This is a genomic window from Qipengyuania sp. B-5, assembly GCF_056857815.1.
This window is the reverse complement of record NZ_JBSXNU010000019.1, coordinates 1-46,905: the sequence shown is the minus strand read 5'-3', so window position 1 is coordinate 46,905 and position 46,905 is coordinate 1. Positions and strand designations below refer to the sequence as shown.

51 protein-coding genes are annotated in these 46,905 nt (G+C 61.8%); 35 read left to right on the top strand and 16 right to left on the bottom strand.

Annotated features, from left to right (window positions below; all coding sequences use genetic code 11):
• Nucleotides 1-393 precede the first annotated feature (393 nt).
• Nucleotides 394-936: a recombinase family protein gene (locus tag AC13CE_RS01205; RefSeq protein ID WP_482971200.1), complete on the top strand. Its 543-nt coding sequence runs from the start codon at nt 394-396 to the stop codon at nt 934-936.
• A 129-nt stretch (nt 937-1,065) separates the two neighbouring features.
• Nucleotides 1,066-1,317: a hypothetical protein gene (locus AC13CE_RS01200; protein ID WP_482971199.1), complete on the top strand. Its 252-nt coding sequence runs from the start codon at nt 1,066-1,068 to the stop codon at nt 1,315-1,317.
• A 117-nt stretch (nt 1,318-1,434) separates the two neighbouring features.
• Here the strand turns inward: AC13CE_RS01200 and AC13CE_RS01195 are convergent, their stop codons facing one another.
• Entirely contained in the window at nt 1,435-1,671 is a 237-nt protein-coding gene (locus AC13CE_RS01195; RefSeq protein WP_482971198.1) for a hypothetical protein, read from the bottom strand.
• Between the two features lie 121 nt (nt 1,672-1,792).
• Here AC13CE_RS01195 and AC13CE_RS01190 point away from each other — a divergent pair, with 121 nt between their 5' ends.
• Nucleotides 1,793-2,041 carry a hypothetical protein gene (locus tag AC13CE_RS01190; RefSeq protein WP_482971197.1) on the top strand — a complete coding sequence of 83 codons (249 nt, stop codon included), beginning with the start codon at nt 1,793-1,795 and terminating at the stop codon, nt 2,039-2,041.
• On the opposite strand, the gene panC is transcribed toward AC13CE_RS01190, so the two are convergent.
• On the bottom strand, nt 2,001-2,885 hold the full coding sequence (gene panC, locus AC13CE_RS01185) for a pantoate--beta-alanine ligase (protein WP_482971196.1): 885 nt from the start codon (nt 2,883-2,885) through the stop codon (nt 2,001-2,003). The two genes, AC13CE_RS01190 and panC, sit on opposite strands and share 41 nt — an antisense overlap.
• Nucleotides 2,886-2,974: 89 nt before the next feature.
• Between panC and AC13CE_RS01180 the strand changes: the two genes are divergently transcribed.
• From AC13CE_RS01180 to AC13CE_RS01165, 4 genes are read left to right on the top strand one after another with little or no spacing between them, the layout of a single operon-like run.
• Nucleotides 2,975-3,793, top strand: a complete 819-nt coding sequence (locus tag AC13CE_RS01180; protein ID WP_221538253.1) for a division plane positioning ATPase MipZ — start codon at nt 2,975-2,977, stop codon at nt 3,791-3,793.
• Complete coding sequence (locus AC13CE_RS01175) at nt 3,790-4,098, top strand: J domain-containing protein (RefSeq protein ID WP_473821713.1); 309 nt, start codon at nt 3,790-3,792, stop codon at nt 4,096-4,098. The genes AC13CE_RS01180 and AC13CE_RS01175 overlap by 4 nt, the downstream gene beginning before the upstream one ends.
• Nucleotides 4,088-5,491: a phosphoglucomutase/phosphomannomutase PgmG gene (gene pgmG, locus AC13CE_RS01170; protein ID WP_482971195.1), complete on the top strand. Its 1,404-nt coding sequence runs from the start codon at nt 4,088-4,090 to the stop codon at nt 5,489-5,491. Before AC13CE_RS01175 ends, pgmG begins: the two co-directional genes overlap by 11 nt.
• Before the next feature lie 46 nt (nt 5,492-5,537).
• Entirely contained in the window at nt 5,538-8,012 is a 2,475-nt protein-coding gene (locus AC13CE_RS01165) for a ligase-associated DNA damage response DEXH box helicase (protein WP_482971194.1), read from the top strand.
• 155 nt (nt 8,013-8,167) lie between these two features.
• On the opposite strand, the gene AC13CE_RS01160 is transcribed toward AC13CE_RS01165, so the two are convergent.
• The 4 genes from AC13CE_RS01160 to AC13CE_RS01145 form a co-directional block, all read right to left on the bottom strand.
• Nucleotides 8,168-8,611, bottom strand: a complete 444-nt coding sequence (locus AC13CE_RS01160) for an ExbD/TolR family protein (RefSeq protein WP_221538257.1) — start codon at nt 8,609-8,611, stop codon at nt 8,168-8,170.
• 50 nt (nt 8,612-8,661) lie between these two features.
• Nucleotides 8,662-9,189: an ExbD/TolR family protein gene (locus tag AC13CE_RS01155; protein WP_221538258.1), complete on the bottom strand. Its 528-nt coding sequence runs from the start codon at nt 9,187-9,189 to the stop codon at nt 8,662-8,664.
• Between the two features lie 82 nt (nt 9,190-9,271).
• Entirely contained in the window at nt 9,272-10,084 is an 813-nt protein-coding gene (locus AC13CE_RS01150) for a MotA/TolQ/ExbB proton channel family protein (RefSeq protein WP_482971193.1), read from the bottom strand.
• 47 nt (nt 10,085-10,131) lie between these two features.
• Nucleotides 10,132-10,809, bottom strand: coding sequence for an energy transducer TonB (locus AC13CE_RS01145; RefSeq protein WP_482971192.1), 678 nt, complete (start codon nt 10,807-10,809; stop codon nt 10,132-10,134).
• 360 nt (nt 10,810-11,169) lie between these two features.
• Between AC13CE_RS01145 and AC13CE_RS01140 the strand changes: the two genes are divergently transcribed.
• The 3 genes from AC13CE_RS01140 (at nt 11,170) to AC13CE_RS01130 (ending at nt 13,799) form a co-directional block, all read left to right on the top strand.
• Nucleotides 11,170-11,997, top strand: a complete 828-nt coding sequence (locus AC13CE_RS01140; RefSeq protein ID WP_482971191.1) for a hypothetical protein — start codon at nt 11,170-11,172, stop codon at nt 11,995-11,997.
• A gap of 85 nt (nt 11,998-12,082) precedes the next feature.
• Nucleotides 12,083-12,499, top strand: a complete 417-nt coding sequence (locus tag AC13CE_RS01135; protein ID WP_221538262.1) for an acyl-CoA thioesterase — start codon at nt 12,083-12,085, stop codon at nt 12,497-12,499.
• The gene (locus AC13CE_RS01130; protein ID WP_473822211.1) at nt 12,492-13,799 is read left to right on the top strand and encodes a homoserine dehydrogenase; all 1,308 of its coding nucleotides are present in this window, start codon (nt 12,492-12,494) and stop codon (nt 13,797-13,799) included. Before AC13CE_RS01135 ends, AC13CE_RS01130 begins: the two co-directional genes overlap by 8 nt.
• Here the strand turns inward: AC13CE_RS01130 and AC13CE_RS01125 are convergent.
• The gene (locus tag AC13CE_RS01125; RefSeq protein WP_482971190.1) at nt 13,753-13,992 is read right to left on the bottom strand and encodes a hypothetical protein; all 240 of its coding nucleotides are present in this window, start codon (nt 13,990-13,992) and stop codon (nt 13,753-13,755) included. The two genes, AC13CE_RS01130 and AC13CE_RS01125, sit on opposite strands and share 47 nt — an antisense overlap.
• A 54-nt stretch (nt 13,993-14,046) precedes the next feature.
• On the opposite strand from AC13CE_RS01125, the gene AC13CE_RS01120 reads away from it, so the two are divergent.
• From AC13CE_RS01120 to AC13CE_RS01110, 3 genes are all read left to right on the top strand, one after another.
• Entirely contained in the window at nt 14,047-14,388 is a 342-nt protein-coding gene (locus AC13CE_RS01120; protein ID WP_482971189.1) for a hypothetical protein, read from the top strand.
• An 86-nt stretch (nt 14,389-14,474) separates the two neighbouring features.
• Complete coding sequence (glpX, locus tag AC13CE_RS01115) at nt 14,475-15,449, top strand: class II fructose-bisphosphatase (protein WP_473822209.1); 975 nt, start codon at nt 14,475-14,477, stop codon at nt 15,447-15,449.
• A gap of 88 nt (nt 15,450-15,537) precedes the next feature.
• Nucleotides 15,538-16,473 carry a ribose-phosphate pyrophosphokinase gene (locus tag AC13CE_RS01110; protein ID WP_482971188.1) on the top strand — a complete coding sequence of 312 codons (936 nt, stop codon included), beginning with the start codon at nt 15,538-15,540 and terminating at the stop codon, nt 16,471-16,473.
• Between the two features lie 6 nt (nt 16,474-16,479).
• Here AC13CE_RS01110 and AC13CE_RS01105 read toward each other — a convergent pair whose 3' ends face one another.
• On the bottom strand, nt 16,480-17,415 hold the full coding sequence (locus AC13CE_RS01105; RefSeq protein ID WP_482971187.1) for a helix-turn-helix domain-containing protein: 936 nt from the start codon (nt 17,413-17,415) through the stop codon (nt 16,480-16,482).
• A 149-nt stretch (nt 17,416-17,564) separates the two neighbouring features.
• Between AC13CE_RS01105 and hisN the strand changes: the two genes are divergently transcribed.
• Entirely contained in the window at nt 17,565-18,344 is a 780-nt protein-coding gene (hisN, locus tag AC13CE_RS01100) for a histidinol-phosphatase (RefSeq protein WP_482971186.1), read from the top strand.
• Nucleotides 18,345-18,433: 89 nt separating this feature from the next.
• Here the strand turns inward: hisN and AC13CE_RS01095 are convergent, their stop codons facing one another.
• Nucleotides 18,434-19,438, bottom strand: a complete 1,005-nt coding sequence (locus AC13CE_RS01095; protein ID WP_482971185.1) for an SRPBCC family protein — start codon at nt 19,436-19,438, stop codon at nt 18,434-18,436.
• A gap of 83 nt (nt 19,439-19,521) precedes the next feature.
• Between AC13CE_RS01095 and AC13CE_RS01090 the strand changes: the two genes are divergently transcribed.
• From AC13CE_RS01090 to AC13CE_RS01025, 14 genes are all read left to right on the top strand, one after another.
• Nucleotides 19,522-20,274, top strand: a complete 753-nt coding sequence (locus AC13CE_RS01090; RefSeq protein WP_482971184.1) for an SDR family oxidoreductase — start codon at nt 19,522-19,524, stop codon at nt 20,272-20,274.
• Nucleotides 20,275-20,394: 120 nt separating this feature from the next.
• Nucleotides 20,395-20,598: a 50S ribosomal protein L35 gene (gene rpmI / locus AC13CE_RS01085; protein WP_160727701.1), complete on the top strand. Its 204-nt coding sequence runs from the start codon at nt 20,395-20,397 to the stop codon at nt 20,596-20,598.
• Nucleotides 20,599-20,623: 25 nt separating this feature from the next.
• Nucleotides 20,624-20,983: a 50S ribosomal protein L20 gene (gene rplT, locus AC13CE_RS01080; protein WP_006834668.1), complete on the top strand. Its 360-nt coding sequence runs from the start codon at nt 20,624-20,626 to the stop codon at nt 20,981-20,983.
• A gap of 107 nt (nt 20,984-21,090) precedes the next feature.
• Nucleotides 21,091-22,026, top strand: a complete 936-nt coding sequence (locus AC13CE_RS01075; RefSeq protein ID WP_482971183.1) for an AraC family transcriptional regulator — start codon at nt 21,091-21,093, stop codon at nt 22,024-22,026.
• 128 nt (nt 22,027-22,154) lie between these two features.
• Entirely contained in the window at nt 22,155-23,291 is a 1,137-nt protein-coding gene (gene pheS, locus AC13CE_RS01070; protein ID WP_482971182.1) for a phenylalanine--tRNA ligase subunit alpha, read from the top strand.
• Nucleotides 23,288-25,678, top strand: a complete 2,391-nt coding sequence (gene pheT / locus AC13CE_RS01065; RefSeq protein ID WP_482971181.1) for a phenylalanine--tRNA ligase subunit beta — start codon at nt 23,288-23,290, stop codon at nt 25,676-25,678. Before pheS ends, pheT begins: the two co-directional genes overlap by 4 nt.
• Nucleotides 25,675-26,172, top strand: coding sequence for a hypothetical protein (locus AC13CE_RS01060; protein WP_482971180.1), 498 nt, complete (start codon nt 25,675-25,677; stop codon nt 26,170-26,172). Before pheT ends, AC13CE_RS01060 begins: the two co-directional genes overlap by 4 nt.
• On the top strand, nt 26,169-26,921 hold the full coding sequence (locus AC13CE_RS01055; protein WP_482971179.1) for an SDR family NAD(P)-dependent oxidoreductase: 753 nt from the start codon (nt 26,169-26,171) through the stop codon (nt 26,919-26,921). The genes AC13CE_RS01060 and AC13CE_RS01055 overlap by 4 nt, the downstream gene beginning before the upstream one ends.
• A gap of 93 nt (nt 26,922-27,014) precedes the next feature.
• Nucleotides 27,015-28,538 carry a peptide chain release factor 3 gene (locus tag AC13CE_RS01050; RefSeq protein WP_482971178.1) on the top strand — a complete coding sequence of 508 codons (1,524 nt, stop codon included), beginning with the start codon at nt 27,015-27,017 and terminating at the stop codon, nt 28,536-28,538.
• A 37-nt stretch (nt 28,539-28,575) separates the two neighbouring features.
• Nucleotides 28,576-29,445: an alpha/beta fold hydrolase gene (locus tag AC13CE_RS01045; protein ID WP_482971177.1), complete on the top strand. Its 870-nt coding sequence runs from the start codon at nt 28,576-28,578 to the stop codon at nt 29,443-29,445.
• 42 nt (nt 29,446-29,487) lie between these two features.
• Nucleotides 29,488-30,189 (top strand): endonuclease/exonuclease/phosphatase family protein, encoded by a 702-nt coding sequence (locus AC13CE_RS01040; RefSeq protein WP_482971176.1) that lies wholly within the window; start codon nt 29,488-29,490, stop codon nt 30,187-30,189.
• A 145-nt stretch (nt 30,190-30,334) separates the two neighbouring features.
• The gene (locus AC13CE_RS01035; RefSeq protein ID WP_221538278.1) at nt 30,335-30,673 is read left to right on the top strand and encodes a P-II family nitrogen regulator; all 339 of its coding nucleotides are present in this window, start codon (nt 30,335-30,337) and stop codon (nt 30,671-30,673) included.
• 17 nt (nt 30,674-30,690) lie between these two features.
• Nucleotides 30,691-32,031, top strand: a complete 1,341-nt coding sequence (locus AC13CE_RS01030; RefSeq protein ID WP_473821237.1) for an ammonium transporter — start codon at nt 30,691-30,693, stop codon at nt 32,029-32,031.
• A gap of 277 nt (nt 32,032-32,308) precedes the next feature.
• On the top strand, nt 32,309-34,690 hold the full coding sequence (locus AC13CE_RS01025; RefSeq protein ID WP_482971201.1) for a TonB-dependent receptor: 2,382 nt from the start codon (nt 32,309-32,311) through the stop codon (nt 34,688-34,690).
• Between the two features lie 92 nt (nt 34,691-34,782).
• Here the strand turns inward: AC13CE_RS01025 and AC13CE_RS01020 are convergent, their stop codons facing one another.
• The 5 genes from AC13CE_RS01020 to AC13CE_RS01000 are packed head-to-tail and all read right to left on the bottom strand — an operon-like array spanning nt 34,783 to nt 38,989.
• Nucleotides 34,783-36,366, bottom strand: a complete 1,584-nt coding sequence (locus AC13CE_RS01020) for a GMC family oxidoreductase (RefSeq protein WP_482971175.1) — start codon at nt 36,364-36,366, stop codon at nt 34,783-34,785.
• Between the two features lie 24 nt (nt 36,367-36,390).
• Nucleotides 36,391-37,335, bottom strand: a complete 945-nt coding sequence (locus tag AC13CE_RS01015) for a sterol desaturase family protein (protein ID WP_482971174.1) — start codon at nt 37,333-37,335, stop codon at nt 36,391-36,393.
• A gap of 7 nt (nt 37,336-37,342) precedes the next feature.
• On the bottom strand, nt 37,343-37,738 hold the full coding sequence (locus AC13CE_RS01010) for a hypothetical protein (RefSeq protein ID WP_482971173.1): 396 nt from the start codon (nt 37,736-37,738) through the stop codon (nt 37,343-37,345).
• Nucleotides 37,739-38,179: a protein tyrosine phosphatase family protein gene (locus AC13CE_RS01005; protein ID WP_482971172.1), complete on the bottom strand. Its 441-nt coding sequence runs from the start codon at nt 38,177-38,179 to the stop codon at nt 37,739-37,741.
• A 3-nt stretch (nt 38,180-38,182) separates the two neighbouring features.
• Nucleotides 38,183-38,989, bottom strand: coding sequence for a TerC family protein (locus AC13CE_RS01000; RefSeq protein ID WP_473821242.1), 807 nt, complete (start codon nt 38,987-38,989; stop codon nt 38,183-38,185).
• Between the two features lie 260 nt (nt 38,990-39,249).
• Here AC13CE_RS01000 and AC13CE_RS00995 point away from each other — a divergent pair, with 260 nt between their 5' ends.
• From AC13CE_RS00995 to AC13CE_RS00965, 7 genes are all read left to right on the top strand, one after another.
• Nucleotides 39,250-39,987 (top strand): cold-shock protein, encoded by a 738-nt coding sequence (locus tag AC13CE_RS00995; protein ID WP_482971171.1) that lies wholly within the window; start codon nt 39,250-39,252, stop codon nt 39,985-39,987.
• A gap of 133 nt (nt 39,988-40,120) precedes the next feature.
• Nucleotides 40,121-41,311: an aspartate aminotransferase family protein gene (locus AC13CE_RS00990; protein WP_221538286.1), complete on the top strand. Its 1,191-nt coding sequence runs from the start codon at nt 40,121-40,123 to the stop codon at nt 41,309-41,311.
• A complete protein-coding gene (argF, locus tag AC13CE_RS00985) occupies nt 41,311-42,276 on the top strand; it encodes an ornithine carbamoyltransferase (RefSeq protein ID WP_482971170.1) in 966 nt (321 codons plus the stop codon). Before AC13CE_RS00990 ends, argF begins: the two co-directional genes overlap by 1 nt.
• Before the next feature lie 45 nt (nt 42,277-42,321).
• On the top strand, nt 42,322-43,227 hold the full coding sequence (gene hslO, locus AC13CE_RS00980) for an Hsp33 family molecular chaperone HslO (protein WP_482971169.1): 906 nt from the start codon (nt 42,322-42,324) through the stop codon (nt 43,225-43,227).
• A 113-nt stretch (nt 43,228-43,340) separates the two neighbouring features.
• A complete protein-coding gene (locus tag AC13CE_RS00975) occupies nt 43,341-43,748 on the top strand; it encodes a hypothetical protein (RefSeq protein ID WP_482971168.1) in 408 nt (135 codons plus the stop codon).
• 37 nt (nt 43,749-43,785) lie between these two features.
• Nucleotides 43,786-44,502 carry a 7-cyano-7-deazaguanine synthase QueC gene (queC, locus tag AC13CE_RS00970; RefSeq protein WP_482971167.1) on the top strand — a complete coding sequence of 239 codons (717 nt, stop codon included), beginning with the start codon at nt 43,786-43,788 and terminating at the stop codon, nt 44,500-44,502.
• 4 nt (nt 44,503-44,506) lie between these two features.
• On the top strand, nt 44,507-46,093 hold the full coding sequence (locus tag AC13CE_RS00965; RefSeq protein WP_482971166.1) for a spinster family MFS transporter: 1,587 nt from the start codon (nt 44,507-44,509) through the stop codon (nt 46,091-46,093).
• 9 nt (nt 46,094-46,102) lie between these two features.
• Here AC13CE_RS00965 and AC13CE_RS00960 read toward each other — a convergent pair whose 3' ends face one another.
• Together AC13CE_RS00960 and AC13CE_RS00955 are read right to left on the bottom strand one after the other, a co-directional pair.
• Complete coding sequence (locus AC13CE_RS00960; protein WP_473822804.1) at nt 46,103-46,621, bottom strand: superoxide dismutase family protein; 519 nt, start codon at nt 46,619-46,621, stop codon at nt 46,103-46,105.
• A 100-nt stretch (nt 46,622-46,721) separates the two neighbouring features.
• Nucleotides 46,722-46,905, bottom strand: a 184-nt coding sequence (locus AC13CE_RS00955; RefSeq protein WP_482971165.1) for an OmpA family protein, incomplete at its 5' end; no start/stop codon positions are given.

Genomic DNA, 46,905 nt, shown 5'->3' with positions numbered 1-46,905 from the left:
CGTGTGGATCGTGCAGCGAATCGTCGCTCGGTATTGCTTCGCAAGTCCATGCGATGACGGGTGTGGAGGCGTGGAGACTGTGGAGGTGTGGAAGCCTATTTCGAGGAAGGGATTTTCGCTCACGCGATCGATGGGTGATTTCTTTCTTGTCTGATTATGCCCTCCACAAGTTCCACGCTTCCACAACCAGCATGGAATGGCTGAATCCCGTCGCTTCCTACTCCTCATGGTGTGGAGGCAGGGCGGAGGCCGTGGAGGCATCGGCGTCCACATGGGTAAACGCTCGCTGGTCGCATCATGGCCCTGCCGATCTGCGTCGCAATTGAATTAGTTCGACAATTTTCAGACATGTGAGAGTGTGGGTCTAAACCCTTGTGGGACAGGAGACCCCTATTGCTCGTCGGATATGCGCGTTGTTCCTCGGCCAGTCAGTCACTCGACATCCAGCTTGATCATCTGGGCAAGGCCGGGTGCGAGAAGGTGTTCGCGGACAAGGTCTCGGGACGCTCGACCAAGGACCGGATCGAACTGGCGCAAGCCATGGACTTCGTGCGCGAGGGCGACACCTTGGTAGTGACGAGGCTGGATCGACTGGCAAGGTCGGTGGGCGATCTTCACCAGATCATCGAGAAGCTGACCGACAAGGGCGTCGAGTTCCGGTGCCTGCAACAGTCCGATGTCGTTACCGGCACCAGCACGGGTAAGCTCATGCTCGCGATCCTCGGAGCGGTTGCCCAGTTCGAGAACGACATCCGGCGTGAACGACAGGCCGAAGGTATCGCCAAGGCCAAAGCCGAGGGACGCTACCGGGGACGCAAGGCCACCATCGATCCCGCACGCGTGAAGGAGCTTCACAGCACCGGGCTCGGTCCAGCAGCTATCGCACGCGAAATGGGGATCGCTCGGGCAAGCGTCTATCGAGCGTTGGGCTCCTGACCCTCGATCGGAAGTCGAGACAGATCACACAGTTCGTCTTCTTATCGTGGTATGCACTTAAATAATGCAGGATAAAAAGTGCCTCTTTAATATCGGTCCTTGAGGCAATCACGCCCAAGAGTAACCGAAATGATCACTAACAAAGAACTATCCCACCGCCTTTTCAAAGCTAACTTCGCCCCGGACTTGGGGACATTCGACGACTTTATGTTTTCTGCTTTCAGAGCTTTGGTTGCTGGTGTTTTCGGCAAATCAGATCGTAATTTGACAGCCGGTGATTTTGAGATGTTTCTTGATCTCACAGGAGACCACGACAGGACAAGAACCGTGAACAACATCATCATGGTCACGGACGCGCTTAACGCTCGCCTTCCGCTTTGAAGGTTATTGCGAACCTAGCCGACTGACCTGCGGACACATTGCTTGACGCCTCGCCAATCCATGCGAGGCTGACCAGATGACCAACGAAGACGCACCCGACATCGCCAAGGTTGACCGTCAACCTACTTCCGACCCTGACGGTTCGGGTGCTCTTCTGGGATGCTCGGGATGATGATGCTTATGGAACCGGAAATGGCGAATGGGGATCGCCCCCACCATGCAGCCACCAATCAGGTTGGTTAAGTCCGTGCCGTCGATCACCGCATCCCGGCAATGATCGGTTAGGTCCGACTTCTTCGTAATGTTGAAGATCGTCAGCAGCGAGTTCAACGCTTCTTCTTCGGTCGAGGACATTGCCAAAAGTTAGAGAGACGCACCGTTCTCGCCAACCCGAGGGACGAGACGATCCCCCAGCGTCTATCGATCATCTTCTGAACTTCGTTGACGCCCTGTGCGCCTGTGCGACACTCATCCCATGACCAAGAAGCACGCTCCCGAGATCGTCGATACTGACACTAAACCATCATCAGCAACGGTGGAGGATGGTCAGAAAGCCATGGAAATTACCGTGAAGGATGATAGGCGAACCCTTGGCTCTCCTGTCGGGTGCGCCAATCCTCCGGAAATTACTGAAACTGGGGCTACAGAATCTGACGCCTATCTGGCGGCAAAGCAGTCTCCCCTTACCCGCTCCATTCACCCTTTCTATCGATACCCGAACTAACCGGCATATTGTCGATCAGCCTTGTTCCTCCGATCCGTGCCGCGACAAACAGTCTGGCATTGCCGTTATCTGTCTCAAGTTTTGCCAGGGTGTCGGCATCGCGCAGTTCGGCGTAGTCGATACTGTCGAAGCCGCTGGTTAGCAACACTTCCTGTAAATTGCCGAGCGATTGGTCAGCTTCACCTCCGCCGGCAAGCACCGAAATGGCATCGCGCATGGCGCGGGGAAGGCTTGCCGCCAGCTCGCGCGCTTCGGGTGAAAGGTAGGTGTTGCGGCTGCTCATCGCGAGGCCATCCGCCTCGCGCACAATACTTACGCCGTGAATGTTGTCGGCATGCGGTCGTGTAAGGTCGAGGTCGCGCGCCATGCGGCGGATAACCGCTAGCTGCTGCCAGTCCTTCTCGCCGAAGAAGGCCATATCGGGCATGACCTGATTGAACAGTTTACAGACGACTGTCGCCACACCGTCGAAATGGCCGGGACGATCGGCTCCGCACAGTCCTTCGCTCACACCGGATACCGATATGTTGGTGGCGTAGTCCTCAGGATAGACCTGATCCGGTGCAGGCGCCCATAGCAGGGCTACGCCTTCTGCTTCGAGCAACTCGGAATCACGTTGCAGTTGGCGCGGATAGGCATCGAGATCCTCACCTGCACCAAACTGACGCGGGTTGACGAAAATGGAGACGACAACGTGATCCGCTTGTTGCCGCGCGCGGCGAACCAGCGTGAGATGTCCCTCGTGAAGTGCGCCCATTGTGGGTACGAGGGCGATACTGCCGCCGTCCTGGCGTAGGACAGACAGCGAATTCCTCAACAATTCGAGCATGCGAGCGGTTTGCAACCCCGAGTCCCCTCAGATATGGTTTCCTATCCGCTGCCCTAGCGAATTGAGGGCAGCCAGCACAACGACAAGAAGAGCCGGATACAGCCTTGCCCCACGCCGCCCCGCACTGGATCACCTTCGCCAACGAGAAAGGCGGAACGGGTAAGTCGACCACGGCCGTGCACGTGGCGATTGCACTTGCCTATCGCGGTGCGAAAGTCGTCGGGTTCGATCTGGACCATAGGCAGCGGACGTTTGCCCGTTATATCGAAAATCGCGCGGAAACGACGCAGCGGCGCAAAATCGAACTTCCCACTATCGAGTGTCACACGATACCGCCGATCCCGGACGAAGAATTCGGCGAGATAGTGATGGAGCATGGGAGGCGTGCCGACTTCATCCTGATCGATACACCGGGGCGAGACGATCCACTGGCTCGTTACGCTGCGACTCAAGCCGATACGCTGGTGACGCCGATGAATGACAGTTTTGTCGATTTCGACCTGATCGGCCAAGTCGAAGGCGAGAGCTTCAAGGTGCGCAAGCTGTCCTTCTATGCCGAGCTGCTCTGGGAGGCTCGCATCAAGCGTAGCCGCAAGGGGATCGATGAGGGCCGCCCCGAAATGGACTGGGTCGTAGTCCGCAACCGGACCGGCCACACCGAGGCGCGCAATCGCAGCCGTATAGAGCAGGCGCTTTCCGAAATGTCGAAACGTGTCGGTTTTCGCGTAGCCCATGGTCTGTCCGAGCGCGTCATTTACCGCGAACTCTTTCCTTCGGGACTGACTCTGCTTGACAAGGGCCATCTCGGTGACCTGGGGACCAGCCACCTCGTCGCACGGCAGGAATTGCGACAGCTCATGGCCGCACTACGCCTGCCCGAGAAGAAGCGCGTGGAACAGCCACTCGAAACGATCGACGCATGATCAAGGCCTTGATGCTTGTTATCGTCCTGTCGGTCCTGTTCCGATGGGCGCTCGGCAAGTGGCCCTGGGATTACCTACGGTCCGCACCAACCCGCATCCAAGCGATCAGGCGTGCGCGCAAGCTGCTCAACGTATCGGAGCGTGCCGATCATAAGGAAATCCGCGAGGCACATCGCCGCATGGCCGGGCTCGCACACCCCGACCGCGGGGGCAACAAGGCGCAAATGCAGGAACTCAATGCCGCGCGCGACCTTCTCTTGGATGAGTTACCTTACGACGTCCCGGAGTTACCCAATGAACCATGAATTCGATCCCACTGTCCTGCGCGAATACGACATCAGGGGGATCATCGGAGAAACATTGGGCGCCGACGATGCCCGGGCGATCGGCCGAACCTTCGGTTCCATGCTGCGCGAAGCCGGCGGCAGTCGCGTGGCGGTGGGCTATGATGGGCGGCGTTCGTCACCCATGCTTGAACACGCTCTGGTCGAGGGCCTGACGGCCAGCGGCTGCGACGTGGTGCGTGTGGGCCTCGGGGCGACGCCCATGCTGTACTATGCAGAAGCTAGCGACGGCGAGGTGGATGGTGGTATCCAGATAACCGGCAGCCATAATCCGCCCAATTACAATGGCTTCAAGATGGTCTTCCAGGGCCGTCCTTTCTTCGGGGCCGACATCCAGGAACTCGGGCGCCGCTCGGCTGCGGGCGAATGGGCCGATGGGGCGGGTAAAACCGAGGAACGTGACCTTCTCGATGAATATGTCGCCCGCATGCTCACTGCATTGGAAGGGGTAGATCCTGGCCGGCTCGAGGGCATGCGGATCGGTTGGGATGCGGGCAATGGTGCTGCCGGACCCGCGCTCGAACAGCTTGTTGCCCAGCTCCCGGGAGAACACCATGTTCTCTTTACAGAGGTCGATGGCAGTTTTCCCAACCATCATCCCGACCCTACAGTTGAAGAAAATCTCGCGGACCTGAAGACACTGGTGTCAGGGAAGTCGCTCGATTTCGGGGTGGCCTTCGATGGCGATGGTGACCGCATAGGGGCGATCGACGGCGAGGGTCGGGTAATCTGGGGCGATCAGCTTCTGATGATCTATGCCGAAGACCTGCTGGCGAGTCGCAAGGACGCGACGATCATCGCCGATGTGAAGGCCAGCAGCGCCTTATATGATCATATCGCGGCCTGCGGCGGGGAGCCGCTGATGTGGAAGACCGGCCATTCTCTGATCAAGTCCAAGATGAAGGAAACCGGCTCGCCGCTTGCGGGCGAAATGAGCGGACACATCTTCTTCGCCGATGACTATTACGGCTTCGACGATGCACTTTATGCCGGTGTGCGACTCATGGCCGCCTCGGCACGCCTCGGCAAATCTGTCACCCAACTGCGCAGCGACATGCCGCAGATGATCAACACGCCCGAGATGCGTTTCCAGGTCGATGAAAGTCGTAAGTTCGGGGCGATCGAGGAGGTGAAAGAACGCCTCTCCGGCACGAATGCGGATGTCAACGGCACCGACGGGGTGCGCGTGAATACTTCTGATGGCTGGTGGCTGCTGCGCGCCTCGAACACGCAGGATGTACTGGTCGCACGGGCGGAGAGCGATACGGAGGAGGGGCTCGAACGACTCATGGCCCAGATAGACGAACAACTATCGCTAAGCGGCCTGCAGCGTGGAGCAAGCGTGGGGCATTGAGCTTGCGCTTGGCGGAACTGTAATCGGACCACAGCGCTCTTACAGCGTGAACTCGCACCCGATCCCGCCCGAAATCGCTGATTGGTTCATTGCTCGCGGTTGGCGCGTGCGGCGGCATCAAGCCGACATGCTTGCGGCGAGCGATGCGGGACGCCACGCGCTTCTCGTTGCCGATACGGGGGCGGGCAAGACGCTCGCCGGTTTTCTTCCGACCCTCGCGGCCTTCGCGCCCTCGCGCACCGAGGGGACGCTGCCGGAAGGCTTGCACACGCTTTATGTCTCGCCTTTGAAGGCGCTGGCGCATGACGTGCAGCGCAATCTTCTCACCCCGATCGCAGAGATTGATCTGCCTATCACCGTCGAGACACGCAGCGGCGACACGCCGTCCGATCGCAAGAAGCGTCAACGCATGCGGCCGCCAAATATCCTTCTGACGACACCCGAGAGCCTCTCCCTTCTCCTTTCCTATCCGGACAGCTTCGAGATGTTTTCCGGACTGAAGCGCGTGGTGATTGATGAAGTCCATGCTTTTGCCACCGGAAAGCGTGGTGATTTGCTGGCGCTTGCACTCTCCCGCTTGCAGGCGATTGCGCCCGATGTGCAACGCGCGGCGCTTTCGGCGACGGTAGCCCGGCCTGAAACATTTCGCGAATGGCTGGCGCCATGGGGTGAGATCGATAGCGTCGAACTGGTCGAAGGCGAACATGGCGCTCCTGCCGAAGTGGAGATTCTCCTGCCGGCGGAAGAGCGGGTCCCCTGGGGCGGCCATGCCGCGACCTGGGCCATTCCGCAGCTCTACGAGGAAATCAGGCGCAACAATACGACTCTGGTGTTTACCAATACGCGCTTCCTTGCCGAATACATCTTCCAGAACCTATGGGATGTGAATGACGACGAGCTCCCGATAGGGATTCATCATGGCTCGCTGTCGAAAGAGGCGCGGCGCAAGGTGGAGGGCGCAATGGCACGCGGCGAACTGCGCGCACTTGTCGCGACCGCCAGCCTTGATCTCGGTGTGGACTGGGGAGATATCGACCTGGTAGTCCAGATGGGTGCGCCCAAGGGCTCGTCGCGCCTGCTCCAGCGGATCGGGCGCGCCAACCATCGACTCGATCAACCCAGTCGCGCAGTACTCGTCCCAGGCAACCGGTTCGAATTCCTTGAAGCAACTGCGGCGAAGGAAGCCGTGGACGAGGGAGTGCGCGACGGTGAGAGCTTTCGTCCCGGAGGACTCGATGTGCTTGCCCAGCATGTCATGGCCTGCGCATGCGCCGCTCCGTTCCAGGAGGGCGAACTTCTGCGCGAGATACGTTCGAGCCTTGCTTACGCCTGGGTTGACGAGGAGGTGTGGCAACGCATCCTGACATTCGTTGCGACCGGTGGTTATGCCCTGCAGGCTTACGACAAGTTCAAGCGGATCGTGCGCGATACGGAAGGGGTATGGCGACTGACCCATCCGGACCAGGCTGCGCGCCACAGGATGAACGCCGGCATCATCATCGATAGCGAGATGCTGGAAGTGCGGATCAATTCCGGGCGTGGGCGAGGAGGGCGCAGCCTGGGCAAGATCGAGGAGCGATTTGCCGCTTCGCTATCGTCGGGTGATACCTTCGCATTTGCAGGGATGAGCCTGGAGGTCGTCAAACTGCAGGACATGGAGGTGCTGGTAAAAGCCGCCACCTCAAATGCGATGATACCGAGCTATGGCGGGGCACGAATGCCGTTGACTACGCATCTTGCCGAGCGCGTTCGCACCCTGCTTGCAGACCGGGCAGGTTGGGCGCGCTTTCCCGATGACGTGCGCGAGTGGCTGGAGGTGCAGGACTGGCGAAGCCGGATGCCTGGGCCGGGGCAATTGCTGGTCGAAAGCTTCCCGCATGCCAAACGGCATTACAGCGTCTATTATACGTTTGAAGGCTGGAACGCGAACCAGAGCCTCGGCATGCTGATTACGCGCCGGATGGAGGATCGCGGGTTAATGCCGAGCGGTTTCGTGGCGAACGATTATTCGCTGGCCGTCTGGGGCTTGAAGCCAGTCGAAGACCCGGCTCCGCTTCTATCGCCTGAGATCCTCCGGGACGAGTTCATCGAATGGGTGCAGAATTCGCACCTTTTGCGCCGAGCATTCCGGGAAGTCGCAGTGATCGGGGGACTGGTCGAGCGCCAGCATCCTGGCAAGCGGAAGACCGGCAAGCAGGTCACGTTCTCGACCGATTTGATTTATGACGTCCTGCGCAAGTACGAACCGGATCACGTTCTGCTTGAGGCGGCTTGGGCCGATGCTCGCACACGCATGACAGACGTGGGAAGGTTGGGTGACCTACTCGACCGATCAGCCGAGCAGCTGGTTCACGTAGAACTGGATCGCGTCAGCCCGCTCGCCGTGCCGGTAATGGTGATGATCGGTCGGGAGGCGACGCCCCAAGGGTCAGTAGATGACGAGCTTCTGCTCGAAGCCGAGAGCCTTGCCGGGGCGGCGATGCGCGTGGATGATGCACGCGTGCCCTATCGTCCTGCCTGAAGCCGTTGCTGGCTGGAGTGGCACACTCCCCGGGCAGCGAGTGGAGAATCAAGTTTGTTCGGGGCCAACGGCATGTCCCGGCCCCATCCAGACCCGGACAAACAAAAGGGGCGGATTGCTCCGCCCCTTCAATAGTTCGAGCATTCGCGTCGAACTCACTGCATTCCGGCCTTGCCGAAAGTGCGATAGCGTTCGTTGCCGACGAAGCCGAATTTGGTCACGCCGCTGGCCTTGATGATCTGCAGCACGCGGGCCGACAGATCGTAGCTGGCGAGAGCTTCCGGTTCGAACTGGAGCTCGGGCTCAGGATTGATCGTGGTGGACTGCTGCAGCAGATTCACGAGGTCGCCCTGTGTGATTTCCTGACCGTTCCAAAGCATCCGGTCGTCCTGGGTGAGCACGAGCTTGTTCTTGTCGGGCTCGACGTCGACCGGCGGCGGGTCAGGGTTGGGCTGCGGCAGGTCGATATCTACCGAGTGCGTCGCGACCGGAATGGTGATGATGAACATGATGAGAAGAACGAGCAGGACGTCGATCAACGGCGTCATGTTCATTTCCATCATCGGGCTGCCATCGTCCTTGCCGCCTGACATTGCCATGGTGGGTTACTCCTGAATTCTGGAACCGGTACCGTTGCGTATGAACGCAATCAGTTCGGGTCGACCGGGTTCGAAATGAAGCCGACGGTCGGATAACCGGCAGCCTGGACGTTGTATACTGCACCTGCGACGCACGACCACGGGGCATTCACGTCAGCGCGGATGTGAACCTGCGGAATCGCTTCGGGATCGTTCATGATCGCTTCGGGTCCGCCGGCGCGCTGCACGATAGCATCGAGGCGCTCGAAGGCCTGATCATACAGCTCTTCAGAGGTGACCGGGGTGATGTTGTTGAAATAGACGCGGCATTCGCCGGTCCGTGAGGCGCCCGTATAGCCGGTGTCGCCAGCGCTGCGACCCGCTTCGTCACTGGTGCTCACCGTGAGCAGCAGATTTTCGACCTTGTCCTTCGATTCGACCGATTCGAGGACAGGGATTTCGAGCTGATCGATTGTCTGAATCGCGACCGGGACCGCGATGAGAAAGATGATCAGAAGCACCAGCATCACGTCGACGAGCGGCGTGGTGTTGATGTCCGACATCGGCGAATCTTCGCCGCCGCCCATCTGGATCGCCATAGCTTACATCCTATCCGTACTAATAGTCACACAATTGCGAGCGAATGGTGCGGGACCGGAGATCGCCCCCGCACCGTTCGACTTAGCGCTTGGTCGTCGTAGTGGTCGATGCACCCGTCGCCGGCGTGGTTGCCGCGGTGGTGGTCCGACCGGCAGCGGCCTTGCCTGCGGTCTGCGTCGAGGTCGCCGTCATCGTAGCCGGCTTGATGGTGCCGCCCGAGTTGATGTTGGCGAGCAGATCAGTGGAGAAGCCGCTCATCATGTCGAAGATCTTGCGGTTACGGCTCTGCAGCCAGTTGTAGGCGAACACGGCCGGAACCGCGACCAGCAGACCGATGGCGGTCATGATCAGTGCTTCACCGACCGGGCCGGCGACCTTGTCGATCGAGGCCGAACCGGCGACGCCGATGTTGATCAGTGCGCGGTAGATACCGATAACCGTACCGAGCAGGCCTACGAAGGGAGCAGTCGCACCCACGGTCGCCAGGAAGGGCAGGCCACCGTTGAGCTTCGCCTGGATGGCGTGCTCCGAGCGTGCGAGCGAACCGTGCATCCAGTCATGTGCTTCGAGGCTATCGTTGAGCTTGGCGTGCTTGTCTTCGGCGGCGATCGCATCGTCGGCCAGCTGGCGCCATGCGCTGTTCTTTTCCAGCTTGGTGGCGCCCTCCCGAATGGTGTTCGCCCGCCAGAAGTTGCTGCGGACATCCTTATACTGGTTCATCACCTTCTGCTGTTCGAACAGCTTGGTGAAAAGGATGTAAAACGAGCCGACGGACATGATGATCATGACGCCTAGGATCGACCAGGCGACAGGGCCGCCTTCTTCCATGGCCTGCCAGAAACCGAAAGAGCTCTCGGGTGCTTCGACACCTGCAGCGAGAAGTTGGATAATCATAACGGAAAGTCCTCTTGAAAAATGCGTCTTCTGTCCTGCCGTGGTCCCTAGTCGGGCAGAACGTAACGGATCGATTGGGTGGTAGTATCTGAAATCGGGTTGCCGGCAGCATTCAAAGCCGGATTGTACCGTGCGTATCGCTGCATTCCGCGGCACGCCGCGTCATCGAGCGCGCTGGACCCGGAACTACCGGTTACGCTGCACGCCTCGACGCGCCCGTTTGCCCCGATCGTGATCCGCATGGTGACCGTGCCCTGTTCCTCGCGGCGCAGTGCGCTGGAAGGATAGTCGCCCTGAATGCGCGCAGCCCAACGATTCAGATTGTCCGGCGAAGCGCCACGTGCCTGCGAAGGCGGTGCGGGCGGAGCAGGAGGCGCCGGGGGTGCCGGCGGAGGTATCCTCAGCGCTGGCGGAGCAGGCGGAGGAATCGTAGGCGTGGTCCGCACGGGCGGCGGCGTTCGCGCGATATTAATCGGCGGCGGCGGCGCAACCGGAGGCGGCACTGTCTGCGGAACATCTTCGGGCGGAGGCGGCGGCGGTTCATCCTCCGGTTCCGGCGGCGGCGGCTCTTCCACATCGATCGTCGTTACGCGCTCGACCACGTTCTTGACCGCATCTACGGCAAGACCGGTGATCAGCAGGTAACCGAGGGCAATGTGGATGAGGGCAACGATGATGATCGCGATTACGCGATTCCCACTCATCTGTTGGTCAGCATAAGCCATTCGGTTGCATCACTCCATCGTATCCGCCCGATTCGCACCGGGCCATTCGAGGCGCCGTGAAGGAGGACAAGCAGAACTGTCCACGGCACCGCATTCCAATCTACACCTCGGCGACCCATGCAGGAACGTCGGTGCTTGTCCAGGCCTGTTCCCGATATAGTCGCCAAAGGCAACTTTCAGGCAATATTGTATCACTGACCCAGATTTTGTGCACCCCTTAGCGGGCGAGACCTTGGGGAGCAAACGCTTTATCGGTTAACCGTCAATTCACGGCTGGGCTCTCAGGGAACTCCCGATACCGCCAAGTGGTTTCCCGACTGCATACAGCAGATGTTATCGTGAGAGGTTTGCATTTCATTCATGCGCAGAGTTCCGATCTTCGCCGCCGCAGTCGCCCTTCTTTCGGCAGTTCCCCTCATGGCCCAGGACGTGGGATCGGAGGAAAACGCTCTCACTTATGCCGATATCGTAGGGCTGGCAGAAAGCGCGCCGCTGGTTGTGCGGGCCGAGATCCGCGACCAGGCGACGCTTGAACCCGAACGTTCTCCCGGACTCGCTCCGGGCTATGTCCGTCTATATGTCGAAGCGCGTACCCAGGCGCTTCTCGCCGGGGACGTACCCTTGGGAGAAGACCTGCGCTATCTCGTCGATGTTCCTGTGGACGCAAAAGGCAATGCACCCAAACTGAAGAAAATGGATGTGCTCCTCTTCGCGCGCACCGTGCCGGGGCGCCCGGGCGAGATACAGCTGGTGGGAGAAGGTGCCCAGCAGACCTACACGCCTGAGCTGGAAGCGCGTCTGCGTCCCATTTTGACCTCCCTGGTCGCGCCGGATGCCCCACCCCGCATCCTCCGGGTTGCCGATGCGCTGGGTGTGGAAGGTACGCTGGCGGGAGAATCGGAGACGCAGCTTTTTCTCGATACCGAGAACGATGGCCCCGTTTCGATCACCGTGGTCCGCCGGCCGAACCAGCCGCCTCGCTGGGGTGTCTCCTGGACCGAAATCGTGGACCAGTCGGCGCGCCCGCCCCAGCCGGACACGCTTGAATGGTACAGGCTGGCCTGCTCCCTTCCTGCAGAACTTCCCGGTGAAGCGAACTTGTCGCGCGATTCCCGTTCGCGCGGCCTTGCTGCGCGAGATTACTCTTATGTTATCGAACAACTTGGCAGTTGCGACCGGAGTCTTTGAGGCAGGCATTGCTGCACACGCAGCTTAGTGCGTGAAAAGACAAACTGGTTCACGCGGGCAGTCTCAATGCGCTAGGCGACCCGGCATGAAACCTTTTCGCCATACCTTTCGCGTCCGATACGCAGAAGTCGATCCGCAGAGCGTGGTCTTCAACTCCCGCTATCTCGAATATGCCGATGTTCTGGTGAGCGAGTTTTTCCGTGACGCACGCGAGCGCGGACTACCCGTAGATGCCGAATTCCATGTTCGGCGCGCGGAAGTCGATTATCTCGCGCCGATCCGGCTCGAGGAACTGATCGAAGGTCGGCTGACCGTCGAGGCTATCGGCAACTCGAGTATGCGGACGCTTGTTACCCTGCACGGTGCGGAGGACGGCTCATTGCGTGCCGAAATTCGGCTTCTGACGGTCCATGTCGACCTACCCGAAGGCCGACCCTCGCCTGTTCCTGACGGAATGCGGCAGGCGTGCGGCTTTCCGGCAAGGGAGACGGTCAATGGCTGAACCGCTTCGGATAGCCATCGCGGGGCTCGGCACGGTGGGCATAGGCGTCATCCGCCTGATCGAGACCAATCGTGAAATGATCGCGGCGCGCGCCGGACGACCGATTGAAGTCGTAGCCATATCGGCAAGGGAACGAGGCAAGGATCGCGGGATAGATTTGTCGTCCTATGCCTGGGTGGACGACATGCAGGCAATGGCGATGCGCTCCGACGTCGACGTCGTGCTCGAACTTGTTGGCGGGTCGGACGGTCCGGCGCTCACACTCGCACGTGCCGCGCTCGATGCCGGCAAAGGTCTCGTCACCGCGAACAAGGCGATGGTCGCGCATCACGGACTGGAACTCGCCGAACTGGCCGCGATAAAGAATTCCCCTTTCGCTTTCGAAGCTGCGGTCGCGGGCGGCATTCCGGTGGTGAAGAGCTTGCGTGAAGGTACGGCAGCCAATGCTTTGACGAGAATTTACGGCATCCTCAACGGCACCTGCAATTACGTCCTGTCCGAGATGGAGCGAACGGGAGCCGATTTCGACGAGATGCTACAAGCAGCGCAGGACCAGGGCTTTGCCGAGGCCGATCCTGCCTTCGACATAGGAGGAATCGATGCCGCTCATAAGCTGGCCATCCTTGCGGCGATCGGATTCGGCACGCGGATCGATTTCGATGCGGTGCGGACCGAGGGTATTACCCAAGTGCGCGCCAGCGATATCGCGCAGGCCGATGCGCTGGGTTATGTCGTCCGGCTGGTGGGCATCGCCTCTTTGTTCGGTGAGGGGGAGGATCGGCGCCTCCTGCAACGTGTACGGCCCTGTCTCGTCCCGTTCCGCCATCCGCTGGCGGCCGTAACCGGCCCGACCAATGCCGTGGTGGCGGAGGGCGATTTTTCGGGCCGTCTGCTGTTCCAGGGTGCCGGGGCAGGGGACAAGCCGACGGCAAGCGCGGTCGTCGCGGATCTGATCGATATTGCACGCGGGCAAAACGGCGCTCCGTTTTCCGTGCCGAGCGATGCGCTTGTCCAATGCGCACCGGCCGATCCGGGGGATCGTGTGGGCCGCGACTATCTGCGTTTTACCGTGGCCGATCGCACGGGCGTACTAGCGGAATTGACGGCTGCCATGCGTGATGCGGACGTTTCGATCGAGAGTCTGATCCAGCACGGACGCGATAAGGACGGGGGCGAGGTGCAGGTGGCGATGGTCACGCACGACGGTCCGGAAAATTGCGTCAGTAAGGCTCTCGAACTACTCGAAGGATCGCCTAATCTGACGGCTCCGCCTCTGGTGATGCCAATCCTGAAGGATTGACGCTGCCGTCCTGCGCTGCTTCCAAAGGCGGAGGCAGGCCCAGTTCTTCCGCATTGCTTTGCTGCTGCGGCTCTCCGGCAATCTGTACGATGCCTGCAGTTTCGACCTGATTGCCTCGCGGTGCGAGTCCGCGCGCGACCCTGTCCGCATCGGAGCCGGGCGGTGTTTCAGGCAATTCGTCGAAGTCGACCATGTAGACAGGGTCCTTCGGGCAAGGCGGAATAAAGCATAGCCAGGACACGGTTGGTTGGCCCCGAAAAATGCCTCCTCCAGCTACATCGACCGGTTGCGGGCCTTGTGTTCGCTGGGCATGCCTGCGCTCCGCTCCCTCCTTGTCGTAAAGGCGGTTTTCGTCCTCGGAGCGCCGCCGACATACGATAATCTCGCCAGTGATAGTCGCGGCGTCCTGATCTTCTTCGCAATCCTCGTAGACTTCATTGCTTTCGGTCTGTGGCTCGATCAGAATATCGATCCTTTCGGGCGTGGTTCCACTCTGCGGCCCGAGCGATTCTTGCGCGCCGCCGGATATGGCCTGCGAGCAAACGACGAGGCCAGCCAGAAGTCTCAGCCTGCGTCTCGACAATCGTAAGCTCCCTGTCTAACGGCCTCACGCATACGAATTCGCAGCAAGATATCCGCGCAGCGGCACCTCTGGCTTCAAGGACTGAACTCTCGATGAACTCGCCTGCCTCCAATCCTCTCGACCGTGTTCTCGTACTCGAAATGGTCCGCGTGACCGAGGCTGCAGCGGTGGCTGCCTCAAAGCTGATCGGCCGGGGCGACGAGAAGGCCGCCGACGCTGCCGCGGTGGAAGCGATGCGCAAGGCATTCGATACGCTCGAAATAGACGGAACGGTGGTGATCGGCGAAGGCGAGCGCGACGAAGCGCCGATGCTCTTCATTGGCGAAAAAGTAGGCGGCGCGCCCGGCAAGGGGCCGAAAATCGACATCGCCCTCGATCCGCTGGAAGGAACCACGATCACCGCCAAGGCAGGGCCGAACTCTCTTGCAGTGCTGGCGGCCAGTGCCGAAGGCTGCCTGCTCAACGCGCCGGATGTCTACATGGACAAGCTGGCGGTCGGCCCGGGCTATCCCGATGGTGTGATCGACCTTGCCAAGTCGCCAACCGAGAATGTGAAGGCAGTAGCTGCGGCTAAAGGCGTAGAACCCTCCGACATCATCGTTTGCGTGCTCGACCGCCCGCGTCATGCCGATTTGATCGCCGAACTGCGCGCACTGGGCTGCGGCGTGGTCCTGATCGGCGATGGCGATGTGGCCGGAGTGATCGCCGTGACCGATGAAGACACCACGATCGACATGTATATGGGCCAGGGCGGCGCACCCGAAGGTGTGCTGGCGGCTGCCGCGCTCCGCTGTGTGGGCGGGCAATTCAATGGCCGTCTTGTGTTCCGCAACGAGGACGAAAAGGCACGCGCTGCCAAGTGGGGTATCACGGATCTCGATCGGATCTACACGCGCGACGATCTGGTAAAAGGCGACTGCATCTTCGCCGCCACGGGCGTGACCTCGGGCTCACTGCTCGAAGGCGTCAAGTACCGGCGCGGCGGAAAGATGACCACCGAGAGCGTGGTCATGCGCGCTTCGAGCGGGACGGTTCGCTGGATCAAGGGTGAGCACCGCGTCGGATAACCGGCGCAAAACTGCGCCCTTCGATGTTGCAATCCCATGACGCTCGGCTAGGCGGGACTGACTGCCAGCCGACACGGGAATCGCAAGCATGAAGATCATGGCCGCCAATTCGAACCTGCCGCTCGCCCGGGCGATCGCGGCCTATCTCGAAATGCCACTGGTCGATGCTGGCGTACGTCGTTTTGCCGACGAGGAAATCTTCGTCGAAATCCATGAAAACGTGCGCGGCGAGGACGTGTTCGTGGTCCAGTCGACCAGCTACCCGGCGAACGACAATCTCATGGAACTGCTCATCTGTATCGACGCGCTCAAGCGCGCGTCGGCGCGGCGCATTACTGCGGTGGTCCCTTATTTCGGCTATGCGCGACAGGATCGAAAGCCAGGGCCACGCACTCCGATCTCGGCCAAGCTGGTCGCCAATCTGATTACCGAGGCAGGGGCTGACCGTGTGCTTGCGGTCGATCTGCATGCGGGCCAGATCCAGGGCTTCTTCGATATCCCGACCGACAATCTGTTCGCCGCGCCCGTGATGGCAGCCGACATCCAGGCGCGTTACGGCGATCAGGACCTCATGGTCGTCAGCCCCGACGTTGGCGGCGTGGTTCGTGCACGTGCGCTCGCCAAGCGGCTCGATAATGCGCCCCTGGCAATCGTCGACAAGCGCCGCGACCGGCCGGGCGAGAGCGAGGTGATGAACATCATCGGCGAAGTGAAGGGCAGGCACTGCATCCTGATCGACGACATCGTCGATTCGGGGGGCACGCTTTGCAATGCGGCACAGGCTTTGCTCGACCAGGGCGCCGCTTCGGTCGCAGCCTATATCACCCACGGCGTGCTTTCGGGCGGAGCGGTGGCGCGGGTGGACGGCTCTTTGCTGAAGGAACTCGTAATTACCGATTCCATCCGCCCGACCGATGCGGCCAAGGACTCGACCAAGGTGCGCATCCTCACCATCGCTCCACTGATCGGTGAGGCCGTGCGCCGGATTGCGGACGAAAGCTCGGTCAGTTCTCTCTTCGACTGACAGGGGTTACTGCGGCTCGGCCGCTGGGTCGCGCCAGGGGCGCGGTTCGTCGCTCGATAGACGCGCAATCGCATCGAGCCGCCGCGACTGGCGGATTTCCATCGTAATCAGCAGCAGTGGGTGGCTTCCCTTCTTGAGACGACCGGGTGTCGTGTCGAACAGCTGGCGCATCTCGCGCGTGACATGAGACTGATCGAAATAGCGAAGGGCAATTTCCGGCTCCTCCTCTCTGCTCGCGACTTTCAGCAAAGCCGCCGCCATATCGAGTGCCCTGGCACGCCGCATGGCGAAGCGCGGTGACACGCCCAGATCGCGATTGACGATCCGCTCGAGCGTACGGCGGGCTATTCCATTGGCTTTTGCAAAACGATCAAGTGATGCGCCGGGATCGGTGAGGCACAATGTCTCGAACTCGCGAAGCAGAGGATTCGGTGGAGGGAGTTCCGCGCGTTTCACATCGTGCTGCAACTGGTTCTCTGCAGAAGCAAGCCAGGCTGAAACGTCGGCCTGAGGAGAGTACGCCTCTGCCGGAAAGGCTTCATGTGTGAAACAGTCGAAGGGAAGGATTCGATCGTTCAATTGTTCGATCGGGGGCAAGTCCAACCCCTGGATCGCTCCGGGAGCGAAATTGATTGTTACGACCCGAAACGTGCCATGGGCTTTCAGGCGCATCATCTTGGTGCAAGGTCCGAAGAACAGGGCAAGGCCTCGCTCTCCCGGAGAGAACTCTTGCAGTCCATCGGCAGTCTGCGCCGTCCAGCGCGAGCCGTAAATCATCCGCATGATCGGATGTTCTCCGAAGGTGCCGCATTCGATCGACTGACCTTCGGGAAGCGTCACAGACGTCACGCCGATCCGCGTTATCCAGGGCTTGAGCGGATCACAGGGATTGCGGTTGAAGGCGAGCGGAAGTCCATCCGGCGTTGATCCGGTCGTTGACACGAATCCACGCGCAGAATCCCGCCCCTTCCCCGGTGGGGAGTTATTGTCCTGTTCCCTGTCGATCGGTAGCTTCCCTTCAGTGCGACCCGAAGGGTGAAGTCCCTGCCGGCTCTCTTGACCAGAACCGCAATCCTGTCAAATGCGCCGCCATGACTTCACGATCCGACTTCGAACTCGCTCACCGTCTTGCAGATGCGGCGGCCGAGGTGATCCGCCCCATGTTTCGCGGGAACTGGGACGAAGAAGAGAAGTCTGATCGCAGCTTCGTAACGGAAGCGGACCGTGCTGCGGAAGCGGCCATGCGTTCCATAATCGAAGCCGATCGGCCGGACGATGGCATCATCGGTGAAGAATACGGCACGCGTAACGAGGGCGCCGGGCGCCAATGGGTGCTGGACCCGATCGACGGAACCACCAGCTTCATCGCCGGACGGCCGATCTTCGGGACGCTGATTGCCCTGATGCAGGATGGCTTTCCCGTCCTCGGCATCATCGACCAGCCGATCGCGAAGGAGCGCTGGGCCGGCCGAACGGGTGAAGGGACTATGTTCAACGGCAAGCCGGTGCGCAGTGCAGCCTGCCGGGAGCTCGCGAATGCAGTGCTTGCGACCACCACCCCGCACCAGTTTTCCGACCAGGAGGCCGATCACTTCATGGGCCTTGCGAAGGCGGTGGCGGAACGCAAGATCATCTATGGTGGCGATTGCTATAATTACGGCCTCGTCGCCAGCGGTTATGTCGATGTGGTCTGCGAAGCCGGACTCAAGCTCTACGACTTCGCAGCGCTTGCCCCGGTGGTCGAAGGTGCGGGCGGGATCATGTGCGACTGGGCAGGGGAGCCGCTCCACGCCGAAAGCAACGGCAATGCTCTGGCCATCGGTGATCCGGCACGGCTCGAGGATGTCCTCGAGGCCATGAACCTGACGTAATCTCGCGACACGGCGCGTGCAGCGAATGGACAACCTTGCAGATATGCCTGGTGTCAGGAAACGATGGGGATGATCGTAAAGATACTCTGCTAAGATTGAGCCTCGGCCCTTTGGCGGATCGTTTCGAGAAGGTTTTCCGAGATATCACCCAAGAACAGCTCGCCCCACAGGGCGGCATAGGAGTTGAGGTGGGTACGGGCTGTATAGTCCGTGTGAAGCGTGAGGCGCTGTTTTCCGCCGGCCAGTCTTTCTAGGCGGTAGCCACCGCGACGGATCTGCATGTGCTTACTTCCCGGGTTGAGATGTGCGTCCGTGAACTCCCAGCCCGCGCTGTCGCCAAAGTCGAACATCCATCCGATTTCGCGATGCACTTCCCATCTGTCGACGACTTCTGCGAAGCGAATTCCCTTTTCCCAGAATCCTTCGCGGCGAGCGCCAACGCCTTCGCCTTCGAGCTCTGCCTCCAGCGGGCGAGGAAGACCCGCAATATCCTGGGAAAAATTGAACGCGCCTTCGTCTTCCGCGATGCGCTTCATACCCCGCATCAGCGGCCAGATCGCTCTGGGCGAGGCATCGATGATGACGCTTCGTTCAACGCGGTAGTCCGCTTCCGGTGTGGGCAGAGCCATCTCGAGAGGAAAGATGACGAGAGGCAGAGCCGCGATGCCCAGCGCGTGCATCCGGTTCGCCGGGGCACCATCTCCCAGCTTCCTGCGCATCCGGCGAAGCAGAAGCGTACCAGCCGCGCCGCTTGCGAGCCAGATGGGCGAAAGCATGATCACGCAGATCGTGCCTTCCTTCAGGATCGGAATCGAGATCGCCCACATCCCGATCATCAAATATGTCGGTACGCGTAAATAGTAGCGGCTCTCCCGCCGGAAGAGTGGATCTCCCATCCAGGCGGCAAATGCGCAGAGTACGGCCGGCTGGAGGATAGCGAAGCTGACGGAAAAATAGCCGGCGTCCGGCCGAACGAGGTCGACAAGTGCATATCCAGCCAATGCATAGGCAGCCAGCGCCAGCATGCCTGCCATCCAGCGCATGCCCGCGCCGCTCCAGTCGTAACCCGATTTTGGGACCTCGCTCTCGTCCATTGCGCTTGGTTCTACTGCAAAGGCGGTCAAGAGCAACTGCGCGCGGGCTGGAAGTCGGGGCGGGAAGCGGTTAACCGCGCAGCATGGTGGGAAAATGCAGAACCCTTGATGGACGGATCGCGCTGGTGACGGGCGCGGCGCGTGGTTTGGGGCTTGCTATCGCCAAACGGCTGGCGGAAGCCGGCGCGCGCGTCTGGCTCAACGGACGCGATGCAGCAGCCTTGTCCGAGGCTGTTGCCCATATCGGCGAGCAAGCACATCCCTTGGTCTTCGATATTACCGATGAAGCCGCCACCGTGAAAGCGTTCGAGGAATTGGCCGTGCAGGGCATAGACATCCTCGTCAACAATGTGGGGGAGCGTGACCGGCGCTCTTTCGAAAAAATTGCGCGCAGCGACATCGCCCGCCTGCTCGACAGCAATCTCGTCGCGCCTTTCGATCTTGCGCGCCGTTCTGTGCCGTTGATGCGGGCGCGTGGCTACGGACGAATCATAAACATCACTTCGATTGCCTCCGAGATCGCCCGCGGGGATGCTTCCTACACTGCGAGCAAGGCTGCGCTGACCGGCGTGACGCGATCGCTTGCCGCCGAGCTCGGGGCCGATGGCATCACGGTCAACGCCGTGGCGCCGGGCTTCGTGCTTACGGAAACCAATAGGGATTGGTTTACCGGAACGCCCGATATTTCCAAGCATCTCGCCCGCCGCACTTCGCTCGGTCGATGGGCAACACCCGACGAGATTGCAGGCCCTGTCGCCTTCCTTTCTTCACCCGAGGCTTCGTACATCACCGGACATACGCTGTTCGTCGACGGCGGCTACGTAACCCACTTCTGACTTGCATCCTGGCGCAAAACCGCTATTTCGCGCGCCTTCACCGACACGTGATTCTCAGCCGGCCTGGCGACAAGGGCTGCCAGGGCTGGTCCGGACGTGTCTCTGACAAAGGAGATGAAAATGCCCAAGCTGAAGACCAAGAGCGGTGTGAAGAAGCGCTTCAAGATCACCGCAACCGGCAAGATCAAGCACGGTGTGGCCGGTAAACGCCACCGCCTGATCAGCCACAATGCGAAGTATATCCGCCAGAACCGCGGCACCTCTGTCCTGTCGGAAGCCGACACGAAGACGGTGAAAAAGTGGGCGCCTTACGGCCTCGACTGATCGCGATACTTAAGGAGAAACTGATATGCCTCGCATTAAACGCGGCGTTACTACACGCCAGAAGCACAAGCGGCTCCTAGACCAGGCCAAGGGCTATCGCGGTCGCCGCAAGAATACCATCCGTGTCGCTCGTCAGGCCGTCGAAAAGGCCGGCCAGTACGCTTATCGCGACCGCAAGGTTAAGAAGCGCAATTTCCGCGCTCTCTGGATCCAGCGCATCAATGCTGCGGTCCGCGCCGAAGGCCTGACCTATTCGCAGTTCATGCACGGCACCAAGCTGGCCGGTATCGAACTGGACCGCAAGGTAATGGCCGATCTCGCCATGAACGAAGGCGCGGCCTTCAAGGCGATCATCGACCAGGCGAAGAAAGCTCTGCCTGCCTGATCAAGGCCAACTGATTCAAAGCAAACGGGCGCCTCTCAACTCGGGAGGCGCCCGTTTTCTTGTCAGTCTGTTTGGAACGAATCTCCATTCTCGGCTAAGGTGAGCCGATGAGGGTTCTCGAAAAGCACGGATTGAGACAACAGGTAAACGTCAGGTTCTTTGCGCCGCCCGATGAACTCGCGCCGTGCTTCACCACTTTCTACAAAATGGAGGTTGTCCTTCCGCAAGGTCGGACGGTCACAGATCACCTCCAGCCCGAATGGGCGAATTTGCGGTTCTTCATGCGCAATCCGCCGCGCGCAACCGTTGGGGACGGCCAAAGTCTCAGCGCCCGCTTTACGGCGACAGGGCCCAGTTCGCATCCCATGCGTTTCGAAATGGGTTCCTGCAGCATGTGGGGCATAGGCCTGTTGCCATTGGGGTGGGCGCGATACGTGCAAGAGCCCGCCGAGGATTACGCAGATACGATTTTCGATGGCGAGACCCATCCCAGCTTCGCCCGGTTTGTGCCCTTGTGCAAGAAGTTGTGCGCATCAAGCGGATCGGACGAGGACGAATTTTCCGCCATCACCGAATTCTTCAGGGAGCTGGCGCCGCCGCCCAAAGATGCGGCTCGAATACTCGCTATCCACGAGGCAATGATCGATCCATACCTGATCGAAGTCGCCACTCTGGCGGAGCGCGTAGGGCTTACGAAGAGGACGCTGGAACGTGTCTGCGGGCGTCATTTCGGCTTTCCGCCCCAGCTATTGCTGCGCCGCCAGCGAATGATGCGCAGCCTGGCGGCTTTCATGCTGGCGGACATGAAAAGCTGGTCGAAAACGATCGATCGGAACTATCATGACCAGGCCCATTTCGTGCACGAATTTCACAGCTTCATGGGCATGAGTCCGAGCCAGTATGCACGCATGGAACACCCGATCCTCGATGCCTTTATGGCTGAACGCCAGCGTGTCTGGGGTTCGCCGGTGCAGACGCTCGACCCGCCCCGTTCCACGGACCTGCCCGAGCCTCGAAGAGAAGTTTCACCGGAGCGGGAATGAGCGATCGCTTTCCCAGCGGCGGAATTCGCACCACCGGCCCTGAAGGTTCTCGCAGGTTTCACACAGGGCTTTAGGATTCCCGCCTATGCCGCTAGAGGCAGCGCGCAAGGACCTATCTCGAGAGTTTCATGACCGATCTGCCGACAATGCAAGAGGATGCGCTCCAGCGCATCGAAGGGGCGAGCGACGCCGGGGCGCTTGAGGCGCTGCGTATCGAATATCTGGGCAAGCAGGGTTCGATTTCCGCGCTGATGAAGACTTTGGGCAAGATGTCGCCCGAGGAACGGCAGGAGCAGGCGCCCAAAATTCAGAGCGCGCGCACTGCCGTTGCCGATGCGATCGCGGCGCGCAAGGAGGCTTTCGAGGCCGAGGAGCTCGAGCGCAAGCTGGCGTCGGAAACGTTGGATCTGACCTTGCCGTCACCTACCGCGCCGCGCGGCAGCGTGCATCCGGTGAGCCAGGTGATGGACGAGCTGGCGGAGATCTTCGCGGACCTCGGTTTCTCGGTCGCGACCGGCCCGGAAATCGAGGACGACTGGCACAATTTCACCGCGCTCAACATGGCCGAAACCCACCCGGCCCGCGCGATGCACGACACGTTCTACTGTTCGGCGGAGGGTGCGAATGAAGCGCTTGATACGGCCGCGAACAGCGCGCCGAACACCCGCCGCATGCTGCTGCGCACGCACACCTCGCCAGTGCAGATCCGCTCCATGAAAGAGCAGGGCGCACCCATCCGCATCATCGCTCCGGGCCGCGTCTATCGCTCCGACAGCGACGCGACGCATACGCCGATGTTCCACCAGATCGAAGGCCTGGTGGTCGACAAGGGAATCCACCTCGGCCATCTCAAGTGGACGCTGGAAACCTTCCTCAAGGCCTTCTTCGAGCGCGACGATATCGTGCTGCGCCTGCGGCCCTCCTATTTCCCGTTCACCGAACCCAGCGTCGAGGTCGACGTGGGCTGGGAAAACGTGAATGGCCGCAAGGTCCTGGGCGGTGACGGCGATGCGCCGGGCCATGGCTGGATGGAATTGCTCGGCAGCGGCATGGTCAATGCCCGCGTGCTCGAGTTTGCCGGGCTCGATCCGGACGAATGGCAGGGCTTCGCATTCGGCGTCGGCGTCGACCGGCTCGCCATGCTCAAATACGGGATGGACGATTTGCGCGCCTTCTTCGACGGCGACCAGCGCTGGCTCGACCACTACGGCTTCTCGCCCTTCGACCAGCCGACCCTTTCCGCCGGTGTGGGAGCAGGCGCATGAAGTTCTCGCTCGAATGGCTGAAGTACTTCCTCGACACCGATGCCGGCGTGGCGGACATCGCGGCTGCGCTCAATCGCATCGGCCACGAAGTCGAAGGGATCGAGGACCCGGCGGAAAAGCTCCAGGGCTTCCGGGTCGCCAAGGTGCTGACCGCTTCGCCGCATCCCGATGCCGACAAGCTGCAGGTGCTGACCGTCGATACCGGTGAGGGCGATCCGCTGCAGGTCGTCTGCGGCGCGCCCAATGCGCGCGCTGGCATGAAGGGCGTGCTCGGCCTGCCCGGTGCGGTGGTTCCTGCCAATGGCATGGAGCTGCGCAAGAGCGCGATCCGCGGTGTCGAATCGATTGGCATGATGTGCTCCGTGCGCGAGCTCGAACTGGGCGACGAGCATGACGGCATTATCGAGCTGCCCGAAGATGCCCCGGTCGGCATGGGCATGGCTGAATATCACGAAGCCTCCCCCGTGTTCGACGTGGCGATCACTCCGAACCGCCCCGATTGCATGGGCGTGATGGGCATCGCGCGCGACCTTGCGGCGGCAGGGCTCGGCACGTTCAAGCCGATCGAGATCGCGGACATCGCCGCCAGGGGCGCGTGCCCGGTGGAAATCCGGATCGACGATCCCGAAGGCTGTCCGGCATTCTATGGCCGGGTCATTCGCGGGGTGAAGAATGGCAGCAGTCCGGAATGGATGCAGCGCCGCCTGATCGCGGCGGGCCAGCGGCCGATTTCGGCACTGGTCGATGCGACCAACTATCTCATGCTCGCCTTCGGACGCCCGGCGCATGTCTATGACCTCGCCAAGCTGTCGGGCGCAGTGGTCGCGCGGCGCGCCGGTGACGGCGAGACATTCGATGCGCTCAACGAGAAGACCTATACGCTCGACGGCACGATGACCGTGATCGCCGACGACAAGGGCGTCCACGATATCGCGGGCATCATGGGTGGCGCGCATTCGGGTGCAAGCGAGGAGACGACCGACGTCCTTCTCGAAATCGCCTATTTCGATCCCGAGCTGATCGGCGTGACCGGCCGCAAGCTGGGCCTCGCTTCCGATGCGCGCACGCGGTTCGAGCGCGGCGTCGACCCGGAGTTTCTCGACGACGGTCTCGCAATCCTGACCAGCCTGATCACGAAGACCTGCGGCGGAGAACCCACCGAAGCTGTCCGTGCCGGCACTCCGCCTGCAGAGGCCAAGTCGCTTACGTTCGACCCGAGCCTTACCGCGCGCCTTGGCGGTCTCGACGTGGCGAATGAAGAGCAGCGGGCGATCCTCGAATCGCTGGATTTCAAGGTTTCGGACGACTGGGTGGTGACCTGTCCGCCCCGCCGCCATGACATCGAAGGCCCTGCCGATCTGGTGGAAGAGGTCGTCCGCATCCACGGCATCGACAATGTCGCGAGCACGCCGCTGCCGCGCCGGCCGGGCGTCGCACTGCCGACCGCGACGCCGATGCAGGCGATGGAGCGCAAGCTGCGCCGTGCAGCCGCTGCGCGCGGCCTCAACGAAGCGATCACCTGGTCCTTCCTTCCCGCTGCCGAAGCCGGGTATTTCGCCGACGGGGCCGCGCTATGGGTGCTCGAAAACCCGATCAGCGAGGACATGAAGGTGATGCGGCCCTCGCTCATTCCCGGTCTGCTCTCCGCCGCCAAGCGCAATGCCGACCGGGTTGCGGACGGTGCGCGCCTGTTCGAGATCGGACGGCGCTATTTCCGCGGGGCGGACGGTGCGAGCGACGAAAAACCGACGCTCGGCGTCGTGCTCTCGGGCGAGAAAACGCAGCGCGGCTGGGCCAGCGGCAAGGCGCAGCCATTCGATGCCTATGACGCAAAGGCAGAAGCCGTGGCGCTGCTCGAAGCGGCAGGTGCCCCAGTCGCCAATCTCATGGTGATGGGCGAGGCGGGCGACCAGTTCCATCCCGGCCAGTCGGCCACGCTGCGGCTCGGCCCCAAGAACGTCCTCGCCCGCTTCGGTGCGCTGCACCCGAATACCTGCCGGGCCTTCGACGTCGACGGGCCGGTAATGGCGGTCGAGATTTTCCTCGATGCTATCCCAGCAAAGAAGAGCGGCGGCGGTTTCGCCCGCGCTGCCTATGCGCCCCCGGCGCTGCAGGCGGTCACGCGCGATTTCGCCTTCCTCGTTCCCGAGGACCTTGCGGCGGGCGATCTCGTCAAGGCGGTGCGCGGTGCGGACAAGAAGGCCGTGGTCGATGCCCGCGTGTTCGACGTCTTCGCCGGGCAGGGCGTACCCGAAGGCAAGAAGTCGGTCGCGGTCGAGGTCATCCTCCAGCCGGGCGACAAGAGCTTCACCGACGAGGAGATCAAGGCGATTTCCGACCGTGTGGTGGGGAACGCTGCCAAGCAGGGTGCGGAGCTGCGCGGATGAGGATCGTTTCGATCTTTCTGATGGTCTTCGCCGTCAATTTATTTTCTTGTGCTGCCAACCAGACATCCGAGCAGTACCTCGCCGGTGGCGTCTGGGAAACTTCGGTCACTCTCGAAGAATATGTTAACCCGGATTTGATTGCTGATGAGCGGGCGATGCTTCTTGACACCGGACAGGCCAGCCAATCGACTACGACCGAATGTCGGCCCGCTCAAACAACAAAACTGACACCAACTGTGGGCCAATCGTTTTCAATGGGGAACGCGGCCACGTGCAAATATGTAGAAGTTAAAGACCAAGGCAGTTCGGCAGAGCGAACAGTGAAATGTACCGCTCCAAATGAATTAACGATTGAGATCTTGGGTGAAGTCCAGCCTGAGTTCACCGATCTGCGTATTAAAGTAAGTAGGTTGGACCGACCAGAAAGCTATGCGATCTCACGCGAGGTTTCTCGAATGGTCGGACCGTGCTCTGTCGAGGAAGGCGTTGAATGAAAACCGCTCTCGTAACCGGAGCCACCGCAGGTATTGGCGAAGCGACCGTCCGCACGCTGGTCGGGAGCGGCTGGCGCTGCGTGGCGACCGGGCGGCGCAAGGAACGGCTCGATGCGCTGGTGGACGAGCTGGGATCGGACAAGGTCCACGCGGCCTGTTTCGACGTGACCGACGAGGCCGCGCGCGATGCGGCGCTCGATGCCTTGCCCGATGCCTTCGCGGGGATCGACCTGCTGGTGAACAATGCCGGTCTCGCGCTCGGCACCAGTCCGGCGCAGGACAGCGATCTGGCCGACTGGAAGACCATGATCGAAACCAATGTCACGGCGCTGGTTTCGCTGACCCACAAGCTGCTGCCGGTCCTGATCGAACGCAAGGGCGCGATCGTGAACCTGTCCTCCGTGGCGGCGAATTATCCCTATACGGGCGGCAACGTCTATGGCGGGACCAAGGCCTTCGTGCGCCAGTTCACGCTGGGGCTGCGCAGCGATCTCCACGGCACCGGCGTGCGCGTGTGTTCGATAGAGCCGGGCATGGTCGAAACCGAATTCACGCTTGTGCGGACCGGCGGCAATGCCGAGGCGCATGAGAAGCTTTATGGCGGCGCCGATCCGATGACCGCCGGGGACATTGCCGAAACGATCCGCTGGGTGGCCGAACTGCCCCCGCACCTCAATATCAACACGCTCGAACTGATGCCGGTGAGCCAGAGCTACGCCGGTTTCCAGGTTGCGCGGGAACACCATTAACCGTCACCCCAGCGAAAGCTGGGGTCGCTTTCGGGCATCCCGGACTTCGCTGCACGCGATCCCAGCTTTCGCTGGGATGACGAGAGAAGAAAAATGACCTCAGACCGCCGCACATTCGCCATCATCTCGCACCCCGACGCGGGTAAGACCACGCTGACCGAGAAGCTGCTGCTGACCGGCGGCGCGATCCATCTTGCGGGCGAGGTCAAGGCGCGCGGGCAGGCGCGGCGCGCGCGGTCCGACTGGATGAAGATCGAGCAGCAGCGCGGCATTTCGGTCACCTCCAGCGTGATGACCTTCGAGCGTGAGGGCATCACCTTCAACCTGCTCGATACGCCGGGGCACGAGGATTTCTCCGAAGACACCTACCGGACGCTGACCGCGGTCGATAGCGCCATCATGGTGATCGACGCGGCCAAGGGTATCGAGCCGCAGACGCGCAAGCTGTTCGAGGTCTGCCGCTTGCGCAGCGTGCCGATCATCACCTTCGTCAACAAGGTTGACCGCGAAGGGCGGCCGGTCTTCGAACTGCTTGACGAGATCGCCGACATGCTGGCGCTCGACGTCAGCCCGCAGATGTATCCGGTGGGCATGGGCGGCGAATTCCAGGGTATCCTCGATTTCGCATCCGGCGACGTGGTGGTGCCCGAAGGCCCGTCGAAGGAATTCAAGGGCAAGCGGGTGGCGGATTTCGACCTGCCCGAAGCCGTGGCGGAGAATATCGAGCTGGCGCAGATCGGTTATCCGGAATTCGACCTCGAAGCCTATCGCAACGGTGATCTCACCCCGGTCTATTTCGGATCGGCGCTGAAGGGGTTCGGTGTGACCGAACTGATCGAGGCGATCGCGAAATACGCCCCGCCGCCGCGTCCGCAGCCCGCGGGCGAGGAGCAGATCAGCCCGGACCGCGACGAGGTCACCGGCTTCATCTTCAAGGTGCAGGCCAATATGGACCCCAACCACCGTGACCGCATCGCCTTCATGCGGCAGGTGTCGGGCACCTTCAAACGCGGCATGAAGCTGACGCCCAGCGGCCTCGGCAAGCCGGTCGCGATCCATTCGCCGATCCTGTTCTTCGCGCAGGACCGCGAAGTGGCCGACACCGCCGAACCGGGCGACATCATCGGCATCCCCAACCACGGCACGCTGCGCGTGGGCGATACGCTGAGCGAGAAGAACCAGATCCGCTTCACCGGCCTGCCCAACTTCGCGCCGGAAATCCTGCGCCGCGTCGCGCTGGTCGATCCGACCAAGACCAAGCAGCTCAGGAAGGCGCTCGACGACCTGTCCGAAGAGGGCGTGATCCAGGTCTTCTATCCGCAGCTCGGCGGGCAGTGGATCATCGGCGTGGTCGGCCAGCTGCAGCTCGACGTGCTGATCTCGCGCCTCTCCGCCGAATACAAGGTCGAGGCGAAGCTGGAGGCTTCTCCCTTCGCCACCGCGCGCTGGATCAAGGGCGACGACAAGGCGCTGGCCGAGTTCGAGAAGTTCAACCTCACGAACCTCGCCAAGGACCGCGACGGCGATCTCGTCTTCATGGCGAAAAGCCCGTGGGACGTGAATTACCAGGAAGAGAAGAACCCCGACCTCGCCTTTTCGGCCACGAAGGAGCGTTGAGGTTGAATCCGGCGCGGGGTTCAAGCAAAGGCCGCGCATGACCATTCCCGGCCCGACCTCACAGACCTTCATCTCGCAGCGCCTGCGGCTCAACTATCTCGACTGGGGCAATCGGGGAAAGCCGCCGCTGGTGCTCGTCCATGGCGGGCGTGACCATGCGCGCAGCTGGGACTGGGTGGCGGAGCAGCTGCGCGACGACTGGCACGTGGTGGCGATGGACCACCGTGGCCACGGCGATTCCGACTGGGTGAGCGACGGCAATTATTCCGCCAGCGACATGGTCTACGACCTGGCGCAGCTGGTCCACCAGCTGGGCGTCGGCCCGGTGACCATCGTCAGCCATTCGATGGGCGGCAACGTCTCGCTCCGCTATGCCGGGACCTTCCCCGACATGGTGAAGAAGATCGTCGCCATCGAAGGGCTGGGGCCCAGCCCCAAGCGGCAGGCGGAGATGCGCGAGAAAAGCTATCCCGAGCGGCTCAACGAGTGGATCGGGCAGAAGCGCAAGGCCGCCGGCCGGACCCCGCGCAAATACGAAAGCATCGAAGCCGCCTTCGCCCGCATGATCGAGGAGAACAGCTATCTCACCGAAGATCAGGCGCGCCACCTCACCATCCACGGGGTGAACCGGAACGAAGACGGGACCTACAGCTGGAAGTTCGATCCGCATCTCAACGTCTGGCCGGTCGAGGATATCGCCGACGAGTTCCTCCACCAGACCTGGGCGGCGATCACCGCGCCCACGCTGCTGCTGTACGGGGCGGACAGCTGGGCCTCCAACCCCGAAGGCGACGGGCGGCTGGATCATTTCGCCAATGCGCAGGTCATCGAGTTCGAGAATGCGGGGCACTGGCTTCACCACGACCAGTTCGATCGCTTCATGGCGACGATCCGGGAATTTCTGTAGGTCTCGCGGCACAAGCGGCGGGGATCATGCATTGAGACCCATGTGCGCCTGACCTTCGCCAGCTATAACATCCACAAGGCCGTGGGGCTCGATCGCAAGCGCGATCCGGAGCGCATCCTTTCGGTCCTGCACGAAGTCGACGCCGATATCATCGCGCTGCAGGAGGCGGACCGCCGGATCGGCGCGCGCGAAACCTGCATCCCCCGCGCCGAGATCGACGATTCGCCCTGGCGGCTGGTCGAGGTGGCGAAGCGTCCGCGCAGCATCGGGTGGCACGGCAATGCCCTGCTCGTGCGGCGCAAGTTCGAGGTGCATGACGCCGAGCCGCTCGACCTCCCCACGCTTGAGCCGCGCGGCGCGGCATGCGGCGAGATCACGGTGGAAGGCCAGCGCATCCGCATCATCGGCACGCATCTCGACCTGTCCGGGCTGAGACGGCGCGACCAGATCCGCTCGCTATGCGGCTTCGTCGACGATTGCTCGCGCAACCTGCCCTCGGTCATCATGGGCGATTTCAACCAGTGGGGCAGGGCGACCGGGGCCATGCGCGAGTTCGCCGATCGCTGGGCGGTAGTGACCCCGGGCAAAAGTTACCCCTCGCGCCAGCCGGTCGCCGCGCTCGACCGCATTGTGGCGAGCACCCATTGGAAGTGCGTCGAGTCCAGGGTGCACCATACCGGCCTGTCCGCTGTTGCCTCCGACCACCTTCCGGTCGTGGCGACACTAGAGCTGATTAATAAATAACCACACGCCTATTATTTAGGCAATAAAACATCCCCACTAAACCGAAATTGCGCATTTTCCCGTCTTCCGCCTGATTGGCACGGCTTTTGCTGCATGTGCGAAAGCCGGTGTTTGGGCCGGTGCGCTTAGCAAGAGGGGTGAAAGCGTGAAATTCATCATCGCAGTCATCAAGCCGTTCAAGCTCGACGAGGTCCGCGAGGCCCTGGGCGGGATTGGCGTGGCCGGAATGACCGTTACCGAAGTCAAGGGCTTCGGACGGCAGAAGGGCCAGACCGAGATTTATCGCGGGGCCGAATATTCGACCAATATGCTGCCCAAGGTGAAGCTCGAAATCGCGGTTGCCGACGATCTCGCGGCTCAGGTGATCGAGACGATCCAGCAAACCGCCAGCACCGCAGCGATCGGCGACGGCAAGATCTTCGTTTTCGACCTAGCCAGCGCCACCCGCATCCGCACCGGCGAAACCGGCGAAACCGCGCTGTGACGCCTTGGAGGGACATCATGACCATGCCTAATTTCATGCGCGCTGCCGCCACGGCGACTGCCGCGCTCTTCACCGCTACTGCCGCCCATGCGCAGGAGGCCGCCGAAGCTGCGGCTGCCGTTCCCAATCCCGGCAACAATGCCTGGATGATGACTGCGACGATCCTCGTCCTGCTCATGATCCTGCCGGGGCTCGCATTGTTCTATGGCGGCCTGACCCGGTCGAAGAACATGCTTTCCACCATGACCCAGATCGGCGCCACTGCCGCGCTGGCGATGATCATCTGGGTGATGTGGGGCTATTCGCTCGCCTTCGGGGACACCACCTATGAAGGCACGCTGGGCCTGTTCATCAGCGGGGGCAGCTATTTCCTTGCCGGCACCGATGCGAGCAGCACGGCGGCCACCTTCACCGACGAGGTGATCAGCAAATACGTCTTCATCAGCTTCCAGATGACCTTCGCCGCGATCACCGCCGCACTGATCCTGGGCGCGACGGCAGAACGCATGAAGTTCGGCGCCGTCATGGCCTTCGTGCCGATCTGGCTGACCATCGTCTATTTCCCGATCGCGCATATGGTCTGGGCCGGCGGCGGGCTGCTGTTCGAAGACGGCGCGCTCGATTTCGCCGGCGGCACCGTGGTGCACATCAATGCCGGTGTCTCCGGTCTCGTGCTGGCCTATCTCCTCGGCAAGCGCCGCGGCTGGCCGCAGGAGCCCATGATGCCGCACTCGATGACGCTGACCATGGTCGGCACCGGCCTTCTGTGGGTGGGCTGGTTCGGTTTCAACGCCGGTTCGGCGCTGGAAGCGGACGGCTCCGCAGGGCTGGCCATGATCAACACCTTCGTCGCGACTGCGGCAGGGGCGCTGGCATGGATGGTGATCGAGCGGCTTGCCGGTCACAAGGGATCGGCGCTCGGCTTCTGTTCGGGCGTGATCGCGGGCCTCGTTGCCGTCACTCCGGCAGCAGGCAACAGCGGCCCCTTCGGCGCCATCCTGCTCGGCATCCTTAGCTCGGCCATCTGCTACTTCTTCGTCGCCAAGGTGAAGGCCAAGTTCGGCTATGACGACAGCCTCGACGCTTTCGGCATCCACGGCATCGGCGGCATCGTCGGCGCCATCGGTACGGCGGTGGTCTACCAGCCGTTTCTCGGCGGGCCCGGCGATGGCTCGACCGCGCTCGGCACGCAGTTCGGCATCCAGGTCTTCAGCGTCCTCGTGACGATCGCCTGGGCGGCAATCGGTACGCTGATCGCCGGCTTGATCGTCAAGGCACTGGTCGGCCTGCGTGTCACCGAAGAGGCCGAAGTCGAAGGGCTCGACATCTCCGAACATGGGGAGCGCGCCTACAACTGATCCGCAAGTTCGGCGGGGCCGTCACTCTCTCCTCTCTCTCCTTGGGCGGCCCCGCCCAACCATGTTCCTCCTGCGAACATAGCCTACCACAGGGCCGGGACTTTCGAAGTTCCGGCCCCTTTTTTCGGTTCTGGCAGGTGTGTCCCGTGTGTAACATTTCCTAAACAATCTTGGTCTGGCGAGCGGGCGTGGATTGTCTTTACGCAAATTCGGATTCACCATTTCCACCAGGAGAAGCCCTCTAAGGGCCTGAAAATGGGAGGGGAATTTGAAAAAAATTTGCCAAATCAATCGCTTCTTCACGCGTCCGGCTCTGCTGGCCGGTAGCGCGCTGACCCTGACCGCCGTTCCCGTAGCGGCACAGGAGGTCGAGCAAGCCGAAGACGACAGCCAGGTCATCATCGTTACCGCAACGAAGCGCGACCAGGCGATTCAGGACGTTCCCTTCTCGATCAACGCCCAGACGCAGGAAGACATCCAGAAGTCCGGTGCAGCGACGCTTGAGGACCTTAGCCGCAATGTCGCGGGCCTGTCGGTCCAGAACCTGGGACCGGGGCAGAGTCAGGTTTCGGTACGCGGCGTTTCCGCCGGTCAGGTTGTACGCGATCAGCCGGGCGTGAAGGAACAGGTCGGCGTCTATCTCGACGAATCCGTAATCTCGCTCTCGCTTTTCACGCCCGATCTCGACCTTTTCGATCTCAACCGCGTCGAAACGCTGCGCGGTCCGCAGGGCACGCTGTTCGGTTCGGGCAGCGTCGGCGGGACGATCCGCTACATCACCAACCAGCCGGTCATCGGCGTTGCGGAAGGGCAGGTCGAAGGTAACGTCAACCTCGTCGATGGCGACGATCTCGGCTGGCATCTCAAGGGAGCAGTCAACGTACCGTTCGGCGACAAGGCGGCCATGCGCGCAGTCGGCTATTACACGCGCTACGGCGGCTTCATCAATGCGATCGGCCCGGCAGGCGGCGAGGACGAGAACGATGGCGAGCGTTACGGCGGCCGTCTCGCTTTCCGCGTCGATACCGGCAACGGGTTCAGCCTGACCCCGCGCCTGATCTATCAGAAGGTCAGCGCCAACGGCTTCAACCGGCAGGAGATCTACAATCTCTATGCCAATCCCTACCAGACCAATCCGACCACTTTCGATGAACGCGAACAGTATCTGAAACTGCGCGAGGCTTTCGAAGATGAAACGCTGATCGTCGATCTCGTGGCAGAGGCCGATCTTGGCGCGGTCGTACTGACTTCGGTGAGTTCCTATACCGATCGCGCCATCCTGGTGAGCCGCGATGGGAGCGCCCTGACCGGTTCCGTTTCGGTCGATCTCGGCTATCCGGATGAAGGAATCGCGCTTCCCGCGAACCTGCGCGACACGACCGATGTTTCGGCCATAACGCAAGAAGTGCGCCTGGCTTCGGATACAGGCGGGCCGTTCGAATGGGTGGTTGGAGGCTTCTATTCCCAAACCGACCGCTTTTATCGCCAACGCCTGCCCACGCCGGGTTATGCGGCGGTGACTGACGACACTCTGGGCGACGGAACTTCGGAAGCAGTTTCCAACGGGTTCCCGAACCTCGATTCTCCGTACAATGCCGACCTGCCCTACGATCTCGAGCAGATCGCAGTGTTCGGGGAAGGCACCTATGCGCTGACCGACAAATTCGATGTGACGGTGGGCGCGCGCTATTATGACTACAAGGAAGAGCGCGAATTCAATTCCGGCGGTCTCTTCGCCAATGGCGATAATGCTTTCGACCGAACCGCATCGGACGGGATCAGCCCCCGCCTGCTGCTGAGCTACGACGTGTCGGAATCGGTCACGGTGAATGCCCAGGCCTCGAAGGGCTTCCGCCTCGGCGGGGTTAACGATCCGCTCAACATCACTTTGTGTTCGCCGGAGGATGAAGCGCTGTTCGGAAGTTTTCAGACCTATGAGGATGAAACGCTTTGGAACTACGAGGTCGGTGCGAAGGCAACCGGTCGCGGATTCTATGCGAATGTCGCGGGCTTCTATAACGATATCAGCGATCTGCAGGTCACGCTCGACGCAGGAAGCTGCTCTTCCCGCGTGGTCTTCAACGTGCCCGAGGCCCACACCATGGGCCTCGAGGCGGAACTGGGCATCGAGCCTGTTCCCGGCCTTGATCTCGTCCTTTCAGGAAGCTGGATCGAAGCCGAATTCGACAGCACCATCAGCGACGATGCTGCGCTTGTAGCCGCAACCGGTATTCGCGAAGGCAATCGCCTGGCTTCGGTGCCGAAGCTGCAGTTTACCGCTTCGGGCAGTTACGAATGGCCCGTAAGCGATAGCGCCGATGCCTATTTCTCTGGCTCATGGAGCCACGTCGGTAACCGCTATACGCAGCCAGCCGACCAGGAAAACAACCCGCGGACCTTCGTGCACGGGCTACCCTATCTGGGCGCGCCGGCGGATGCCTCGACCACGGTCGACCTGTTGTTGCCGAGCTATGACATCGTGAACCTGAACGCAGGGATCGATTTCGTCTCCGGGCTCTCGCTCATCGTCTATGTGAACAATGTGCTGGACGAGAACGCATTGCTCAGCTTCGACCGCGAACGCGGCGGTCGTGCGAGGCTCGCCTATCGCACCAACACGCCGAGGACCTTCGGGCTGACTGTCCGCCAGAGCTGGTAATACCTGTTTCCTTGGGGGAGGGCCGGGGCCGGTGGCGCAAGCTTCCGGCCCCTTTTTCATTGACTGACGAGATCAGTCCACGCGGATCGCTGTCAAGCCAGAGCCTGCTTTACGAAATCGGCGCAGCGTTCGCCGATCATGATGCTGGGCGCGTTGGTGTTGCCCGATACGAGCCGCGGCATGATCGAAGCGTCGGCGATCCACAGCCCGTCCACGCCACGCGCCTTGAGTTGCGGATCGACCACGTCGCCCTCGTCCGCGCCCATGCGGCAGGTGCCGACGGGGTGGTAAACCGTATCCGCGCGGCTGCGGATCAGTTCGTCGAGCTGCGCATCGTCGTCGAGGTCGACCGGATAGCGGTCCTGCGGATCATAGGCCTGCAGCGCGGGGGATGCCACGATGCGGTGCGAGAGGCGCACGCCTTCGCGCAAGGTCGCCAGATCCCGCTCATCGTCGAGGAAGTTCGGATCGATGCGCGGTGCATCTTCGGCATTCCGGCTCGCCAGCCGAACCGTGCCGCGGCTTTCCGGACGCAGCACGCAGGCATGAAGCGAGAAGCCGTGGCCCTTGACCTTGGTGCGCCCGTGATCTTCCAGCATTGCGGGGACGAAGTGCCATTGGACGTCCGGTGCGCGCGCATCGGGCATGACCTTCCAGAACCCCCCGGCCTCGGCATAGGGGGTGGTCATGATGCCGGTGCGCTTGCGCCGATGTTCGATAATCGCCTTGGCCATCCGGACATTGCCCGCCAGGCTTGAACCGATGAAATCCTTGCTCTCGGTCTGCCAGCTCGAAACATAATCGATATGGTCCTGCAGGTCCGAGCCGACTGCGGGCTTGTCGACCACGACATCGATGCCGTGTTCCTTCAGATGCGCGCCGGGACCGATGCCCGACAGCATCAGGATCTGGGGCGAATTGAAGGCGCCCGCCGACAGCACCACGCCGCCTCGGGCCCTGACGGTCCGCGTCCGCTTGCCCGCCGAATAGGTGACCCCGGTGACGCGACCATCCTCGATTTCGAGCTTCTGCACCGTCACGCCGATGCGGACGTCGAGGTTCTTCGACCCGCGTTGCGGTTCGACATAGGCGCGCGCGACGGACCAGCGTTCGCCGTCCTTCTGCGTCACCTGGTAGAGGCCGAAACCTTCCTGCTTTTCGCCGTTGAAATCGGCATTGCGCGGAAGCTGGAGTTCGGCAGCCGCTTCGACGAAAGCATGGCTGCCGGGGTTCGCCCATTTCTGGTCGCTCACCCACAGCGGACCATCGTCGCCGTGATAGGCGTCTTGGCCGCGGACATTGTGCTCGGCGCGTTTGAAATAGGGCAGGACATCGTCAAACCCCCAGCCGGTACAGCCGAGCGCGGCCCAATTGTCGTAATCCCACTTGTTGCCGCGGATGTAGATCATTGCGTTGATGGCCGATGATCCGCCCAGGCCCTTGCCCCGCGGCTGGTACCCGGCGCGCCCGTTCAGCCCTTTCTGCGGCACCGTTTCATACATGTAATTGGCCGCGGGATTGGGAATGGCGAGCATTCCCGGCATCGTGATCCGCATGCCGTTGTTGCGGCCCCCCGCCTCCAGCAGGCACACGCTCTTCCCCGCTTCAGCCAGCCTGCCGGCCACGGCGCTGCCCCCGCTGCCGCCGCCGACAACGACAATATCAAACTCGTCCATGTATTCTCCTCTCGATTCGAGAGGTTAGGCAGGCTCTGCGTCGCCTGCAATCGGGTTTTGAGATGCAACCGGTTCTTGGGGTGCGACATGGCCCTGCCGTTCCAGCCATGCGGCCCGGATCTGGTCGCTCGTCTCGCGGCTGCCGTCATGCGTCCAGCCGGGTTCGCGGATGAGGTAGGACAGCTTGTGCTTCCACGGTGCTTGCCACATGTCCTGCGCGATGCCGATCCATTCGTGGAACACCGCCCACAGCAGGTTGAAGCTGCCGAGCTGCTTGACGATGCCATAACGGATCTTCTCGTCGTCCCTTTCCGGCTCGAAAGTGCCGAACATTTTGTCCCACACTATGAAGACACCGGCATAGTTGCGGTCGAGATAGCGCGGGTTGGTGGCGTGGTGGACGCGGTGGTGGCTGGGCGTGTTCATCACCGCTTCGAACCAGCGCGGCATGCGGCCGATCGCCTCGGTATGGATCCAGAACTGGTAGATGAGGTTAAAGCCGCCGCAGATCGCGATCATCGCCGGGTGGAAACCGAGCAGCACCAGCGGCAGCGCAAACAGGAAACCCAGCGTCAGGAATCCGGTCCAGGTCTGCCGCAGCGCGGTCGAGAGGTTGTAATGCTGGCTCGAATGGTGGTTCACATGGCTGGCCCAGAACCAGCGCACGCGGTGGCCGAAACGGTGGACCCAGTAGTATTTGAGATCGTCGAGCACGAAGCAGGCGATCCACGCCCACCATGCCCAGCCGATGTCGAACAGCCGGAATTCCCACAGGAAGAGGTAGAGCGCGAAGAACAGTCCGCCGAACAGCAGGCCCGAAACCGTGCTGCCGAGTCCGAAGGCCAGGCTGGTGAGCGTGTCCTTCGGTTCATAGGCATGGCGGTTCCGGCGCCAGGCCCAGATCATCTCGATCAGGACCAGCGCCACGAAACCGGGCACGGCATATTGAGTGGGCGAAAAATCGGGCATCGTCGCGCTACTTTATAGCCTCGATACGCTTAACCCAAGCTTGTGGTTCGGCAATGCGCAGGGCCGCGCTGCCATAACGCCGCTCCGCTGTGTCGACGACGAGCGTGTCGCTCTCGATCCGTGCAGTGGCTGCCGGGGTCAGGATGCGGGCGGCGAAATGCGTTCCGTGCGGCCTCAGCAGCATGATGCGTCCCCCGGCATCGCGCAGTAGCGCGGCACGGCCTTCCGCATCGAGCGCCAGATCCTTTGCCTCGAAACCGTCGGCTGCTTCCGCTGCTGCGCGGCGCGCCTCGTCTTCGCTGTTGAGCCTGCGTTCGGGCCCGAGCTTGAGCCACCAGGCCACGCCCGCGAGCAGCAGGATTGCCGCCAGCGAGCCGAGGAACTGGAGCAGCTGGTCCTGCACTCAATCGCCGGATTGCTGGCTCAGCATCTCCAGCGTCGACCGGACCGGAGAGATGTCGTAGCCCGCCGCCTGCGCCTGCTGCGCGATCGTTTCCACATCGCGGCCGGCCTTGGCCTGTGTCATCGCCCATAGCAGCGTCGAGCGCGTACCGGTGCGGCAAAAGGCCAGCACCTTGCCCTCGGCACTGCCGATGGCCGCGGCCATGGCATCGACTTGCGGCAGGCTGAAACCGGCAGAGCCGACGGGTATCGCAGTATAGTCGATCCCTGCCTGCCGGGCCGCCTCTTCGATCTCGCGGCCTTCAGGCTGGCCAGATTCTTCGCCATCGGGCCGATTGTTGACGATCAGCGTCACGCCTTCCGCCTTGGCGCGCTCGACGTCGCCCGGTTGGATCTGGCCGGAGGCGAGCAGCATGTCTGATATCGGTTTGAACTGGGTCATCGATCAGGCTCCTTGGCTGGCGGTTTTTGCCGAACGCCGACCGCGCTGGATTATGTTGAGGATTTCGACGCCGACCGAAAAACCCATGGCTGCGTAGATATAGCCCTTGGGTACATGGAAGCCGAAACCGTCGGCGATCAACACGAGGCCGATCATCACGAGGAAGGCGAGCGCCAGCATGACCAGCGTCGGGTTCTTCTCGATGAAGCGGGCGAGCGGATCTGCGGCGACCATCATGATCCCCACGGTAATTACGACGGCGATGACCATGATCGGGATGTGGTCAGTCATGCCGACTGCCGTAAGGATGGAATCGACCGAGAAGACGAGATCGATGGCGACGATCTGCGCGATCACCGTGCCGAAGGTGGCCTTGACTGCTGCGGCCGCGCCCGGGGTCTTGTCGAGCAGGTCGCCCGAATTGTCTTCCGGTTCCATCGAATGATGGATTTCCTTGGTGGCCTTCCACAACAGGAACAGGCCGCCTGCCAGCAGGATCAGGTCGCGGCCCGAAAAGGCGGTCTCGAACGTAGGCTGCCCGTAAGGTCCGGGGCTTCCTTCGATGCCGAGATCGAAGAGCGGGGTCTGGAGAGTGACCAGCCAGCCGATCAGCATCAGCATGCCGATGCGCATGACGAGCGCGAGCGCCAGCCCGATTCTACGGGCGCGTTGCTGCTGGTGCTCGGGCAGCTTGTTCGACAGGATCGCGATGAAGATGAGATTATCGACGCCAAGGACGACCTCGAGCGCGATCAGGGTGAGCAAGGCTAGCCATGCGGCAGGGTCGGAAAAAAGTGCGATGAGATCCATGGCGGCAACCGATGCCCAAGGGATCGATTTCTTGCAAGCGAAACGATGGCCGATTTCGCCATGCGAAAATGTCACATTTGTGCGCCACAAGAAGTCAGAGCGCTAAATCATTCGCATGATGCGTTCTTTCGCGCTATGCATTGGGGTGATGTGGGAGGATATTCCGAAGGAATTCCCTCCCCGCCTGCGTCTGGCACGCCTTGCAGCCTGCGTGTCGGCGCGAAGATTACGCGGCTGCGCGACAAGGTATTTTACGACTTATGGGTTACGATAGAGGGCGGCGCCGCGGACGGGACAAGCGGGACAATATCGGAGAGGACAGCTACGACCCGTTCGGTGGTCCTCCGGACGGTTTCGACCATGGCAGCGGCGATCGCGGCGGATTCGGCGGTGGTGACCGCGGCGGATTCGGTGGCGGCGACCGTGGTGGCTTCGGCGGCGGTGGAAACCGCGGCGGCTTCGGCGGCGGCCCGCGTGGCGGCGGCGGCGGTGGCGGTAGCCGGATGCCGGCGCAGGTCGTCGGAACCGGCAAGGGCACCGTCAAGTTCTTCAATACGCAAAAGGGCTTCGGCTTCATCCAGCAGGAAACCGGCGGCGAAGACATCTTCGTCCACATCAGCGCCGTCGAGCGCGCCGGCCTCGAAGGCCTGGCCGAAGGACAGGAACTCGAGTTCAACCTCGTCGATCGTGGTGGCAAGGTCTCTGCACAGGATCTGCAGATCGTCGGCGACATCATCGAAGTCGAACAGAAAAGCGAAGCTCCGCGCCGCGAACTCACTGGCGACAAGGCGACCGGTACGGTCAAGTTCTTCAATTCGATGAAGGGCTTCGGCTTCCTCACGCGCGACGATGGCCAGCCCGATGCATTCGTGCACATCAGCGCGGTGGAGCGTTCGGGCCTTTCACAGATCAACGAAGGCGAACGTTACGAGTTCGACCTCGAGGTCGACCGACGCGGCAAATATTCCGCGGTCAACCTGGTTCCTGCTTCCGAATAGGACGCCGACCAGTCCCTCGCATCGCGTTTGACCAAGCGCGCGCAAGGGAATAGATCGCTGGCAAACACGCAGATGGCGGCTCCCGTTCCGGGGCCGCCATTTGTCTTTGACTTCTTGAGGAGAGCGTAGAGAAATGTCGATTAGCCCGCTGATGCCCGTCTATCCCCGCTGCGGCGTGCGCCCCGTGAAGGGCGATCACTGCCACCTGATCGACGAGGACGGCACACGTTATCTCGACTTCGCCAGCGGTATCGCGGTCAACCTGCTCGGTCATAGCCACTCCGGCCTGATCGGCGCGATCCAGCGCCAGGCCGAAACGCTGATGCACGTCTCCAACCTCTATGGAAGCCCGCAGGGCGAGGCGCTGGCGCAGCAGCTGGTGGACAAGACTTTTGCCGATACGGTGTTCTTCACCAATTCGGGTGCGGAGGCTGTGGAGTGCGCGATCAAGACGGCGCGCGCCTATCACCAGCATGACGACGGCGATTCGAACAGGACCGAACTGATCACCTTCACCAACGCCTTTCACGGCCGGACGATGGCGACCATCAGTGCCTCGAACCAGGAGAAGATGCACAAGGGTTTCATGCCCCTGCTCGCCGGGTTCCAATACGCCGAATTCGACAATCTGGAGAGCGCGAAAGCCCTGGTCAGCGACAAGACCGCAGGCTTTCTTGTCGAACCGATCCAGGGCGAGGGCGGCATCCGCCCCGCTTCGGACGAATTCATCCACGGCCTCAAGGCCATCTGTGACGAGCACGACCTCATGCTTGTGTTCGACGAAGTCCAGTGCGGTGTCGCGCGTACCGGCAAGCTCTATGCTTATGAGCATTACGGAATCGCACCCGACATCATGGCCAGCGCCAAGGGCATCGGTGGCGGCTTCCCGCTCGGCGCATGCCTTGCCACCGAAAAGGCGGCACGCGGCATGGGCTTCGGCACGCATGGTTCCACCTATGGCGGCAACCCGCTCGCCATGGCTGCCGGGAAAGCGGTGATGGATGCCGTCGCCAATGACGAATTCCTCGCCGAAGTCACCGCCAAGGGCGAACGCCTGCGCAGCCGCCTCGAACAGTTCATCGGCAATTATCCCGAACTGTTCGATTTCGTGCGCGGCAAGGGCCTGATGCTGGGCATTCGCATGAAGGTCGAAAGCCGGCCCTTCTTCGTCCATCTGCGCGACAACCACCAGCTGCTCACCGTGGCGGCGGGCGACCAGACTCTGCGCGTGCTGCCGCCGCTGGTGGCGGACGATGCGGAGTTCGACGAATTCTTCGACAAGCTTTCCGCCGGTGCGGCGAGCTTCGATCCGGCAGCAAGCTGATGACCGGCGGCGACGCAATGGACCTCGCTGCCGCTGCGAGAAACTTTCTCGACCTGTCGGATGCCGGCGGGGATGCGATCGCCGCTATGCTTGCCGATGCGCAGGACCGCAAGGCCGCGCGAAGAGGGTGGCCAAAGGGCAGGCCCGACGCGGACGCGCCGCTTGCGGGCCATGTGCTCGGCATGATCTTCGAGAAAAACTCGACCCGAACGCGGGTCAGCTTCGATATCGGCATGCGCCAGCTCGGCGGATCGGCGCTGATCCTCGATTCGGGCACCAGCCAGCTGGGGCGCGGGGAAAGCATCGCCGATACCGCGCGTGTGCTTAGCCGGATGGTCGATGCGATCATGATCCGGACAGATGATCACGCCAAGGCCGAAGAACTGGCGCACCATGCCCATGTGCCGGTGATCAACGGGCTGACCGATCGTTCGCATCCGTGCCAGATCGTCGCCGATCTGCTGACGATGGTCGAACACGGCAAGGCGCTGCCCGGTCTCGAACTCGCCTGGCTGGGCGACGGCAACAATGTGCTGCACTCGATCCTCGAGGCCGCGGGTATCTTCAAGTTCAACGTCCGCATCGGCGTGCCGCAGGGTTACGAGCCCGATTCAGAATTCGTCGAACTGGCGCGCAAGGGCGGGTCACAGGTTACACTGACGCAGGACGCCGCCGAAGCCGCACGCGGCGCGGACATCGTGGTCACCGATACCTGGGTTTCGATGGGCCAGGACCACGTTCACAACAAGCTTGCGGCGATGGCGCCTTTCCAGGTCGGCGGCGAGTTGATGGGCCTTGCCCGGCCCGATGCGAAATTCCTCCATTGCCTGCCCGCCCATGTCGGCGAGGAGGTGACCGAAGAGGTTTTCGAGGGTCCGCAATCGGTGGTCTTCGACGAAGCGGAGAATCGCATTCACGCGCAGAAATCGATCCTGCTGTGGTGTTTCGGGAAGATCGGCGGCTAGGCTCCACCCTGTTCAATCTGCGTCGGCGTTCCCATATGCGCGCGCATGACGCAGACCGACCCCGCCGCCGTAGAGACCTTTTCGGGCCGCACGCTCGCCTTCACCATCCCCTCGCGCGACACGCGCGGACGGATTGTGAGGCTTGATCGCGCGCTCGACGAAATCCTTGCGGCGCACGATTATCCTGCGCCGATCACGCACTTGCTCGCCGAAGCGCTGGTGCTGGCCGCGCTGATGGGCTCGCTCCTCAAGGATGACGGATCGCAGGTCACCATGCAGGCCCAGACCGAGGCCGGCGCGGTGAACCTGCTGGTCTGCGATTACAAGGGCGGGGAACTGCGCGGTTATGTCGATTTCGACCATGCGCGGCTGGCGGAACTCGGAGCAAATCCCTCGCTCTTCGCGCTGTTCGGCAAGGGCTATCTTGCCATCACTTTCGATGTCGCAAAGGGCAAGGGGCGGTATCAGGGTATCGTCCCACTCGAGGGCGAGACCCTGGCGGAGGCCTGCGAAGCCTACTTCTTCCAATCGGAACAGGTGCCGACGCTGATCCGCACAGCGGTAAGGTCGGGTGGGGGCAAATGCAGCGCGGCGGGCATGCTGGTCCAGCACCTGCCTGACGGCGAGGAAGGCCGCGAGCGGTTGCACGCCCGTCTCGACCACCCGGAATGGGAGCATGTGGCGATTCTCGCGGGATCGGTGAAGCACGAGGAATTGCTCGATTCCGCCCTGTCGCTGGAAGCTATCGTGTGGCGCCTCTTTCACGAGGAGCAGGAGGTGCGGATCGAAAAAGGCGCTGCGATCGAACGGGGCTGCCGCTGTTCGATCGAGCATTATCAGGATGTCTTGTCCAAGTTTCCAGAAGAAGACCGCAAGGAAATGCGCGATGACGAGGGAAAGATCGTGGTAGATTGCGCGTTCTGTTCGAAGAAGTTCCCTATCGAAGCCTAGATAGTCTGTGCCAAACAATTCATCGCTGTTATAGAACGGTTCATCGCTGCAATTTAGAATGAGCACTAATCCTCTCGCCGTTTTGGTGTGCTAAGAAACGAGAAGTGAAACTCATGCCGAATCGTAAAATCGTCTGGATCGGTGCCGCCATTGCGGCAGTCCCTGCGGTCCTTCTGGGGGGCGCAGCGCTGGCACAATCTTCTCTCGCCATGCTTGATACGCTCGATCGTGGGGGCTGGGAGCTGCGCTATCGCGACGGCACCACGCCGCGCAATATCTGCGTGCGGAGCGGGCGCGAGTTCATCCAGCTTCGCCATAGCGAAAGTGGCTGCAATCGCTTCGTCGTCGAGGATGGCGATAGCGAGGTTACGGTCCAGTATACCTGCCGCGGCAATGGCTATGGCCGGACGCATATCCGCAAGGAAGGCAGCAAGCTCGTCCAGATCGACAGCCAGGGCATCGTCGACGGACGGCCCTTTCAGTTTTCGGCCGAGGCACGTCACACAGGCCGCTGCCGATAGTCTTGCGAGCTACGGCACCAGCGCCTAGCTGCGCCGCATGACGCATATATCCCACGATCATTCCGGTCCTGCAGTCGTGCTGCTTTCGGGCGGACTCGATTCCATGGTGACCGCCGCACTCGCGCGCGAACGCGGCTTCGAAGTACACGCGCTCACCATCGATTACGGGCAGCGCCATGTTCGCGAGCTCCAGTCTGCCCGCGCGATTGCGGAAAAGCTTGGCATAAAACGCCATGTCGAATTGCCGCTGGACCTGCGCCAGTTCGGCGGTTCGGCGCTGACCGCGGATATCGACGTGCCCAAAGGCGGGGTGGGGGACGATATCCCCGTCACCTATGTCCCGGCGCGCAATCTCGTGTTTCTCGCACTGACGACCGCCTTTGCCGAGACTTCGCATTCGCGCGACATCTTCATCGGTGTGAATGCGCTGGACTATTCCGGCTACCCCGATTGCCGCCCCGAATTCATTGCCAGTTTCGCCGAAACCGCGCGGTTGGGCACGAAACAGGGTGTTGGCGGCGAACCTTTCACGATCCACGCTCCGCTCCAGCACATGAGCAAGGCCGACATCGCGCGAGAATGCGATCGCCTGGGCCTCGACCCCGCGTGGAGCTGGTCCTGCTACGATCCCACGCCCGAGGGTTTCGCCTGCGGCGCCTGCGATTCCTGTCGACTACGTCGAAAGGGGTTTGACGAGGCGGGACTTGTCGATACCACTGTCTATTCCAAGGACGCACCTGCCCTGCCGGAGTAGAAATTTGACCCAACCGACTTCCGCCGCCCCTCACCAGATCCCAGCCGAGGAAGGGGCGCAGGGCAAAGTCCCGGCATATAGCTGGTATGCCCTCGGCATTCTGGTCATCATTTATGTCTTGAATTTCGTCGACCGGAACATCATCTCGATCCTCGCCGAGGACATCAAGGCGGATCTCGGCCTGCGCGATGACCAGATCGGCTTTCTCTACGGCACGGCTTTCGGGGTTTTCTACGCGCTGTTCGGCATTCCGCTGGGCAAGCTGGCAGACAGCTGGCACCGAGTCAGGCTGATGACGGCGGGGCTCGCCATCTGGTCTGCCTTCACCGCGCTTTCCGGCTTTGCCAAGAATTTCACCATGCTCAGCGTCGCGCGTATCGGCGTGGGCGTCGGCGAGGCTACGGCCAGCCCGAGCGCCTATTCGCTGATCTCGGACTGGTTTCCGAAGAAGATGCGCGCGACCGCTCTCGCGATCTACTCTTCCGGGCTTTATATCGGTGGCGGCGTATCGCTCCTGATCGGCGGGGCGATCGTCGAGAATTGGAACGAAGCCTTCCCCACCGATGCTCCGCTCGGGCTCGCCGGATGGCAGGCTGCCTTCATCATCGTGGGCCTTCCGGGGCTGCTCCTCGCGCTACTCGTCTTCACCTTGCGCGAACCCGTCCGCGGCCAGAGTGACGGGATCATCACACCGCCGCCGAAAGATCCGTTCCGCGGGTTCTTCCACGAACTCATCGCCGTAATCCCGCCCTTCACCTTGATCGGGGCCGCAAGGGGCGGCGCACGCGGCATCGCAGTCAACCTCGCGGGGGCGCTGGTTATCGGCGGCATCGCTTATCTCATGGCCGATTTTACCGGCAATGCGCAGCAATGGGGCGCTGTCGGAATCGGATATTACGCCATCTTCTCATGGGCCTCGACCCTCAAGCGCCGCGACGAGCCTACCTTCACACTGATCTGGGGAACTCCGGCCTTCCTCACGACGATCCTGGGATACGGTATGGTCGCTTTCATGTCCTATGCCGCATCCTTCTGGGCGGCTCCCTATGCAATCCGGATCCTCGAGGAAGCTCCCTCCACGGCAGGCTGGTGGATCGGCGGACCGGGCGCGCTGGGCGGCTTCCTCGGCGTGATCATGGGTGGCCGCGCGGCCGACTGGTTGCGCGAGCGTATGCCGACGGGCCGCCTGTTCGTGGTCGCGTTCGGTCTCACTGCCGCAGCCCCCTTCCTCTTCATCATGTTCACCACGCTCGACCCCACGATCTTCTACATCGCGGCGTTCCTGCAATCGCTTTTCGGGAGTTCGGCCCTCGGTGCGGCGGCGGCGACCTCCCAGGACCTGGTCCTGCCCCGCATGCGAGGAACCGCCACCGCGACCTTCTTCCTCGCCACTACCCTCGTGGGGCTTGCCCTTGGGCCCTATATGGCCGGACAGGTCTCCACGATGACGGGCAGTCTCTCGACCGGCGGCCTCAGCCTGCTGATTGCCGTGCCGATCGGGCTGGTACTGCTGTTCATCGCCTACCGGACTGTGCCGACGGCGGAGCGAACCTTGCTGGACCGCGCGCGCGCCGCGGGCGAAGAAATCTGACGGGTTGCGTCAGCTTGCCCTGAGAACGCCGCAGGCCACGCGCGAACCGGCATCGCCCGCCGGATCGGTGCGGTAGTCATCGGGTCCTGCATGGATGACGATGGCAGTTCCATCGGCATCGAACAGGTAGTCGCGATAGGCAGGGGTGTCCGGCCCGATATCGATTTCGATACTGCCGGTGCGCGAGGTGCCGACTACGAGGTTCGGCATGTCGCCGAGATGCTGGCCTTCCGGATTGAGCGAGCCGTGCTCGCGGCCTAGCGGATTGAGGTGACCGCCCGCGCTTGTGAAATCGGGGGCGTCGCAGCGACCGGTGGTGTGGAGATGGAAGCCGTGTTCTCCCGGCTCCAGCCCCGTTGCTGCCATTGCAAGCGACAGGGTCTGCCCATTCGACAGCAATTGCGCAGTTCCGACGGGCACGCCGTTGGCCCGGTTCAGTTGTGCCTGGCCGATACGATCGGAGGGCAGGCTCTCGAGTGTAGAACAACCTGCCAGGGCGAGTGAAGCAAGCGAGGCGGCGAGGATCATGCGCATAATTCTTGTCCCGTTTCGTTAGTCCTGTCCCACCAACGAAAAAGGGGCCGGATTGCTCCGGCCCCTTCTCGGTGTTTCTACTCTTTCGAGTGGATTACATGCCCGAACCCGGACCGTAGGTGACTTCCACTCGGCGGTTCTGGAGTTCGCGGACGCCGTCGGCGGTCGGAACGCGGAGCTGCGTTTCACCGAAGGCTTCGCTGCTGATGCGGCCACCGGGGACACCGCGAGCGGTGAGGTAGTCGCGGACCGAAGCGTTACGACGTTCGGCGAGGCCC

What these genes read in the sequence shown, in the direction of transcription:
- AC13CE_RS01045 (WP_482971177.1), top strand. Translation starts at nt 28,576, where the DNA reads ATGACCATTCCCGGCCCGACCTCACAGACCTTCATCTCGCAGCGCCTG.
- AC13CE_RS01200 (WP_482971199.1), top strand. Translation starts at nt 1,066, where the DNA reads ATGATCACTAACAAAGAACTATCCCACCGCCTTTTCAAAGCTAACTTC.
- AC13CE_RS01000 (WP_473821242.1), bottom strand. Translation starts at nt 38,989, where the DNA reads ATGGATCTCATCGCACTTTTTTCCGACCCTGCCGCATGGCTAGCCTTG.
- AC13CE_RS01145 (WP_482971192.1), bottom strand. Translation starts at nt 10,809, where the DNA reads ATGGCTTATGCTGACCAACAGATGAGTGGGAATCGCGTAATCGCGATC.
- AC13CE_RS01130 (WP_473822211.1), top strand. Translation starts at nt 12,492, where the DNA reads ATGGCTGAACCGCTTCGGATAGCCATCGCGGGGCTCGGCACGGTGGGC.
- glpX (WP_473822209.1), top strand. Translation starts at nt 14,475, where the DNA reads ATGAACTCGCCTGCCTCCAATCCTCTCGACCGTGTTCTCGTACTCGAA.
- AC13CE_RS01110 (WP_482971188.1), top strand. Translation starts at nt 15,538, where the DNA reads ATGAAGATCATGGCCGCCAATTCGAACCTGCCGCTCGCCCGGGCGATC.
- AC13CE_RS01075 (WP_482971183.1), top strand. Translation starts at nt 21,091, where the DNA reads ATGAGGGTTCTCGAAAAGCACGGATTGAGACAACAGGTAAACGTCAGG.
- AC13CE_RS01095 (WP_482971185.1), bottom strand. Translation starts at nt 19,438, where the DNA reads ATGGACGAGAGCGAGGTCCCAAAATCGGGTTACGACTGGAGCGGCGCG.
- AC13CE_RS01125 (WP_482971190.1), bottom strand. Translation starts at nt 13,992, where the DNA reads ATGGTCGACTTCGACGAATTGCCTGAAACACCGCCCGGCTCCGATGCG.
- hisN (WP_482971186.1), top strand. Translation starts at nt 17,565, where the DNA reads ATGACTTCACGATCCGACTTCGAACTCGCTCACCGTCTTGCAGATGCG.
- AC13CE_RS01060 (WP_482971180.1), top strand. Translation starts at nt 25,675, where the DNA reads ATGAGGATCGTTTCGATCTTTCTGATGGTCTTCGCCGTCAATTTATTT.
- pheT (WP_482971181.1), top strand. Translation starts at nt 23,288, where the DNA reads ATGAAGTTCTCGCTCGAATGGCTGAAGTACTTCCTCGACACCGATGCC.
- AC13CE_RS01135 (WP_221538262.1), top strand. Translation starts at nt 12,083, where the DNA reads ATGAAACCTTTTCGCCATACCTTTCGCGTCCGATACGCAGAAGTCGAT.
- AC13CE_RS01160 (WP_221538257.1), bottom strand. Translation starts at nt 8,611, where the DNA reads ATGGCAATGTCAGGCGGCAAGGACGATGGCAGCCCGATGATGGAAATG.
- AC13CE_RS00960 (WP_473822804.1), bottom strand. Translation starts at nt 46,621, where the DNA reads ATGATCCTCGCCGCCTCGCTTGCTTCACTCGCCCTGGCAGGTTGTTCT.
- AC13CE_RS01050 (WP_482971178.1), top strand. Translation starts at nt 27,015, where the DNA reads ATGACCTCAGACCGCCGCACATTCGCCATCATCTCGCACCCCGACGCG.
- rpmI (WP_160727701.1), top strand. Translation starts at nt 20,395, where the DNA reads ATGCCCAAGCTGAAGACCAAGAGCGGTGTGAAGAAGCGCTTCAAGATC.
- pheS (WP_482971182.1), top strand. Translation starts at nt 22,155, where the DNA reads ATGACCGATCTGCCGACAATGCAAGAGGATGCGCTCCAGCGCATCGAA.
- rplT (WP_006834668.1), top strand. Translation starts at nt 20,624, where the DNA reads ATGCCTCGCATTAAACGCGGCGTTACTACACGCCAGAAGCACAAGCGG.
- hslO (WP_482971169.1), top strand. Translation starts at nt 42,322, where the DNA reads ATGACGCAGACCGACCCCGCCGCCGTAGAGACCTTTTCGGGCCGCACG.
- AC13CE_RS01055 (WP_482971179.1), top strand. Translation starts at nt 26,169, where the DNA reads ATGAAAACCGCTCTCGTAACCGGAGCCACCGCAGGTATTGGCGAAGCG.
- AC13CE_RS00995 (WP_482971171.1), top strand. Translation starts at nt 39,250, where the DNA reads ATGGGTTACGATAGAGGGCGGCGCCGCGGACGGGACAAGCGGGACAAT.
- pgmG (WP_482971195.1), top strand. Translation starts at nt 4,088, where the DNA reads ATGAACCATGAATTCGATCCCACTGTCCTGCGCGAATACGACATCAGG.
- AC13CE_RS01150 (WP_482971193.1), bottom strand. Translation starts at nt 10,084, where the DNA reads ATGATTATCCAACTTCTCGCTGCAGGTGTCGAAGCACCCGAGAGCTCT.
- AC13CE_RS01090 (WP_482971184.1), top strand. Translation starts at nt 19,522, where the DNA reads ATGGTGGGAAAATGCAGAACCCTTGATGGACGGATCGCGCTGGTGACG.
- AC13CE_RS00990 (WP_221538286.1), top strand. Translation starts at nt 40,121, where the DNA reads ATGTCGATTAGCCCGCTGATGCCCGTCTATCCCCGCTGCGGCGTGCGC.
- AC13CE_RS01155 (WP_221538258.1), bottom strand. Translation starts at nt 9,189, where the DNA reads ATGGCGATCCAGATGGGCGGCGGCGAAGATTCGCCGATGTCGGACATC.
- AC13CE_RS00975 (WP_482971168.1), top strand. Translation starts at nt 43,341, where the DNA reads ATGCCGAATCGTAAAATCGTCTGGATCGGTGCCGCCATTGCGGCAGTC.
- argF (WP_482971170.1), top strand. Translation starts at nt 41,311, where the DNA reads ATGACCGGCGGCGACGCAATGGACCTCGCTGCCGCTGCGAGAAACTTT.
- AC13CE_RS01140 (WP_482971191.1), top strand. Translation starts at nt 11,170, where the DNA reads ATGCGCAGAGTTCCGATCTTCGCCGCCGCAGTCGCCCTTCTTTCGGCA.
- AC13CE_RS01015 (WP_482971174.1), bottom strand. Translation starts at nt 37,335, where the DNA reads ATGCCCGATTTTTCGCCCACTCAATATGCCGTGCCCGGTTTCGTGGCG.
- AC13CE_RS01190 (WP_482971197.1), top strand. Translation starts at nt 1,793, where the DNA reads ATGACCAAGAAGCACGCTCCCGAGATCGTCGATACTGACACTAAACCA.
- AC13CE_RS01175 (WP_473821713.1), top strand. Translation starts at nt 3,790, where the DNA reads ATGATCAAGGCCTTGATGCTTGTTATCGTCCTGTCGGTCCTGTTCCGA.
- AC13CE_RS01020 (WP_482971175.1), bottom strand. Translation starts at nt 36,366, where the DNA reads ATGGACGAGTTTGATATTGTCGTTGTCGGCGGCGGCAGCGGGGGCAGC.
- AC13CE_RS01005 (WP_482971172.1), bottom strand. Translation starts at nt 38,179, where the DNA reads ATGACCCAGTTCAAACCGATATCAGACATGCTGCTCGCCTCCGGCCAG.
- AC13CE_RS01030 (WP_473821237.1), top strand. Translation starts at nt 30,691, where the DNA reads ATGACCATGCCTAATTTCATGCGCGCTGCCGCCACGGCGACTGCCGCG.
- queC (WP_482971167.1), top strand. Translation starts at nt 43,786, where the DNA reads ATGACGCATATATCCCACGATCATTCCGGTCCTGCAGTCGTGCTGCTT.
- AC13CE_RS01195 (WP_482971198.1), bottom strand. Translation starts at nt 1,671, where the DNA reads ATGTCCTCGACCGAAGAAGAAGCGTTGAACTCGCTGCTGACGATCTTC.